This is a genomic window from Serratia proteamaculans (assembly GCF_949794035.1).
GTDB lineage: Bacteria > Pseudomonadota > Gammaproteobacteria > Enterobacterales > Enterobacteriaceae > Serratia > Serratia proteamaculans.
Map to the genome: position 1 here is coordinate 2,115,309 of NZ_OX461105.1, position 57,362 is coordinate 2,172,670.

Here is a 57,362-nt window from a genome sequence, read left to right on the forward strand (position 1 = left end):
ACAGCAACATCAATGAACTGACCGATTACCAGGGCTATAAGGCCGAGTTCCTGCGCCTGTTCGGTTTTGGTCTGCAAGGTGTTGATTACGAAGCCGACCTCAGCGGCGAAGTTAAGTTTGATGTGGTTGAGTTAGTCTAAACCCATCGAGTATTGAGAGAAGGTCGGGAGCTATCCCGGCCTTTTTTAGTTCTGCATCCTGTTTATCTTAAGTTAAATTATCCCCCCCTTACTGAAATATAATGCAGCCTGTCTCGACGTTATCCACGACTGAATACGAGTTAATAAACTAAAAAAAGTATTTTTTTATTTACTGCCACTCATGATTAAGTCTATTTTAAAAGCGAATATACAACGGCGAAACAATAGGCTAATCAAGGGTGTTAGATCGTTAACTGACTAAATATATTATCCCCACCCATTATTAGCCTCAGTATTTTCTATTTAATTTGCGTTTGGTTTTTATCAATTAATCTGTCCGCTATTTGAGCGCCATTGATTAATCATCAAGGAAACTCTCGTTAATATAATGAGAGTGAGCCGCCGTATGGGCTTTAATGGAGTTTATGCTTTTGAAATTGTCTTCTGTAATGACGACAGCGCTAACTTTGCTGGCATCTTCCTGTTGCTGTGCGTTTGTCGACAAGCATCCAACTCCTGCCCCCGTGGGGGAGGAGAACCCCGCCGTTGATTATCGGCAGCGGTTAAATGGCGTGTTGCAACATCTCTGGTATGTAGAGCAAATACGCTCGGAACAGGCGCAGCTCGCCGCTTTACGCGCTCAGCGCAAAGCACTGGAGTCCGCTATTCGCCAGCGGCAATGCGAGGTGGCCACAGCGTCATCGTCTGTCGATCAACGGGTAGCGGGTACGCCATTGGATCCTCGGGTTAACTGAATTTTGGGAGTATATCGATGAAAAGGATCTTTCTCGCCTGCGTGGCGCAGTGCTATTGCTTCAGCGCTCTGGCATCGGTGGATTTTCAGTACCACGCAGAACCTCCACTGGATAATAAAGTCGCTGACAGCTATCAGCAAAAACGCAGTGGGCTAAAACATAAGATATGGAGCGCAGAAGCTTTGGCGCAGGCCAATGATGAGGCAATAGCGCAGGAACAACAGCGTGCCGCCGCCGACCTGGCAAACCGAAAACGCCATAACACCCAGTATGGTGAATACCGCTGCGGGAAAAACAAGCAACAGCATGGCAAGCCTTGTTACCCTTCGGGTGGGGCGATGGATTTCCCCACTTTTAAGCACCGTCACTAAATACCTTGCAGTAAAACCGGCATCTGCGCCAACAGCGCGTCGATTGCCGCCCGGGTCTTGGCCGGCAGATAGCGGGTGTGCGGCCAAACCGCATGGATCTCACTGGGTATCAGTTTAATGTGACCGAGTATCGGTACCAGTGCACCGTTGCGCAGATAGTGCGTTAACAGTCAATTAGGCAGCCAAACCAGGCCTGCACCGGCAACGGCGGCATCTGCCAGCGAATGCAGATCATCGACCCGCAGGCGGATATCGATGTTCAGATCACCGAAGTCGGGATCCGCCAGCAACTGACGCCACCCGATATCTTCGCCGGAACGGTGGTAAGCCACGCCACTGTGGCCATCAAGCGCTGCGATGTCTTCCGGGGTGCCGCGTGCGGCCAGGTAAGCCGGTGCGGCGCAAAGTGCAAGATATTGCTCTCCTAACCGGCGAGCGATAAGGCTCGCACTGTCTGCCAGCGGGCCAATACGTACCGCCAAATCGAAACCATCCTCAACCAAATCCGCGACCCGATCGTTAAGCCTGATGTCGATCCTCAGTTCAGGGTAGCTGTCGAGCAATCTCATCAGGATCGGCGTGATGCAGTGGCGGCCCAGCAGTTTTGGTGCGCTGACGCGTAAACACCCCTGCGGCTCCCGTCGTCCACTGTCGAGTTCGGCATCGGCGGCATCCAGTTCGCTTAATGCGCGCAGACAGCGGTCGTAGTAAGTCTGGCCCTCAAGCGTCAGGTTCAGACCACGGGGATTACGATGAAATAACAATACCCCGAGACGTTGCTCCAGCCGGGCAATGCTTTTACCCACAGCCGAGCGGGTGAGATGCAGGCGTTCAGCGGCCAGGGCAAAATTGCCTGCCTCAACCACCCGCACAAAGGTGGTAATGCCGGTGAGGCGATCGTTGATAGTCAAAATGGGTTCCTGTCAGGCTACACAGCCGGTCATTTAAGGCGCTCGTCAGCTTTTTTTAATCCTATTAGCATAGTGGATATCGGGCGCAGGGAATTATCCCGCGTTCAAGAGCCGTGGGAGAGAACATGAGCAGCGTATCTTTTATTACCACTGGGGATGGTTGCAAGATCGCCTACCGGTTTGATGGCAACACCGATAAGCCGGTATTGGTTTTATCCAATTCGATCGGCACCGCGTTGGCGATGTGGGATGAGCAAATCACGGCGTTATCATCGCACTTTACCGTCTTGCGTTATGACAGTCGGGGGCACGGGGCCTCGGATGCCCCTTCGGGAGCCTATTCGATCGCGCGGTTAGGGCGCGATGTGCTTGAGTTGCTGGATGTGTTGCAACTCGGCAGGGTGTTCTTTTGCGGCTTGTCATTAGGGGGCATGGTCGGGCAGTGGCTTGGCGTACACGCCCCTGAGAGGATAGAAAAGTTGATCCTGGCCAATACCTCTTCTTATTTGGGGCCGACGGAACAATGGGACAAGAGGATTGCCGAACTGCAACCACCGGTTGATATTCAGGCCGTTGCCGAGGGGTTTCTTGCTAACTGGTTTTCAGCGGATTACCGGCAACAGCACCCGGCGACGGTGGCCAGGTTCCGCGCAATGCTCCTGGCCACGCCGGCGCAAGGGCTGGCCGGATGTTTTGCCGCCGTGCGTGATTTGGATATGCGTCGAACCGTGGCATTGATTACCTCGCCCACGCTAGTCATCGCCGGGCGTGACGATACGGTGACGGCGTTGTCACATGGTGAGCTGCTGGCCCGCACCCTGCCAGGAGCAGAGCTACAGGTGTTGCCGGTGGTGCATCTGTCTAATGTGGAACGCCCGGATGATTTCGTGACCGCGTTACGTACTTTTCTGTTGGGAAATTGAGTCTAAAAAACCCATTGCCGGGGGCGATAGGTTTGTTGCTATTTAACCGCCCCTTTCTGCAACAGCGGCGGTACGTTCAGCGCCAGGAAATCCACCAGTGCGCGTACCGAAGGCAGCATGCCGCGACGGGTCGGGAAGACCGCGTGCATAATCAGCGGAGCGCAAGCCCATTGTGGCAATACGCGCACCAACTCACCCTGCATCAGCGCCTGATGACAGGTGATATCCGGCAACAGCGCGATACCCAGGTGCTGAGAAAGCGCATTGCGGACGATCCCCCATTCGCTGCACATCAGCCGCGGGCGCACGCGCACCGCCCGTTTTTCCCCCTCGGGGCCTTCCAGATCCCAGGTTTGTTGTTCGCCAACGTCGACCAGGGTCAACAAATCATGGCTGCTCAATTGCTGCGGATCGGTTAAAGGGGGATGTTGCGCCAGATACTGCGGCGAAGCGACCAGGATACGCACGCTTTGGCCCAATTCACGGGCTATCATACCTTCACTCATGTCTTTACGCTGGCGCAGACGCAGTGCCACATCAATCTTGTCGGTCACCGGGTCAAACCGGTTATCGTTCGCCAGCAGTTGCACCTGAATACCGGGATTTGCCGCCATAAAGGCCGGCAGGCAGGGTGAAAGCAGCACATCGGCGGCCACCTTGGGGCAGCTGACGCGCACCAGCCCGGAGGGTTCAGCCCGGCTTTGGTCGATCAGTTCCTGGGCAATCTCGGCCTCGTTGATCGCTATCTGTGCATGACGCAACAGCAGTGAGCCGGTCTCCGTCAGCTTGACCCGACGGGTGGTGCGCTGGAACAGCAACACCCCAAGACGATTTTCCAACGCCAGCACGCGGGCGCTCAGTTTGGATTTTGGGATATCCAGCGCCCGGCTGGCGGCGGAAAAGCCACCGTACTGGGCGACCTGGGCAAAATAGTAGAGGTCGTTCAGGTCTTTCAATATGCCTTTCTGCATCCTTATTGTCCTTAATTTGAGAACAGTGAATCAGAGTATGGCATCTTTTTGCGCCCAATAACGCATCTTATACTGCCCCACATCGAAGCAATAGCATCAGTCTCAGTGGGAGAGTATATGGAAATTACAGCAGCAGTCAGTGAGGGTGCAGTAGGGGGATTTTCCCTTAAGCAGTTACAGCTTGGCGAGCCCCGCGCCGATGAGGTCCTGGTAAAACTGGTGGCTACCGGTCTGTGCCATACCGATATCGCAGCCCACAAAGGTATTATCCCTATGCCGGCACCGGTGGTACTTGGCCACGAAGGTGCCGGGGTGGTGGTGCGGGTGGGGGCCGGGGTCAGTAAGGTAGCGCCTGGCGATCATGTGGTGTTGTCGTTGGCCTCTTGTGGCTCCTGTGACAAGTGCAGCATTGGCATGCCGACCTATTGCCGCCAGCATGTGCCACTGAACTGGCTGGCCCAGCGTGCTGACGGCTCGGTCAGCCTGAGTGATGAGCATGGCGATGTGCACAGCCATTTCTTCGGTCAGTCCTCTTTTGCGCAATACGCGGTGGTCAATGCCAGCAGTATCGTGCCGATCGATAAAACCATCCCACTGGAGTACCTGGGGCCGTTGGCCTGCGGGCTGATGACCGGTGCGGGTGCCGTGATTAACACTTTGCAAGCACAGGCGGGCTCCACGCTGGTGGTGTTTGGTCTGGGCGCTGTGGGCCTGGCGGCGGTGATGGCGGCCCGGGTGGTGGGTTGCGGTCAGATTGTGGCGGTGGATATCAAGGATAACCGTCTGGCGCTGGCCAAAGAGCTGGGTGCCACCACGGTGATCAACTCGAAAACGACGGACGTTGCTGAAGTGATTAACCAACTGACCGGTGGGCACGGTGCGGATTATAGCGTCGAAGCCGCCGGGCATGCGGGTGTGATGGCTGATGCGGTACGGGTGCTGGCGGAAAATGGCAAATGTGTGCTGACCGGCGTGGTGCCGCAGGGCGAGTCCTTGCCGCTCGACATCATGCATCTGATCCGCGGGCGGGCAGTGCAGGGTTCCATTATGGGCGATGCGGCGCCGGCGGTGTTTATTCCCATGATGGCACAGTTGTTCCAACAGGGGCGCTTCCCGATCGATCGCCTGATCCGTTTTTATGCCATGAATGACATTAACCAGGCGATGGCGGATTCACAATCCGGTGAAACCATTAAAGCCGTAATACGTATGTAATCCCTCACAAGGTAAATAACATGAAAAAACTCTTTTCAGCGGCCCTGCTGGGGCTGATGGGTGCGGCTGCGTCCGTGCAGGCCAACGACCATATTATCGAAAAACAGGGGCTGTATTATCTGCAGCCGGGCTACGACGTTAACGACGTTGCCGAGTTTTACTGGCGCAGCCTGAACGGCTGGTCGGAGAAACCGGCCAACGTCGCCAAATATTTTACCCCGCAGGGGGTGTTTGAACTGCCTTATGCGCCAGTGGAGGACTTTAGCTTTTTCGCCACGGCTTCCAAGGGGCGTGAAAACATGACCCGTTACTTTACCGGTATGAGCGAATACCTTGGCGATCTGAAATATGCCGACTGGAAAGGCTGGAGAAAAGTGGTGACGGCGGAGCCCGGCGTGTTTGTGTTTGAATACACCAGCAGCGGTAAAATCAAACAAAGCGGTGGCGATTATAATCAGCAGTTTATTGCCATCGTGACTATCAACGATGGGCAGATTGCCAGCGCCCGCGAATATTGGAACCCGTATGTGGCGCTGCGTGATTTTGGTCTGATCCGTAAAACACAATAACGGCCCGTTGATCCCCCGGCTTGTTCCGGGGGGCATCGGTTAGCGGCAATACTCTTTCAACAGGGCAATGGCATCGGGTTTTAACTGATAAAGATAGACCGGCCTGCCGGTGGTACCGTACAGAATGCGGGTGCCGAGAATGCCGCTCTCCGCCAAGTAAATCAGGTATTTGCGGCAGGAAACGCGTGAAATTCCGATGGCATTGGCCAGATTATCGGTCGAAAATTCCCCGTCGTGCTGTTGCTCAATCCATTCACACACCGTACTCAGCGTGATGCTGGTGAGCCCCTTCGGCAGTTTTTTCCCTTCGCTGCTGCTGGGTTGACGACGTAACAGGCTATCGACATCGCTCTGCGAGAATTCGCGCTGCGCCAGGATCTGCGACTGTTGCTGGTAGTTGCTCAACGCCTCTTTGAAACGTCCGAACTGGAAAGGTTTGATCAGGTAATCCACCACGCCGTAGTGCAAAGCCCGTTGCACTGTATCCACGTCGCTGGCGGAAGAAATGATGATGACGTCGGTTTTTTCACCCAGCTCTCGCAGGCCGGGCAGCAAGTCCAGCCCGTTTTCCTGCTGCATATAAATATCCAACAACACCAGATCAATACTGACTTCGGCGTCGGCCAGCAGCGCGCGCGCCTGCGCCAGGGTGGCAACCGTCGCCTGACAGTGAAAACCGCTCACCTGACTCAGGTAGTATTTGTTTAACTCCGCCACCATCGGGTCGTCGTCGATAATCAATACGTTAATCATGGTTCAGCCCTTGGCCTGATAGGGAATATGGACAAAGAACTGGGTCAGCTCACCCGGTTCGGATTCAAAATCAATGCTGCCGCCCAGCTTCTCCAGGCTGCTGCGGATCAGCGCCAGGCCGATACCGCGCCCCGGTCCCTTGGTGGAAACGCCCTGTTCAAAAATACGAGCGCCGAGAGCCGGATCAATACCGGGGCCGTCGTCGCTGACTATACAGTGTAAGTGATTCTCATTGTGATGAAAGCTCAGGTTGATCTCGTGTCCCTCAACGCCATCGATAGCGTCAATGGCATTGTCAATCAAATTGCCCAGCACGCTGATCAGCACGTGGGTGGTTTCCGCATCGTCGGTTTCCGGCAGCAGGCTGGCTTCATCAATGGTCAACTCGATACCGGCTTCATGGGCGCGGCTGATTTTGCCGATAAAGAAGCCCGCGACCTCCGGTGACTGGATTTTTCGCAGCAGTGCGCCGATCTCTTCCTGATAGGTGCTGGCGGTGTTGATGATGTAGTTTTCCAGTTGCTGATAAGCCTTCATGTGCAGCATGCCGAGGATCACATGCAGCTTGTTCATAAACTCATGCGACTGGACGCGCAACGCATCAGCATAGTGCGCCATGCCGCTCAGGCGCTGCACCAACTGGCTGATCTCGGTTTTATCGCGGAAGGTGGCGATAGCACCAATCACCTGGCCTTTGACGATCACCGGCACGGTATTGGTCAGCAGTTCACTGCCGTTAAAGCTGATCTGCTGGTCACGCAGCGGTTTACCGCTGGCCAGCACCTCCGCCAGATGCAGTTGGGCCGGCCAATATTTGCTGGCAGACTCCAGCAGCAGATTTTCGAACGGCCCGCTCTGGCGCAGCAGACGTTTGGCTTCGTCGTTAACAATGGTAATACGTGACTGGTTATCGACCGCGATGACGCCTTCTTTAATCGATTGCAGCATGGCGTTGCGCTGTTCAAACAGGTTGGAGATTTCGTAGGGTTCAAAGCCGAGCATGATGCGCTTCAGCGCCTTCACCAGGAAGAAGATGCCGAGTGTGCCGACCAGTGCGGCAAAGGCGAGGGTCCAATAGATGATCCAGCGGCTTTCGTCCACCACCCGGTGGACGGTATCGAGCGCAATACCGAGTGCTACCACGCCAATCTGCCGCCGTTCGCTGTCGTAGACCGGGGCAAATACCCGTAGTGACGGCGCCAGCGCACCGCGATTGATGGCGCTGTTGGTTTCACCGCGCAGTGCCGGTTCCAAATCTTCACCGATAAAATGCTGGCCGATCAGCCAGGGTTTGGGATGTGAGTAGCGGATGCCTTTCATGTCCACCACTACCACAAACAGTAATTCGTTTTGGTGGCGCACCTGCTCGGCGAAACGCTGGACCGCACCGCTGTGATCCTCCCGCAGCAGGCCGTCAACCACGTTGCTGGAGAGTGCCAGCGTTTCGGCAATCGCCATCGCCTTCTGGCGTTGCTGGTCTTGCCCTTGGTGACTCATCTGCACAAAAAACAGCGCATATACCACCAGCAGCACCGAAGCGACGATGGCAGACACCATCAACGTGAGGGTAGTGCTGAGCTTCAGCGGTATCCGTTGTTTTGGCATGGCGGTTCTCCGAATGGGCCTGTCAGGATAATAGCGGGGAATGGAACGCAGGGCAGCGACCGGCAGCAGGTTATAACATGCTGCCGCCGGGGGAAGGATTATTTTAGTTACAAAAGCGAGCGTTCAGGGCTGATGGTAGATTTCCAGCGCCTGCTGGCCGCTGGCACCCTGATGGATGATCGCCATCAGCGCGCTAACCACTTTCGAGGGGTTGCTGTGTTGATACACGTTGCGGCCATACACCATGCCGGATGCTCCCTGAGCCATCAGGGCGGCGGATTTTTCCAACACCGCGCCCAGTTCGCCTTTACCGCCGCCGCGTACCAGCGTTGGGCAACGCGCCGCTTCAACGATGCGGTGGAAGTCTTCCACCCGTTCAGTCGGATCGGCCTTGATGATGTCGGCGCCAAGTTCACGTGCCAGGCGCACCAATGGCACCATTTTTTCTACGTCGCCCAGCGAACCGTAGGCCGCGCCCTGACCGGCCGGCGCCATCACCAGCGGTTCAATCATTAGCGGCATGGCATAGCGATCGCAGGCATGGCGCAGGCGGCCGATATTCTCGACACACTGGCGGAAAATACCCGGTTCATCGGGGATCAGATACAGGTTAACCACCACTGCGGCCGCATCCATCTGCAGCGCCGCGAGGATCGGGGCCTCCGGGTTATGCAACACCGCCCACATTTCACGGTGGCGTGCGGCGTTATAGGCATTGGCGACGTCGGTACGCATCACCAGTGCCGGCTTATCGCGTTGCGTTGCGCGTTGCAGCAAATCCGCCTGACCGTAGTTGACCTGAATGGCGTCGGGCCGGGCGACGATCAGGCTGTCTATCACCCGTTCGATGTCCTCCAGGCCGATTAAAAAGTCCGGTTCATTGGCAATGCCATGATCAATCGCCACGTCGAGGCATTTGCCGTTATTAAACAGCCGGTTCATCCGTACCTTACTGCTGAGCTGCATGTCAGATCCTCCTGAAAATACATGTTCATTCAGTATTGTCGAGTAACGCAGGGGATGAAACCGCGGATCCGCAAACTGCGTGCTTGCTCGCACATTTACTGAGAATTCGCAGTGCCATTTTTCATCACCGCAGGGCGTTGCCGGCAGTTGAACGCACTTAAGTCACGAACGCGCTGGTGACTTTTGCGCCATTTGTTAGATCCGTGTCATGTTTTTGTTACTTGCCCATTCCAAAACGCATGTTTCGCTTGTTTGAGTTAAAAAGTTTCAATAATCTCAATTATGAAATAAACATTTGATAATGACTGGATGGCTTAAATGCCCTGAGAGTGTGTTTATTTTAAAGTGTTGTTTTTAATCTATTTTGAGACATTGATCAAAGTTTTACCCACCATCTGAATACGGTAAAAAAGCGATAAATCTGCCGTATCAAAGGGATAACACCGACCGGATTGTTGTTTGAATGTAAAAAATATTTTTCATTAGCTGTCAAATCAACAGGCCTCTTCACTCTAACAATTAAAGGGTACAGAACATGAAGCTGAAGAAACTGATCGTCACCTCGGTATTGATGTGCATGTTGCCGGCCAGCGTGTTGGCAAAAGACATCAAAATCGGCGTTTCAATGGCTGCTTTCGATGACAATTTCCTCACCATCCTGCGCCAGTCAATGCAGAGCAAAATGAAACAGGACGGCAACGTCAGTGGTCAATTTGAAGATGCAAAAGGGGATATCGCCCAGCAGATCCAACAGGTTGAGAACTTTGTCAGCCAGGGCGTAGACGCCATCATCCTCAACCCGGTCGATACCCAGGGCGTGAAGCCGATGATCAAACTGGCGGAAAACGCCAAGATCCCGCTGGTGTTCGTCAACCGCCGCCCGGAAATCAAGCTGCCTGCGGGCATGGCCTATGTCGGTTCGGACTCCAAACTGGCCGGCAAGCTGCAGATGGAAGAGTTGGCCAAGCTGATGAACGGCAAAGGCAACGTGATGATCCTGATGGGTGAATTGTCCAATGAAGCGACCCGCGACCGCACACGCGGCGTGGAAGAGGTGGCGGCCAAGTATCCGGGCATCAAAATCCTCGACAAACAAACCGCCAAGTGGGGCCGTAAAGAAGCCGTCGACATTACCACCGACTGGGCGCTGACCGGTCAGCAGATTGATGCCATCGCCTCCAACAACGACGAGATGGCGATTGGTGCCATTCTGGCGCTGAAGCAGGCGAAGAAAAGTGGCGTACTGGTGGCCGGCGTTGATGGCACCCCGGATGCACTGGAATACATCAAGAAGGGCGATCTGGCATTGAGCGTGTTCCAGGATGCCAAAGGGCAGGGCGAAGGTGCGGTGCAAACCGCCATTCAACTGGTAAAAGGCGAGAAGGTGGAAAGCAACGTCCTGATCCCGTATCAGCTGATCACCAAGGCCAACTATCAAGAATTTGCCGACAAGAACAGAAAATAAGCGTTCAGGCAGCGCAGTTATATCCCTGCCGCCTTGACCCGGCAGGGATGCATTGACGAACGGTGGAGGTTATCAGTATGTATCCCTATGTTCTTGAGGCTGAAGGCATCAGTAAGCAGTTTCCCGGCGTGAAAGCGCTGGATAAAGTCTCAATTAAAATCAAACCAGGTAGCGTACACGCGTTAATGGGAGAAAACGGCGCGGGCAAATCCACGCTGATGAAATGTTTAATCGGTATTTATCACCCCGATGAAGGCACCATTAAAATAAAAGGCCAACCGGTGACCTTCAGTGACACGCTGCAGGCGCTGCATTCGGGTATTTCCATGATTCACCAGGAACTCAACCTGGTGCCTTATATGACGGTGGCGGAAAACATCTGGCTGGGTCGTGAACCGGCAAAGCTGGGCTTTGTTAATCATGACCAACTGAACAAGCAAACCCGCGAACTGCTGGTGCGACTGAACATTAAACTCAAACCTGAGACGTTGGTCGGTGAACTGAGCATTGCCAACCAGCAAATGGTGGAGATTGCCAAGGCGGTTTCCTACAACGCGGACGTGCTGATCATGGACGAACCGACCTCGGCACTGACCGAGGGCGAAGTGGTGCATTTGTTCGCCATCATTCGCGAACTGCGTGATCAGGGAAAAGGCATTATTTATATCAGCCACAAGATGGACGAAATTTTCGCCATCACCGATGAGGTGAGCATCTTCCGCGACGGCACCTTTATCGCCTGTGATAAAACCGAGAACCTGACCAAACAGTCGCTGATCACCATGATGGTGGGGCGCGAACTGACCCAGATGTTCCCCAAATTCAACAACAATATTGGCGAGGAAGTGCTGCGCGTCGAAGGGCTACGGCGTGCCGATTGGTTTCACGATATCTCGTTCAGCGTCAAGCGCGGCGAGATCCTCGGCGTCGCTGGGCTGGTGGGAGCCGGTCGCAGCGAAGTGATGGAAAGTTTGTTCGGCATGCACCCGGCGGACGGCGGCCATATCTTTATCGAGGGCAAGGCGGCCAAGGTGGATTCCCCCTCCAGGGCGATTGAACTCGGGCTGGCGTTCCTTACCGAAGACCGCAAAAAATCCGGACTGTTCCTGGTGTTGTCGGTGGTCGAGAACATGAGCATCGTCAACCTGTCGGAGTACATCGGCAAGAATGGCTTTGTCAGCCACGTGCAAATGGCCAAGGACTGCATGGAGCAGATCAAAAAGCTCAACATCAAAACCCCGACCATGGATCAAATCATCAATAACCTGAGCGGTGGTAACCAGCAGAAGGTCCTTATTGCCCGCTGGCTGCTGGCCCAGCCGAAAATACTGATCCTCGATGAACCAACACGCGGTATTGACGTGGGAGCGAAGGCGGAAATATATCGCCTGATCAGCGAACTGGCGAACCGTGGTGTCGCCATTATTTTGGTGTCATCGGAATTACCGGAAATCCTCGGCATGAGTGACCGGGTGATGGTGATGCACGGCGGCCGTATTACCGGCATTTTGGATAAAGAAGAAGCGGATCAGGAAACCATCCTGGCGCTGGCCTCTGAATAACGCAAAGGTGAATTCCCATGAGTAATGTAAAAGTTGAGAAGCCGCTTGCGGGTAAAGCGCCGCTGTTCGCCGGTCTGAGTGGCAAAATGCCGAAAGATACCGGCATCTTTATCGTGATGCTCGGCATCGCGCTGGTATTTGAAATTCTTGGCTGGTACATCCGCGACCAGTCCTTCCTGATGAACCCTAACCGTCTGCTGCTGATTGTGCTGCAGGTGGCGATTATCGGCATTATCGCGGTGGGGGTTACCCAGGTCATTATCACCACCGGTATCGACCTTTCCTCCGGTTCGCTGATTGCCTTGACCGCGGTGGTGGCGGCTAGCCTGGCACAAACGTCGGACAGCATTTCACCGATGTACCCGGCGTTGCTCGACCTGCCGGCGGCGATCCCGATCGGCGCGGGGATCGGGGTGGGTATTATCTGCGGCTTTATCAATGGTTTCCTGATTACCCGCACCGGTATCCCACCTTTTATCGCGACTTTGGGCATGATGGTATCGGCACGCGGCCTGGCGCAGTATTACACCCAGGGTAACCCGATCAGCTTCCTGTCCGACGGCTTTACCTCAATCGGCCAGGGCGCGATGCCGGTGATCATCTTCCTGGTAGTTGCGGTGATCTTCCACATCGCACTGAAGCACACCCGCTACGGCAAATACATCTACGCCATCGGCGGCAACATGACGTCGGCCAGGGTGTCCGGCATTAACGTCAATAAATACCTGGTGACGGTCTATACCATTGCCGGCGGCCTGGCAGGCTTGGCGGGTGTGGTATTGGCGGCGCGCGTCAGCAGCGGCCAGTCGAGCATGGGGATGTCCTACGAACTGGACGCCATCGCGGCGGCGGTGATCGGCGGCAGCAGCCTGATGGGCGGCGTCGGGCGCATTACCGGCACCTTGATTGGCGCGGTGATCCTCGGGCTGATTAAAAGTGGTTTCACCTTTATCGGTGTGGACTCTTATATTCAGGACATTATCAAAGGCGTGATTATCGTCGCCGCGGTGTCTATCGATATGCACCGTAACCGTAAAAAACACTGATTGCCGTAAAACTCCGCCGGTGCACCTTGCCCGGCGGTTTTTTTTATCTCAGGGGATCATCATGAAATACATAAAAAGAATCGTGCTGGTGGCGGCGTTCAGCTGTTCCACCTCGGTGCTGGCGGAAACCATCGGCGTGTCGATGGCCTATTTCGACCAGAATTTCCTGACCATCATTCGTCATTCGATCGACAAAGAGGCCAAGGTGCGCGGCATCAGCGTGCAGTTCGAAGATGCCCGCGGCGATGTTGGCCGCCAGACCGATCAGGTGCAGAACTTTATCAGCGCCGGGGTGGACGCGATTATTGTCGACCCGGTCAACTCGGCGGGTACGCCCGCTATCACTAAAATGGTGACTCAAGCGGGCATTCCGCTGGTGTACGTGAACCGCACGCCGGGCGACAGCAAGCTGCCCTCCGGCGTGGTGTTTGTTGGTTCCGACGAGAGGCAGTCCGGTACCTTGCAGATGGAAGAGCTGGCGCGGCTGGCCAACTACCAGGGCAACGTGGCGGTGATGATCGGTAACCTGACCGATGCCGGTGCACTGCAACGTACCAAGGATGTAGAGCAGGTGGTGGCCAAGTACCCGAAAATGAAGGTAGTGCAAAAGCAGAGCGCCAACTATTCGCGCAGCGAGGGGATGGATCTGATGCTGAATTGGGTCACCAACGGTGAGTCTATCGATATCGTCGCTGCCAATAATGACGAGATGGCGATTGGCGCGATCATGGCGTTGCAGCAGGCCGGCAAGCAGGACAGCAAGGTGTTGATTGGCGGCATCGACGCCACGCCGGACGGCCTGAAGGCGTTAGCTTCCGGCAAGATGCAGGTGACGGTATTTCAGGATGCCGTTGGTCAGGGCAAAGCCTCGGTTGAGGTGGCGCAGCGCATGATCAAAGGCGAAAAGCTGGATCCTTACTACTGGATCCCGTTTGAACTGGTGACCCCGGGCAATATGCAAAAGTACGTGGCGAAATAGCCAGAGTTTTACAGCTTGGTAATGGCGCTGCTTAGGCAGCGCTTTTTTTGGTTTTTTTGTTGTGCCATCGGCTGGCAGATTTTATGGGTTACTGTTTTTATATACAGTTATCTGGCGGCAATCATGCCGTTACGAGGAGATGTACCATGACCGATACCTGCATAGATATTGTTGCTCTGGCTCAGCAAACGGCACCTACCGGTACCTTGATGACGGTGACTGCCTTTGATGCCTCGCGGTTAAGTAAACAAATTCGCAGTACGCTGGGAGGCGGCACCTTTGTTTCGATCCCAGCCAGTGGGGTTACCCTTGATGGATGCATCTATATTACCCAGCCCGCCAGTTCACCCTATTGTTGGATGCGGGTGCTTGATTCCGATTCTGTATTAAACCCGGAGATGTTTGGTGCCGTGGGCGATGGTATTGCCAATGATTATCCGGCGCTTAAAAGCCTGTTCCGTTACGCGAGTGCAATCGCCACCGCACAGACGCCGCAAAAAATGGTATTCGAAGGCCGTTATCGTCTGGCGGATATTGATGCCAACACCCCCTTTGCTCCGCTTGATGCGCCTGGCTTTTGTGCCATTAGTGGAGGCGGGCAACTCTATCTGGACAGTGATAAGACGACGCTGACGATGCTAACCTTTGTCAATAAAACGGATTTTTCGTTCAGCGGCCTGACGTTGAGCCGCAAAGGCAGCGACCCCACGCGTCTGTGGTCTAAGCAGGCTACTGCGTTATTTATTGATGGCGGCCAGCGTTTCCGCTTGTACGATCTCGACCTGTTTATGCATACCGATGCTATCAGTATCCGACAGTCGGAGAGTTTTGAGGTTTACCGCAATAAGTGTCATGAATTGGGTGAAGAGGGGATTGCGGTGCGCGGCAGCCGCCGTTGGGTGCTGCGTGATAACGAAATTTATCATCATAACGGCGATGGGATATTGTTGAAGACCTCTTCAACCCCCAGTTTTGACGGTAAGATCCTCAATAATCGGTTGTACGACGCTATTGGTTCGCCCAATACCGCCCAAGGTCATCGTGGTGGAGGGATCACCCTCAACGATGAAAATGGCGGTTCAACGACTTTTTTCCAGAATTTGCTGGTGCAGGGCAACTCACTCACCAACCTCTCTTACGGCATTGCATTCACCAATATCGAAGACTGGGAGGTGGCAGATAACTTTGTCGATGGCGTCGATCGTTTTGGCATTATTGTCGACAATGAGCTGAGTAATAACCCGCAAAAGAATCCGATTAGACGCAGCAAATGTGTAGGCAACACTGTGCGTAATTCGGTTCAGAATGGCATCAGTTTCACGACCCTGACTGACATTAAGGCTGAGTATGCGCTTATCGCCAATAACCAGGTGGATACCTGTGGCACCAGCCCGTTGGCGGAGTATCCCGGTATTTCTGCGACCGGAGCGACGGTTACCGGCAACCGTGTACTGAACTGCAAGATTGCGCTTTCCGCGAGTGGTTGTACGACCAACGGTAACTTTTTTGAGGGGTCGACGTTCACTAATGCTGGATCCGGTAGCAATTACATTAAATTAGGTTCGGGTGGCAGCTTTGTCGGGAACCGGGTAACTGACACCAATCAGGGGCATATCCGTCTGTCAAACCCAGGCAACTTTGTGTTTGCCGATAACATTGTGCAGCTTAACTCCTCCTTCGCCGGATTGTATTTTATTGGTGCGGATTACGGCCCAAACACCGTTATTGGGAAGAACGTATTCGACACTGCCTTTGTGCCGGTAACCAAGTTTGAGATTGGTGTTGGCAGCATTCGTCGGATTCAGATGGATGCTTGCGCCTATGGCCGTCGGGAATTCCGTTATGACAGCCAAATGCCGACAGACATCGATGCTCGGGTAGGGGACGAGGTGTATAACGTTAGGGCTGTGCCGGGTTTTGCGCGTAAATATAGTTGCGTAACAGGGGGGGCTGACCCCGAGTGGGTGGGCGGCGACTTTGTTGATTTGATCGTCACGTCAACGGCCCAGGACGTAACCCTGGCGGCGGGAGCTAGCCTGGATATTGATGCGCAATTGGCGGCAGTGCAGTCCACTTTTGTCGCTAACGGAGTGAAGTTCAACCAGAATCCAAAGCGAGTGAAAAGTACGGTATGCGTCACTGAGGCAGGCACGGTGACCTTTACACTAACCAATCCGACGGCAAGCACGATAACCCTGCCAGCGCTACAGCTGACCACACGTTGTAATAGCGGAATTTAACCTATCAGGCGCTGCATGCAGCGCCATTTTTCCTCAGCATGGTAAAAGAGTTATTAACCCTCACAGTGAAGAAAGATGTTGCCGCACGATCTCACGGCCGATCTCCAGCGAGGCGGTTGCCGCCGGGGAGGGCGCATTGCAAACATGCAGCGAGCGGCGGCCTTTCACAAAATGGAAGTCGTCCACCAGTTTGCCGTAGGCGGTCAGGGCCTGAGCACGAACGCCGGCCGGACCGGGCTGAATGTCTTCCGGTTGCAGTTCGGGGATCAACCGACGTGCATTTTCGGTAAAGCGCTGCCGTGACAGGGAACGCCGGACTTCTGCCAATCCTTCCCCCAGATAGTTACCGGCAATCTTCCAGAACCCCCGATAGCCGAGCACTTCGCTCAAATCCCGCAGGCTGAAGTCACATTTGCGATAACCTTCGCGTTTGAATGCCAGCACCGCATTGGGGCCAACGTCACGCTTGCCGTTATACATACGGGTGAAATGCACGCCGAGGAACGGAAAGTCCGGGTTGGGCACCGGATAGATCAGGTGATTCACCAGATAGTTTTTCTCGTCGTTCAGCACGTAATACTCTCCACGGAACGGCACGATCTTCATGCCCGTCTGGTAACCGGCCAGGGCGGCGATGCGGTCGCTGAACAGACCGGCGCAGTTAACCAACCATTTGGCCTGATACTGCGCGTGTTGCGTGCGAACGCTGACGTCGTCACTGCTTTCGCTGATGCCCTCGGCCTGCTGGCCGTAGTGGATCTCGCCACCGCGTTGCTGAATAATTTCCGCCAGTTTTGCCGCTACCTGGCTGTAATTGACGATACCGGCGTCCGGCACCAGCAGCGCCTCAAGCCCGTTGACGTGCGGTTCGCGCTCCCTTAACTGCGCCTGCGACAGCCGGCTGACCGCCAACCCGTTTTGCAACCCGCGCTGATAGATGTTTTCCAGTAAATCCAGCTCCTTCAACTGGGTCGCTACAATCACCTTGCCGCATTGGTCGTGATAGAGGTCGTGCTCGCGGCAGAAGGCGAACATGCTTTGGTTACCCAGCTTGGCCAGCCGTGCCTTGAGGCTGCCGGGGGCATAGTAGATGCCGGAATGCACCACGTTGCTGTTATGGCCGCTTTGGTGTGCCGCCGGGCCGCTCTCTTTTTCCAGTATCAGGATGCGCAACGACGGGTTGGCCTCCTGCAGCGCATTGGCGACGCCCAGCCCGACCAGGCCGGCACCGATAATGATCACATCATGCATGGTTACCCTAACTCCTCATTATCCAGGCGGCGCAATTTGCCGCGTACGTTGCTGAGATGATTCTGCATGGCGGCAGTGGCTGCCGCCGGGTCACGAGCCTTGATCGCCAGAAGCACCTGCTGGTGTTCGTCGATCACCCGCTGGCGTTCGGCTTGCCGCCCCAGATTTTTGCTCAGTGAATACACCAGCACGCCCAGATACAGCTCGTGCATGTTATCCAGGATCTGGACGAAAAACGGGTTGTGCGAGGCCTGCATGATGGCGCGGTGGAACAGGTAATCCTGCTGGTGACCAATCAAGCCGTCGTCGAGGGTGCAGCGTTTGAAATCATTAAACGCTTGCTCAATCGCTTGTAAATCTGCGGCAGTATGGCGTTCGGCGGCCATGCGGGCCGCCTGTTGCTCAATGACTTCACGCATTTCCAGCAGCGCTTCCACCTCGTTGGGGTCGGCAATTTCCATCACCAGCGGCGGGTACTTGCTCAGCAATGAGTGTTGCTCAACCCGATGGCCGCCCCCCTGGCGCGAGGAGATAATTCCGCTGACTTCCAGTATGCCGAGCGCTTCTCGCACCGGCACCCGGCTGACGCCAAATGCCTCCGCCAGCGTGTTTTCCGACGGCAACTTTTCCCCGACCGGGAAGCTGCCGTCGCTGATGCCTGCTTTCAACTGCGCCAGTACCTGATGTGAGGCCTTCTGTCGCGTAACTTTATTGACCATTCAGCGCCCCCTGCGCAGTGCTCCGCCTGAAACGCAGCAGATGTACCGACGCCGCGGTGATAATCAGCGCCGCGCCGCCCAGATCGGTCAGCAGACCCGGTTTAATCAGCAGGATAGCCGCGACGGTGAACAGCACCCGCTCGAGCCAGTGGGTTTTCATCATCCAGAAATTGGCACTGGCGATCGACAGCGCATAAATCCCTACCAGTGCACTGATCACCATATGGATCACCGACAACGCGTTGAGATCGTCACCCTGCATCAGCAGCATCGGGTTGTAGACCAGAATAAACGGGATGATAAAGCCCGGCAGCGCCAGCCGCACCGCGTCCCAGGAGGTTTGCATCGGATCGGCGCGGGCGATGCTGGCGGCGGTGTAACTGGCCAGTGCCACCGGCGGGGTAATGTTGGACAGGGCACCAAACCAGAACACAAAGAAGTGCGCCGCCAGTGGCATCACACCGGCCTTGATCAGGATCGGGGAAACGGTGACGGCCACCACGATGTACAAGGCGGTCGAGGGCAGGCCCATGCTCAGCACGATACACACCAACATCACCACCAGCAGGATCATCCACAGAGTATTGTTGGTCATGGCGACAATGTTGAACGCCAGCGTCGAGCCGATACCGGTCATGGTCACCACGCAGATAATCACCCCGATGGCGGCGCAGGCTACCGTCACCTGAATGGAGCCGCGCGCCGCTTCGTTCAGCGCGGTGGCGATTTTTTTCGGTGTCATGCGCACCGAAGTATCAGGGGTGATCCAACTGGCGACGATGATCGAAATAATGCCGAGGAACCCGGCGTAGATCGGCGTTTTGCCCAGCAGAAGGGTGCCGATAACAATGATCAGCGGCAGTAACAGCAGGCCGCGTGCTTTCAGCACCGCCTTCACTTTAGGAATATTTTCTTTGCTGATGCCTTTCAGACCCTGCTTTTTAGCCTCCAGATCGATGGCGATAATCAACGCCGCGTAATACAGCAGCGCGGGGATGATGGCGGCCATCACAATGGTGGTGTAAGAAATGCCGAGGAAACCGGCCATGATAAAGGCTGCCGCGCCCATAATCGGCGGCATGATCATCCCGCCAGTGGACGCGGTGGCTTCGACCGCACCGGCAAAGCGCGCCGACAGGCCGATACTTTTCATCAGCGGAATGGTAAAGGTGCCGGTGGTGGCGACGTTGGCCACCGCGCTGCCGCTCAGGGAGCCGGTCAACGCCGAAGAGATCACCGCAACCTGCGCCGGGCCACCGCGACGGCGGCCGGCGATCGCCAGCGCCAAATCGTTAAACAACGCGGTAGCACCGCTGACGCTGAGAAAAGCGCCAAACAGAATAAACACCACGATGGCGGTGGAGGCGGTGGACAGGGTGATGCCGAAGATCCCTTCGCTGGTCATAAACAGCCGGTACAGCAAGCGCTCGAACGAGAAGCCGCCGTGGCCAAAGATGCCCATAAAGTACTGGCCGAACAGCGCGTAAATGATAGCGAAGGTCGCCAGTCCGGGGATGAAATAACCGGTGGTGCGGCGCGCAGCTTCAAACAGGACGCCGATGCCGATCACGGCCATCACGTAGTCGGTGGTATTGGGAATGCTTTTGCGCACCACGTGCAAGTCCAGATAGCTGGCGTAGAAATAGCCGTAGCTGACCAGCGTCAGGATGATAAACAGGTAGTCCCAACGGTTGAATTTGCTGGTGGCGTAGCGGGGTGAAACCGGGAATAAAATAAAGCCCAGGATCAGGATGCCGCTAAGGAAGGTGGTATTGCGGTAAAATTCCTGGGTATTCGACAACGCGTTGGCGTAAATGGCATAGACGGATATCGCGATCGCCAACAGGGTGGCCAATTGCAAATAGATGCCGCTCAGCGGCCGGCTACCGGCTCCGGCTTCCTTATCCAGATCGACGGCATCTTGCGGTGACAGGTTGTTAGTGCTCATACGGCCTCCTTATCGATTGGCGGTCAGCGTCGCCGCTTCCGGTGGGATCAGATAGTCGGGCACGCTGACCCCGGCCTCCAGATAATACTTGTAGGCGCCGAGGTGCAGCGGTACCGAGACCCCTTTCAGCGCGTTTTCCAGCGAAATGTATTTGGCGGCGCTGTGCACCTGATGCACCTCCGGCAGGTTTTCAAACAGGGTTTTGGTCAGGTCATACACCAGCTTTTCATCCAGGCCATTCAGGGCTACCAGAATATTGGGCTGGGCGATGGTGGACACCGCTTTACTCTGACGCGGGTAGGTATCGGCTTTGATATCAAAGCGGAACCAGGAGTTGGCGATGGCGTTGATACTGGCCAGTTGTTCGTCGGTGACGTTGAGAATGCGCGAAGGCACGCCGCTGGCATACATGTCGGTTACCGCCGCCGCCGGGACTCCGGCTGGCAATGCGCCACCGTCGAGCCTGCCGTCGCGCATGGCTGAAACGGTGTCGCCGTAGCCCAGGTACTCTGCGGTCAGCGATTTCTTGCTCAGGTTCACCCCCTGCAAAATGATCAGCGTCGACTGTTCGGTGCCGCTGGCCTGCGGGCCTACCGAGAAACGGGTCCCGGCGATATCGTTCAGGGTACCGTCCTTCACCTTGTTTTCCAGCATCACAAAGTGTTCCACGTTCGGCCACAGCATGGAGATTGAACGCAGGTGGCTGTAGGCACGGCCTTCAAAATTACGCACCCCTTCATAAGCCTCGACGGCGATCAGGCTTTGCAGAATTGCCAGCTGTGCCTCGTTCTTTTGCAGTAGGTCGATATTTTCGATCGATCCGGCGGAGGACTGCCCACTGACCTGGATACCGTTTTGCTTCAGACGGTTGCTCCAGACATTGGCCAGCCCGACGCCCATCGGATAGTAGGTTCCGCCGGTGGAGGCGGTGGCAACAGAAAGAAAGGTCTTGTCGGCATTTTCCACCTTACCGGCTACCGCCAGTGCAGCGGCGCCGACCATTGCACCTGCAATCAGTAACAGTTTGATTTTTCTATTTTTCATTATTTTCACCAAAGGTTTTTGAAACAAATAGAAAACATTTACGCAAACTTGTATACAACATTGCAGCTTTTTTCACCTAGCGGGCAGTGTTCGATTTGTGATCTGGGTGGGTGAAATGTGAGCGAAAAACTCGAGAGATAAAGCCGGGAGATGGAAGAACCCCGTAACGGTCGCCACGGGGTGAAGGGCAAATTACCAGCCTTTAACCGCGTCGCCCTTGTAGATTTCGGCGGCGCTGGCGGCCACTTCGTCGGTCTGGTAAGCCTTGACCAGATTTTTAACGTTTTCGTTGTTCTGGTTATCTACCCGGCTGGCGAAGATATTGACGTAGGGTGAGTTTTTGTCTTCGACAAACAGCCCGTCCCTGGCCGGCGTCAGACCGATCTGGCTGGAGTAATTGGTGTTGATAATCGCCAGTGCAACCTGTTTGTCGTCCAGCGCGCGTGGCAACTGTGGCGCTTCGATCTCAACGATTTTCAATTTCTTCGGGTTACTGACGATATCCAGCGCCGTCGGCAGCAGCCCGACGCCGTCCTTCAGCCCGATCAGCCCCTGTTTTTGCAACAGCAGCAGTGAGCGGCCGAGATTGGTGGGATCATTCGGTACTGCGACCTGCGCGCCGTCCGGCAGTTGACTGAGGGCAGAGATTTTTTTCGAGTAACCGGCAATCGGATAAACGAAGGTGTTGCCTACTGCCACCAGTTTGTAGCCACGCTCCTGGATCTGTTTTTCCAGATAAGGTTTATGCTGGAAGGCGTTGATATCCAAATCGCCGTTATTCAACGCCTCATTGGGCAGCACGTAATCATTGAAGGTGACCACTTCCACATCCAAATCGTATTTTTGCTTGGCAACCTTCTGTACCACGGCCCACAGCGACTGATCGATGCCGGAACTGATACCGACCTTGATGTGGTGGTTGTCTTGTGCAGCCGGCCCACAGGCGGTCAGGAGCAGGGTGCTGGTTACTGCCAGCGTGGCGGCGAGTTTTTTTAGCGTCAATGTCATTTCCCAGAGTCCTTGTCAAAATAGCCTGCTGGTTATTGCAGGCTGAAGAGTGGCAGTGACTCTAGATAATCGTCTGGCTAAAATAAAATACTGATTCACTATGATTAATAGCGATTTGCTATGAGCAGCATCCGCCCTGTTTGTGCCCTGATACTCAGTTTGTTTTGACGCAGGTTCCACCGGCTCATTATGATGGCGGAAAGCCCGACAGGGGCGCGAATAGCCAAAGGAAAAGAAAATGCGATTTAACATGTGGCGCAAGGCGCTGCTGCCATTGGTGGTTTTGACTTGTGTATCAGCGACTCAGGTGCAGGCGGCGGATGCGGTGGTGCAACCTATCCCTAAAACGCTGCTGGGCAACTGGCATGTCAGCAAGATCTTGCCGACGCAAACCGTCGGTTGCTGGGACGAGCAACAGGCGAAAGGCCTGATTGGCGGTAAACTCAGTTACCAGGCCGATGGCTTTAACTGGAACGGTACCGCGCTGAAAAACGAAGGGGCCACCGTTAGCACGGTAGAGGCGCAGGAGTTTGTCGAAGACAATTCCGGCAGCAGCTCCTATATCGATTTTCCGATGCTGGGCATCAGTACGCCGGCGGTAGAGCGGGTGATGATCCAGCATGCCGATACCCAGATCAAAGGCATCACCGATCAGGGCACCGATGGCGTACCGGGAGACAATGTGCTGCTGAAAGATGCCAACACGCTGATCCTGTCGGTGTGCAACGTTTGGTTTGAAGCACAACGCGTGCGTTGATCTCAGGCAGCGCTTGCCAGATATTCTGTGCGAGCGCTGCCTGCGGTTATCTTTCCCCCCGTCAAGAAATTATTTTATTCTTATCGCTTTAGCATTGCTTAATTATTCCAATCGGCATTCATTTAATGAATGAGTACTGATTTTATCTTTGCTAAATTAATGTTTTGAGTATTTATGTGGAATTTAAAATTCATTGTTGATAGGTCAGTGCTATTTCAGCTATAGGTTACACCTGTGAGAATTATTGATGTTTATCAATAATACCATTGCCCCGCTGTTTATTATGGTTTACGGCGGTTATTGGGTCGGCAATGTCTCATAAGGATAGAGAAATGAAAAAGGTCATCCGTATTTCGGCAATTTCCATTGCAGGGATTGCGCTAATTTATTTCGGCTTGTGCGGTTATGTCTGGTACCTCGATACCCAGCGTAATCAGAATAGTTCGGTACTCCGTTCCTCTGTGGAACAGAATAACCAGGTGCTTGGGTTGCTGAGGGAAAAGGGCTGTGACTATTGCCATACCCCGTCAGCCGAACTTCCGTTTTACGCTTCTTTCCCGGTAGCCAAGCAGTTGATGGAGTACGATATTCGTCTGGGTTACTCGTCTTTCAGTCTGGAGCCGGTACGCAGCGCCCTGATTAAAGATAAACCGCCGATGCAAAGCGATCTGAATAAAATTGAGTGGGTCATGCAGCACAAAACCATGCCGCCGACTCGCTATGTAGCTTTGCATTGGGCGGGACAGATAAATTCTGAGGAGCGGGAGATCATCCTCGGCTGGATAGCGCAACAGCGGGCGCGTTATTACTCAAGCAACGAGGCCGCGGAACAGCACCGTAATGAACCGATTCAACCGATCCCCAAGGGGTTGCCTGTTGATGGACAAAAAGTGGCATTGGGTTTTCGACTGTATCACGATCCTCGTCTTTCGGGAGATAGCACGCTTTCTTGTGCTCATTGCCATTCACTCAATACCGGGGGCGTAGACGGAAGAAAAACCTCAATTGGCGTGGGTGGCGCGGTGGGGCCGATTAACGCGCCAACGGTGTTTAACTCGGTTTTCAATAGCGAACAATTTTGGGATGGCCGGGCGCCGACGTTACAGGCACAGGCCGGTGGACCCCCATTAAACCCGATAGAAATGGCCTCCAAATCCTGGGATGAAATTATCAATAAGCTCGACAAGGATCCGGTGCTGACCCGCGATTTTGTCGCCGTTTATCCGCAGGGATTCAGCGGCGAGAATATTACGGATGCCATTGCCGAATTTGAAAAAACCTTGATCACCCCAGATTCACCTTTCGATAGTTGGCTGCGTGGCGATGGGAATGCCATGACGATGCAGCAAAAGCGCGGTTACCAATTATTTAAAGACAACAAATGCGCCACTTGCCATGGAGGAACCATCTTGGGGGGGCGATCCTTTGAACCCTTGGGGCTGAAGCGTGATTTCAATTTTGGTGAGATTACCGCGGCAGATATTGGGCGAATGAATGTCACCAGCGAAGCGCGTGACAGGTTGCGTCAGAAGGTCCCGGGTCTGCGCAATGTCGCGCTGACCGCGCCTTATTTTCATCGTGGCGATGTCGCTACGCTGGATCAGGCCGTCAAACTGATGCTGCGTTATCAGGTGGGTAGCGAACTGCCGCAGCAGGACGTGGATGATATTGTCGCTTTCCTTAATAGTCTGTCCGGGGTCTATACCCCTTATCAGCAAAATCAGGAACAGCGTCGTTAACTTCGCATTTCACTCAATGTCTTCTCATCTGGCCCCGGCAACGGGGCTATTCCAGTGTAATATCTTCGCCGGTCACTCGTTCTGAACTAAAATTAACCGTAACGATATAACGCTAATGTTATAGCGGAAGCAGGGGTCTCTACTGAATCAATGACAGGAGGCGCTATGTGCTACCAACATATTGTGATCGCTACCGACCTGAGTGAAGACGGCAAACGGCTGGTGGAAAAAGGCGCGCGGTTGGCCGCTGCGCTGCAGGCTAAACTTTCCCTGATCTACGTGGATATTTATTACGATACCTACCATGCGGCAATTGGTTTCTCGGAGAAAAGCTACGATGGTGGGTCTTTTGACGACAAGATCAAGAAAGAGCTGGAGCCGTTGACCCAAAACGTGAATTACCCGATCAACGAGGTGATTATTGGGCGTGGTGATTTCACTGAACAATTGCAGAATGCGGTGGTGGATAAAAGCATTGATCTGGTGATCTTCGGCCATCACCACGATCTGTGGAACAAACTGTTTTCCTCAACCCGCCATGCGATTAACCAGTTGAATGTCGACGTGCTGGTGATCCCGATTAAATCCTAGTCCGACCGAAACCCCTGCCAGTTGAACGGCCTGGCAGGGTAACGGCGAGATTACTGGGTAAAAAAGTCGTTATACAACATATACAGATGTGCGGCGCTCCAGGAGAAGTTGGGGGCCCCTTGCTGCATACCGGTCAGCGGATTGTAGTTTTCGCGGATCGGCCCGTCAGTCACCAGCCCGTCAGCATGGTTGAAGAAAGCCTGTGCCATGGCTATTGCATCGGCACGGTAGCCATAGCTTTCCATTCCTTTCAGCCCGAAATACAACTGATCTACCCATACCCGCCCACGCCAGTAAATATCCGCGCCGAACGCCGGGTTGGTTAGCGCCGCCGTACCGAGTGGCACGTAGGTGTTGAATTCACGGGGATCCTTCATCACTTTAACCACCGCATCGGCATGTTGCTGGCTGGCAGCGCCATTAAACAGCGGTGACCAGCCCTCCGGCCCTTTGCCGCGCTCGACAATAGGTTTACCGGCACAGCCATTGGACAGCGGTTTATCTTCGATGCGAATGTCGTAGAAGAAGCCACTGGATTGGTCGAACATGCAGGTATTGATGTAATCCGCCAGTTTATCGGCCTTGCTGCGGAAGGCGGTGGCATCGGTACTGTGGCCCAGAATATCGGCCATCTCGGCCAGATACTTGTTGTCGCTGTACATGTAGCTGGCCTGATCCACCGACTCCTGCAGCAATGAATAGCCCAGCAGGGTGCCGTCCGGCGCGCGGTTTTCGGCAAATTTCACCTGCCAGTCCTGCCTTTTTCCCCCTTTTGCCAGATAGCGGGCCAATTGATCCGGGTCGATAAAACCAAAGGCGGCAGCGTCGTCGCGGCCCGACTCCCAGGAGGCGGCAACCTGGGCTGGAATTTCGATGCTGTCGTAGTGGCCGGAACGCACCACCCGATCGTAGTTGTTCAACCCGGCGAGCGTTTTCTCATGCTGCCCGAGTTTCACGGTGAACAGCATCTGGCCATCCGGCGTATTGTGCGCCTTATCCCGCGTTGCGCCATATTCCGGTACGCCGTTGCCGTTATGGTCGCGGTTATGCAGCCACCAGTTGTGGTAGGCGACCAGTTTCGGATACATCTCGGTCAGCCACTGTTTATCGCCGGTGGTGTTATACACCTCCATCACCGCCCAGGCCGCCAGGCTGGGTTTGGTATTACGTTCGTTCCAGTTGCTGCCGTCACCGCCGCGTTCCGGGCTGGGGTTGTAGGCGATCAGATCGGGGATAAAACCGGCATCCCATGGGCGAAGTGGGTCATCCGGCTGAGTCTGGAAGGCAAACACCGCGCGGATATTATCTTTGGCGACATCAGGATTAAAATGCGCCATGGCGTAAGCCTGCTTCCAGGTATCCCAGGGCCAGGTCTGGTTGCCGGAGAACCAGCGCCCGGTCACCGAAGGGGTCACCGAATCAAACTTCATCGCTCCGGCCGCGCCGCGCCAGTTACCATTTAATGTCTCTATCGCTTTCACCGCCACACGTTCCTGTGCCTGGGTGGCGTGTGGGTTGGTGAGCCCTTTGCTGAGATAGCTTTCCCAACGCCGTGCCGAAGCGGTCATATACTGTTGCGGGTTGGCGAGGATAGCGGCAATTTTTCCCTGTTCCTGCTGCACTTCAGCAGCGGTGAGCAGGTGAGAGTAGGTGGTGTAAAGAGTGGTAGAGCCAGAAATTTGGGCTGTGGCGGTGAACTGATGGCCGTTCACCCTGGTGTGCTGCGGCAGTGATTTATGAATTTGGTATTCGGACTGGCCGGAAGTCATCAGCTGCGAGGCCGCACGCACCTTGCCAAAGGTGACCCGCAGGCCATCCGTGGTCGGCAGGATATGTCGCGTGTAGCCTGGGAAGGCCTGCTCGATAGTCTGAGGTGACTGCGGTTTCTGCTGTTTGGCATAGTATTTTTCCAGCAGTGCGCCATCCCACACCAGCTCCAGCGGCGTATCGGTGATGATTTGGGTTTCCAACAGCGAGGTGCGTGCGCTAGCGAAACGTAACGTCAGATTGACGGTGATCCCTGGTGCGGTGAGTTGCTGGATCAACGCACCGGGAATGCTGTAGGCCGTCATGCTGAAATTTACTTTCTTACCGTTTTTATACAGGCTCAGCCGATCGAAATTATTGGCCATAAAGTTGATGTACTCTTCGGTGAGCAGTGCCGGACCGGGGAAGCCGCCGGCACCCTCTGGGCCGTCAGGCAATAAATGACCGTGCCAGGCGCCCTGATCGAAGAACGGGTTAAAACGCTGATGTTCATCAAAATCATAATCGAGTATGTAGTGCGGCGCGCCGCTGCGATTAATCACATTTTTGTAGGCGTCTGCCCGCAAGGTGTTCTCGTTACCCGGGTGCGAGGAGCAGCCCGATATTGCCAGAGTGATAGCCACGGCCAAAGGCGGCAGTTTATTCATCATATTCATTATATTTGCCTTGTCGGTTACCAATAAAAATACTGCATCAGAAACAACGAGTTACTGGCGTCGGTGCTGTCGTTGGTCATATAGAATTTACTGTCCAGCGCGGTGGCGAATTTGCCGCCGCCATACTCGTACCAGATACCGGCCTGCGCGTAAGAGGTGACGGTGTCCGGCGCATTGTCCAGCCGGTGGCGGGCGTAGCTGTAGGCGGTCGAGAAATACAGCCCTTGGGTGGCTTCAACCATAGCGCTCAGCATCAGACCTGATTCCGAGCCCGGGTGGCTGCTGCCGTCCCCCTTACCGGTGTGGTGCCAGACGCGTCCGGCCAGGTTTTTGCCTTTCAGCCCCAGCAGATACAGTTGCCCCATGCCGTCGGTGATTTCCAGGCCGTTCAATAACGTCAGTTCTTCCTGCAGATCGTATTGGGTGTAGCCGTTGACCATGGCGCGGTAGGTGTACTTGTCCGAGTAGCGGTCATATTTGCCAAAGTGCAGTAATGCCTTGCTCTCATCAATGCGGCTTTCCGGTGCGGCGGTGATGCTGTAGCGGAACTTCCCGGTCAGATTTTGCAGCTTGGCGGCATAGGAGAGATCCCGGGTGTTGGGGATCACATAACCGTATTCCGGGGTAAAGTCGGCCCACCATTGCAAATCATCCAGTGAGGAGTCATTGCGCACGCTGAGCATCATTTCGGTGCCGTCGTCGGTGCGATAGCCGCCGTAAAAACGGTTGATGCCGCCTTCAAAGCCACCCCAACTGTGGTCCGGTACCCAGGCATTGCCCTGGTGGTCCGCCTGTACCGTCCAGCCCTCGCCGTAGATCAGGCCGAACCAGTGGCCGTGTTTGATTTCCAGCCCGCCCTCAATGTAGGTGCCGTCGCTGTATTTATGCTGATGCTCACCGTTGAGATAGACGCTGCCGCCAATGCCCAGCTCACCGTAAAAGCGCAGGGCGGTAGCCTCGGTGGTTGTTAACTCTGGCGGCGGGAGGACGTTATGTTCTGCGGGGACCACGGACTCCTGCGCCGGTAATTCCAGCGGTAAAATCAGCAGTAAAGCGGGTAAAAATTTATTATTAGCTCTTATTTTCATTTGGACACGCATCAGTTTGGGGGTATTGGACGGTCAACATGGCGAGATGCCTGCCAACGTGATCCATTAACGCCCTGTGGGTCGGCCCCTTTTCCCTGGGAGGAGATAAAAAACCGTCTTAAGCAAGACGGTAAAACGGCAGTTATATTAGTAAAGTATTTAGTAAAAAATATCGCTAAATCAGTAAATCGTTAACTTGATCACAAAGGATGAAATCGGTATCTTCGCTAGTGGTATTGCGAACAGGCTGAACCGTCGTACAGGTGCGATGGGGAAGTTTCTGGGGGGAGGGGTCAGCAGGGCGTATACCTTGCGGCGCTGTCCCGGTAAGCTAGCGTTTTTGTCTATCCATTGAGACTTTATGGCCACACTGAAGGAAATCGCAGAAGCTGCGAACGTGTCTGTTGCTACCGTTTCGCGAGTGCTGAATGACGACCCCACTCTGAGCGTGAAAGCGCAAACCCGGCAAAAAATTCTGGAAGCCGCGGAGCGTCTCGAATACAAAGTCCAGCCTTCAAAACGTCACAGCGGGCACCGGCTAACATTCGCCGCGCTGTTCACCTATAAGCAGGGCATCGAGATTAACGATCCTTACTATCTGGCGATGCGTTATGGCATTGAAACACAATGCGAAAAGCTGGGTATTTCGTTGGTGGCCTGCTACGACTTCAACGGTGAAAAACCGCTGCCTGCGGCGGACGGTCTGCTGGTTATCGGTCGGCCGCAACCTGTGCTGCACGAGCAACTGAGCCAACAAAAAGTGCCGGTGGTGTTCCTGGATGGCGTGGTTGAAGATCCGCAGTTCGACTGCGTTAATGTTGATTTGTACCAAATCAGTCAGAAGGTGATCGACTATTTCATCGGGCGCGGCTATTCACGTATTGGATTTATCGGCGGACGCGACGATCCGGCCTTTGCCGACCAACGCGAGCAGGCGTTTGTCGAGTATGGCCGGCTGAAAAACGTAGTACAGCCCCAGGATATTTACACCGGTGATTTCAGCAGCCAGGCGGGTTACCAGTGTGCGCGGCAAATGCTGGAGCGAGCTACCGATTATCCTCCGGCCCTGTTGGTGGCGACCGACTCTATCGCTATCGGCGTATTGCGCGCCCTGCATGAAAATGGGATCCAGGTTCCCGGACAGATTGCGCTGATCAGTGTGAACGATATTCCCACTGCACGCTTTATTTTCCCTGCCTTATCAACGGTGCGTATTCCTTCAGAAACCATGGGCGCCCAGGCCGTCAACCTGTTGACGGAGCGCATTCGCGATGAGCGAACCGTCCCTTTATCGATCTTCGTCCCCAGCTCACTTCAGTTGCGCGACACTACCGTCGCCTGAAAAACACCCTGTGCCGCATATCGATAGCTGCTGCGCAGGGGTGCCCGCCAGAGTAAAAATTAACGTCATGATTAAAAAAGACATTTAATATTTATTGTGATCCCGTCGTCATTAGGTAAATATGATCTGTAGTTTTTACTAAATATTTACTATCGTTCTCCCATTGAAAGCTGTCGGGAGACGTGACGTGAATAATTGGGAAAATATAGAAAAGCAGTCGGAGAATCGCTTACCGCCGCGGGCGAGTTTCTTCAGCTATCGGGATGCCAGGCAGGCATTGAGTTTTGATCGCAACGCCAGTTTGGGCTTCCAGTTGCTGAGCGGGCGTTGGCAGTTCTGCTATTTCGATCATCCTGGGCGGGTACCGGAGGCGTTCTACCGCCAGCCGATGGCGGAATGGGGCGAAATCACCGTACCGGGCATGTGGCAGATGGAAGGGCACGGTCAACTGCAATATACCGACGAAGGCTATCCGTTCCCGATCGACGTGCCTTATGTTCCAACCAACAACCCGACCGGTGCCTACCAACGTCATTTCACCCTCGGTGACGAATGGGTCGATCAGCAGGTCATCATCAAATTTGACGGCGTAGAAACCTATTTTGAGGTTTACCTCAACGGGCACTACGTCGGCTTCAGCAAAGGCAGTCGGTTGACCGCCGAGTTCGATCTCAGCGACTACCTGCAAACCGGGGACAACCTGCTGTCCGTGCGCGTGATGCAGTGGGCCGATTCGACCTATATCGAAGATCAGGACATGTGGTGGATGGCAGGCATCTTCCGTGATGTTTATCTGATCGGGCAGCAACGCACGCACATTCATGACCTCACTCTGGTCACCACCTTCGATGAGCAGTATTGCGATGCGCTTCTGGCGGCAGAGGTTGAACTGCGGAACCTGGGCCAGGGTGTGGCCAGTGGCTATCGGCTGCAGGCGCAGTTATTTGACGGTGAGGCCTGCGTCGCAGAACAGTGGGCGAATGAGCTCAGTGTTGGCCCGGATGCCACCTGCCGGTTTGAGATCCCGGTTAGCCAGCCGCAGCAGTGGAATGCGGAACACCCCTACCTGTATCAGCTGCTGCTCAGCCTGTACGACAATGCCGGCAATCTGTTGTCTGTGGTGCCGCAACGGGTCGGGTTCCGTGAAATCAGCGTGCGTGACGGCTTATTCCACATCAATGGGCGCTACCTGAAACTGCATGGTGTTAACCGCCACGACCACGATCACCGCAAAGGCCGGGCCGTTGATATGGCGCGGGTTGAGCGTGACATCGTGCTGATGAAACAGCACAACATTAACTCGGTGCGTACCGCCCATTACCCGAACGATCCGCGTTTTTACGAGCTGTGCGATATCTACGGCCTGTTTGTGATGGCGGAAACCGATCTGGAAAGCCACGGATTTGCCAACGTCGACGATATTAGCCGTATCACCGACGATCCTCGTTGGGAAAAGGCCTACGTCGAGCGCATTGAACGCCATGTGATGGCGCAGAAAAACCATCCCTCCATCATTATCTGGTCACTGGGCAATGAGTCCGGGTATGGCTGTAACATTCGTGCGATGGCCAAACGCTGCAAGGCGCTCGATGCCACCCGGCTGGTGCACTACGAAGAAGACCGGGATGCGGAAGTGGTCGACGTGATCAGCACCATGTATTCCCGTGTGGCCATGATGAATGCGTTTGGTGAATACCCTCACCCGAAGCCACGGATCCTGTGTGAATACGCTCACGCCATGGGCAACGGGCCAGGGGGACTGTTCGAATACCAGTCGGTGTTTAACCGCCATGCCAGTCTGCAAGGGCATTACATCTGGGAGTGGTGCGATCACGGCTTGCTGAGTCATGACGAGCAGGGGCGTGAGCGCTATCAGTACGGCGGCGATTACGGTGATTACCCGAATAATTATAACTTCTGCATGGATGGGCTGATCTATCCGGATCAGCGTCCTGGCCCTGGCCTGCGTGAATACAAGCAGGTGCTGTGTCCGGTAGAGGTGAGCGGCGCCGGCGAGAAGCAGCCGGTGCTGCGGGTCAAAAACCGTTATTGGTTCAGTTCGCTGGCCGACATTACGCTCAAGGTCAGCATCAAGGCCGGTGGTCGGCAACTGGCCAGCTATGACGTCAAGCTGCCGCACCTGCAACCGGGCGAGTTTGAAGAGATCCATCTGCCGGAATTGGCACTGGGCGCGGAAGAAACCTTCATTGACGTCGATGTGTATAAAGACAGCGCCACCCGATACAGCGCCAGCGGAGAGCTGCTGGGGCAGTATCAGCATCTGCTGCAATCCGCCACGCCGTTACTCAGCCCGCCACCGATCGGCGAGCAGACTGTTGCGCTGCAATGCCACGACGAAAACCATCAAATGATCGTCAGCGGCGACAATTTTAGCCTGACCTTCTCGCGCCTGAGCGGCGAACTGCTGTCGTGGCAGGTATCGGGGGATGAAGTAGTGGGGCGTGCGCCGCATCTTTCCTTCTTCAAGCCGGTAATCGACAACCATAAGCAGGAGTATGAGGGGATCTGGCAGCCGAACCATCTGCAGATCATGCAGCACCATTTCCGCAGCCTGCAGTGGGAGCGACAGGGGGACGATGTGGTGATTGAAGTCCGCACACTGATTGCGCCACCGGTGTTTGATTTTGGTATGCGTTGCCGTTACCGCTGGCAGATATCTCCGCAGGGCCACGTCAGTCTGGATCTGTCTGGCGAGCCTTACGGCAATTTCCAGCAGGTGATCCCGAAAATTGGCCTGGATTTCGGCCTCAGCCGCCGTTTTGAACAGGTGGAATACTACGGTCGCGGGCCGGGGGAAAACTACCAGGACAGCTGTCAGGCCAACCTGATCGGCCATTATCAGCAGCGGGTGGGCGAGTTGTTTGAGCATTATCCGTTCCCGCAGGATAACGGCAATCGGCAAGAGGTGCGCTGGTTGAGTCTGCAGGACGGTAACGGCAAAGGGATCTTTATCCAGCCGCGGCGGCCGATCAATTTCAGCCTGTGGCCTTATAGCGCCGAGATGCTGCATCAGGCTCAACATATTAATGAACTGCGAGAAAGCGACTATCTGACGCTAAACCTCGACGATCAAATCCTGGGTCTGGGCTCCAACTCCTGGGGCTCGGAAGTGTTGGACTCCTATCGGGTTTATCTGTCGCCGTTCAGTTACGGCTTTACGCTGGTGCCTTTTAACCGGCAGGAAACCGAGGCTTCCACGCTGGCCGGATATCATTTCGCACCGGCCAATAATAACGCTCAGTCAGAAGAGGCGAACTTATGATTATTATCGAATCATTAGCGGAGTTTCAGCTTATTTACCGCGCCGGGAAAAAATGGCAGCGCTGTATGGAGGCCATCAATAATATTAATCACATCGAGCCGAATGTCTTTTATTCGGTAGGCGATTCGCTGGTTTACCGGTTGGCTTCCGGCACGAGCCAACAGCATGACTGGCTGGAGGGGAATCGTCGCTATTTTGATGTTCACTATTATCTGGCCGGCCAGGAAACGATTGAGGTGGCCGACAAGTGCGAGCTGACCTCGGTGGTGGCCTATCAGGACGAAACCGATCGCGAGTTTTTCAACGGGCAGGGTGAGTTACATCCTGTGGGCCAGGGCAAGGTGGTTATTTTTGAGAACCACCAGGCTTATCGATTTAAACAGAGTCACCAGGTAAAAAAAGTCATTTTAAAAGTGACGGTAGAAGACAGCTATTTCCTCAATAAATAGCGGAAATCTCTTATTAAAAAATAAGTCCTTTCGCTTTCAGGTTGCAGTTGGCAAGGCTGCAGCTTGAAAGACCCAGGGAAATAAACCGATTAAGTACCCTACAAAATTTCGGAGAGTGTCTATGGCTGTGTCGAATAGAAATACTATCGGCAAGTTCGGTTTGCTGGCGATGACGTTCGCGGCAGTGTTCAGCTTCAATAATGTGATCAATAATAATATTCAGCTTGGCATTGCCTCCGCCCCGGTTTTCCTGGTGGCGACCATTATCTATTTTATTCCTTTCTGTCTGATCATTGCCGAGTTCGTGTCACTGAACAAGAACTCTGAGGCTGGGGTATACGCCTGGGTAAAAAGCGCCCTGGGCGGGCGTTGGGCGTTTATGACCGCCTATACCTATTGGTTTGTGAATCTGTTCTTCTTTACCGCGCTGCTGCCGAGGGTCATCGCTTACGCTTCTTACGCGTTCTTGGGCTATGACTATGTCTTTACGCCATTGACCACCGCGATCATCAGTATTTTCCTGTTTGCGTTCTCAACCTATATTTCCAACAGCGGTGCCAAGCTGTTGGGCCCGATGACCTCGGTCACCTCCTCGTTGATGCTGTTGCTGACGTTTTCCTACATCATCCTGGCCGGTGCGGCGGTGATTGGCGGGATCGAGCCGGCCAACCCGATCACGGTGGAAGCCATTACGCCGAGCTTTAACTGGGCCTTCCTCGGCATCACCGCGTGGATTTTCCAGGCGGCAGGCGGGGCGGAATCGGTAGCGGTGTATGTCAATGACGTGAAGGGCGGCAGTCGCTCGTTTGTGAAAGTGATCATTCTTTCCGGGCTGGTGATCGGCGTGCTGTATTCGGTTTCATCCTTACTGCTTAACGTGTTCGTTAGCCGTACCGATCTGCACTTTACCGGCGGAACGGTGCAGGTATTTGAAGGGCTGTCGGCGCACTTTGGCCTGCCGGCGGTGCTGATGAACCGTTTCGTCGGTCTGATTTCCTTTACCGCGATGTTTGGCTCATTGCTGATGTGGACCGCAGCGCCGGTAAAAATCTTCTTTACCGAGATCCCGAAAGGTATCTTTGGCGAGAAAACCATCCGCTTGAATAAGCATGGTGTGCCGACCCGCGCCGCCTGGTTGCAGTTCTTTATCGTGATCCCACTGATGCTGATCCCGACGTTGGGCTCTGACAGTGTACAGGACCTGATGAACACGCTGATCAATATGACCGCCGCCGCATCCATGCTGCCGCCGCTGTTCATTATGCTGGCCTACCTGAATCTGCGTTTAAAGTACGACCGGGTGCAGCGTGATTTCAAGATGGGCTCCCGGTTGCAGGGGATCGCGATTGTCAGCACGCTGATCGTCATCTTTGCCGTGGGCTTTGTCGCTTCAACCTTCCCCACCGGGGCGAGCATTGTGACCATTGTGTTTTATAACGTCGGTGGCCTGGTGATCTTCCTCGGCTACGCCTGGTGGAAATACAACCGCTACTCCAAGAGCCTGGATGCTCAGGCCCGCTATGACGAGGACACGCCGTTGGCGAAAATTGTGCTTGAGTCGCAGGATGGCAAAAAGGCGCCGGCGGGTGATCTGAGCTGTACCGCCTTGTAATTTATCATGGCTTAAACTTGCCTCTCGGCGTTGGCTGAGGGCATTAAAGGGCGGCCGGGTTCACAGGCCGCCATTTTTTTTCAAGACATATGTGAAAGCCGTCGCTTTAGGCAGCAACTTCGGTTCCCCCTTTTGTCGTCTAAATCGATAGAATTCTAACAACCCAACAAAAGTTAGGTTCTACATCAGAAAGTGCTATCCGTTTGTTTTATGAAGATTATTAAAAGAATAAAATGCTGCATTAGATCTAATGACTATTTTTGGCTGAGTTAACGCGTCATAACCACTTTTATAAGTTGATGGCTATCACATAATTACTCCTGAAACTCCGTTCATCCGTCTTACGATCGCCTTCCCAATTCCCCGCTAAAACTATAAATCGCACTTTACTGTTTTTCAGGCTCGTTATAAAACGAACTCATGTTTAAAAACAAACAAGTGTCCAATATGACCAGCAGAGAAAAACAGATATTGCAGCTTCTGAGACGTGATCCTTTGATCCCACAGCAGGAAATTGCCGATGTTTTAGGTATTAGCCGCTCTGGTGTCGCCGGACACATAATGAATTTAATGAATAAGGGATATATAAAAGGCAAGGGTTATATATTGTCGGAGCACAGCTATGTGGTGACCGTGGGTTCGACCAATATGGACGTCTGTGGTTATGCCTCATCTAAATTAGTGTATGAGGACTCTAATCCGGGAAAAATAAAATGTACGCCCGGTGGCGTAGGCAGAAATATTGCGCAGAATGTCGCTTTATTAGGGCGGGAATGTCACCTTATTTCCGTTGTCGGCGACGACTTCTACGGTGAAACACTGTTGGAGCAGGCGAAGCTGGCGGGAGTGCATATCGGCAACTTCCATAAACTGCACGGCGAAAATACCTCAACCTATGTCTCTTTGCTTGATAACAGCGGTGAAATGCTGGTGGCTATTAACGACATGCGGATCCTCGAGAAACTCACGCCAGCCTTATTAGCCACCTCCAAAGATCTGATCCAGCATGCCGGCGTGTTGGTGGTTGATTGCAATCTCACCGAGGACGCGCTGGCCTGGCTATTTGGCCATTCCGGCAACGTGCCGGTGTTTGTTGACACCGTATCGGCGTTTAAAGCGCCCAAAATCCGTCGTTGGCTCTCACACATTCATACGCTTAAGCCGAATCGGCTGGAGGCCGAAGTCCTCAGCGGCATGGCGATCCACGGGCCTCAGGACGCGCAGCCCGTTGCCCAATGGTTCCATCAGCAGGGGGTGCAACGATTAGCCCTCAGCATGGGGCCCGCCGGCGTTTATTACAGCGAGATTGACGGGCAAAACGGCTGGTCGCGGCCACTGAGCGTCGACATCGTTAATGTCACCGGTGCCGGTGACGCCATGATGGCAGGCCTGGCCCACTGCTGGCTGGAGGACATGACGCTGGCAGACAGTATTCGTTTTGCTCAGGGCTGCTCGGCATTAACCCTCTCATCCGAATTGACTAATAACCCTAACCTGTCGAACGGCAGCGTTCAAAAACTGTTGGAGCTACAATCATGAAAAACAATGTTATTTCCCATGACTATCTGGATATTTCACCGGAAGTTGCCGAAGCCTTGGCCAACAAACGCCCGGTTGTGGCTCTGGAATCCACCATTATTTCCCACGGCATGCCGTACCCGCAAAACGTGCAGACCGCGCTGGAGGTTGAACAAAAAATCCGTGATAACGGCGCAGTACCGGCCACTATCGCCATTATCAATGGCCGCATGAAGGCGGGGCTGAGCCGTGAGGAAATCGAACTGTTGGGCAAAGAAGGCCACAAAGTGGCGAAAGTGAGCCGCCGGGATTTGCCCTTTATCGTCGCCGCCGGTCAACACGGCGCCACCACCGTAGCCTCAACCATGATCATTGCCGAGATGGCGGGTATCCACGTGTTTGCCACCGGTGGCATTGGCGGAGTGCATCGTGGTGCCGAGCACACCTTTGATATCTCTGCGGACCTGCAAGAATTGGCCAGAACCAACGTGGCGGTGATCTGCGCCGGGGCCAAGTCTATTTTAGATTTGGGGCTGACCACCGAATATCTTGAAACCCACGGGGTACCGGTGATTGGCTACCAGACTCCAACGCTGCCGGCATTCTTTTGCCGCACCAGCCCATTCACCGTCAGCATTCAGTTGGATGCCCCGGCGGAAATCGCCCGGGCAATGGCCACCAAATGGCAGGCGGGGCTGGAGGGCGGCATGGTGATCGCTAACCCGATCCCGGCGCAGTATGCGGTGCCGGAGGACAAAATTAATGCGGCCATTGAACGGGCGGTGCGCGAGTCGGTAGAACAGGGAGTTCAGGGTAAAGACAGCACGCCGTTCTTACTGGCCCGGGTGGCTGAACTGACCGGTGGCGATAGCCTGACGGCCAATATTCAGTTGGTGTTCAACAATGCCAAACTGGCGGCGCAGATCGCCTGTTGCTATCAGCAAGAGGCCGCCTGAGACGACAGTAGTTTCCTTAATTTTTACCCTGATAACCAACACTAAATAAAAATTCCAGCCTGGAAGGTGGAGGGGGCAGCCTTGTCTCTTTCTCCTTTCAACGCTGGGTATAAAGGGATGGATTTATGGACTTACTCCGCAGCTTAATAGGTATCTGTATTCTTCTCCTTATTGCTTTTATTTTTTCAAATAACAGAACGCGCATTAGCCTGAGAACCGTAGGTTGCGCTTTAATTCTACAGGTTTTGCTCGGCGCGATTATGCTTTATGTACCGGCGGGGAAGTGGGTGATTAATGCCATTGCCGGCGGGGTCAATAAAGTGATTTCTTACAGCGATGCCGGTAGTTCATTTATTTTCGGTGGGCTGGTGGGGCCGAAAATGAATGTGCTGTTTGACGGTGCCGGGTTTGTTTTCGCTTTCCATGTTCTGCCTGCAATTATTTTTATTACCGCACTGATCTCAATTCTCTATTACCTCGGCGTGATGGGATGGGTGATCAATGTACTGGGTTATGTTTTCCAAAAGATGTTGCGGATCAGCAAGGTCGAGGCTTTTGCCGCAGTAACCACTATCTTCCTGGGGCAAAACGAACTGCCTGCGGTGCTTAAGCCTTTCATTAACAAGATGAGCCGCAATGAGCTGTTTACCGTGATTTGCAGCGGGATGGCATCAATCGCCGGATCGATGCTGGTCGGCTATGCCGGGCTGGGCGTGCCGATTGAGTATTTACTGGCGGCTTCGCTAATGGCGATCCCCGGCGGGATTTTGTTCGCACGCATGCTCAGCCCGGCCACCGAGGTTTCGCAGGTTGAATTCAGCCAGATGTCGTTTAGTGACAAACGTCCGGCAAGCATTATCGAAGCGGCGGCCAGCGGTGCCATGCTGGGCCTGAAAATTGCGGTGGGTGTCGCCACCGTGGTGATGGCATTTGTGGCGTTGATTGCGCTGATCAATGGCCTGATCGGCGGAGTGGGTAGCCTGCTGGGGTGGGAACAGCTGAGCCTGGAAAGGCTGTTCGGCTATTTGTTCGCGCCGTTGGCTTACATCATGGGGGTTAACTGGGACAACGCGGGCCTGGTAGGCGGGCTGATAGGCCAGAAGTTGGCGATCAACGAATTTGTCGCTTACGTGAATTTTTCAACTTACCTCAAAGATACCGTAGCAGTGCTGGATACAAAAACTATCGCGGTTATCTCCTTTGCACTGTGTGGGTTCGCCAATTTTGGATCGATCGCTGTAGTGGTGGGAGCATTCAGCGCTGTTGCGCCAGAGCGCGCTTCGGATATCGCCAGCCTGGGTCTGCGTGCCTTGTTGGCAGCGACGTTATCCAACCTGATGAGCGCCACTATCGCCGGGTTGTTTATTGGTCTTGGGGCGTTGACCGCATCATTATGATAATGGCCTGTTTGTTGGCTATTGGGGGATTATCTCACGCTATAAACTTGCGCATTAGATAAGTGGATACTAATGTGTATTTATGAATGAAAATGACATCTTTAAGGCGCTGGCGGATCCTACCCGCCGCACCATCTTCGAAAAACTGGCCGCGGGTAGCATGAATGCCAGTGCCCTGCGTGAAGGCATGCCCATCAGCCAATCGGCGATGTCCCAGCACCTGACAGTGTTGCGTCAGGCTGGTCTGGTAAGCGAGGCGCGGCAGGGCCGTTTCGTCAATTATCAGGTTGACCCGCAGGGGCTGGCATTGATTGCCCGGTGGCTGGATAAGTACCGTACCTTCTGGCCGGAGCGTATCGAGAAGCTGAATATTTTGCTAAAGGACATGGATCAATGAACCAGACCGATGCCAACCTGCCGCCGCTGGTGCTGGAATATTCACTTGATGCGCCACCCGAGAAAGTCTGGCGGGCGGTGGGTATCCCGGCATTGCGCGAACAATGGTTACCGAATGCCGTGCTGGCCGACGCTGAACCGGTTGTGGTGACGCCGGGAACGGAAATCAGCTACCGGATGCGTGATGACCAACCGCCGTTCCTCGAAAGCACCGTAACCCTGCAAATTCTGCCCAGCGCCGCTGGCGGTAGCCTGTTACGCATAATCCATCGGCTGGACGATGTGCGACTGACGGCGGCGAACGACAGTGGACGGCACCTGATGCGCGCCGCCTGACGCCTGACATTCTCTATTCCACACTTGAAAACAGGAGTTCACCCATGCGTGAATCGATGCTGCTCGTCCCTATGGTGGTTGAACAGACCAGTCAGGGAGAACGTTCTTTCGATATCTATTCGAGATTGCTGCGTGACCGTATCGTTTTCCTGAACGGGGAGGTTAACGATCAGGTGGCCGAAATACTCTGTGCGCAGTTGCTGTTTCTGGAGGCCGAAAACCCGGAGAAACCGATCCACCTCTACATCAACTCGCCGGGTGGGGTGATCACCAGCGGCTTTGCCATCTATGACACCATGAATTACATCAATGCGCCGGTGCACACCCTGTGTATGGGGACTGCGCGTTCGATGGGCTCCTTTCTGCTGATGGCCGGGGAAGCCGGCCACCGCATGGCGCTGCCCAATGCCAGCCTGCATGTGCATCAGCCATTGGGCGGTTTTCAGGGCCAGGCATCGGATATCCTGATCCACGCCGAAGAAATGAAACGCACCAAGCACAGCGTAATCACGCTTTATGCCAAACATTGTGGCCGCAGCTATGAAGAGGTTGAGCGTGCTCTCGACCGTGACCGTTTTATGAGTGCCGATGAGGCGGTGGAATGGGGGCTGGTGGACTCGGTGTTGCGGGGACGGTGAGGGTTAAATTAAAGCCGCGCGGTTGCGCGACTTTGGGGGATGGCGTCGAGTAATGATCACCACTCGGTAATTACGCCGTCCTGAACTGGGCGAGTGTAGGTAAAGTTCAATTGGCCGGCAGGTTTCTTACCGACGAGAGCATGATCTATGTGACCGTCATCCAGCTTGTCTTTTTTTAACTTCTCATACTCTTTTTGCGAAACTCGGATACCGAATTGACTAGTTCGCGTTTTCCTACCGGTTTCACTGTCTTTTACTGATATTGGGAAAGGTGTATGGCTTGGTGTTTGTGTTTCCACGATCAAATACCAGCTTTTACCACCTGAATTATCGTATGTGCGTTCTACTCCCGACTTCTCGCCCACCCGATCGATAATGGTCAGCGTCAGCGGTTGCATGATCAGATCATAGGTGTAGTCCAGTCCTGCCAAGGCCTCTAGCCAAAGAGGGGGAATAACCCGGTCATTGAGGTCTGCACGAGCGATGAGATTGCGCGCATAGCTAATATCGTTATCGACCTTTACTCGGTCCTGGCGGGAAAGCTTGAGATTACGCAGTTTCTGCGTTCTTTGCTCCATCGTGAAATATAAGCCATCACGCATACGTTCACGGTCATAAGCCTTGAAGGCTGTCTCGATTTTGATCTGCGTATCTGCGGCGTTTTTCGACAGCGCTAAGGTGGCTTCGGCTAATTTCCCTGTCAGGTCGGGCGCCCATTTGAGATAGGTTTGCAGCTGTGGATCTTTATCCATATTGCTGAGGATACTGTCCCATTTTTGCAGTAGTGGCCAACGGAGCATTAGCGTCCTCACTTGCGTGAGTAATGCCTGGTTTTGCTGATTCGCCACAGTAAGAATGTCCAACCTTTGTGGTGTATTTTCTGCGGAGACAAGCGGCGCGGCTTGGCGGGACTGGAAATTGGACAGAAGGTTTTCCGCCTGCGTGATTATCTGGTCGGCGGGTACTTTTGCATAGATGAACGGCTCATGTTTCATTTTGCTGAGTTGGTCAGATAACGTCTGCGCTTGCGCCGCCATTTGGTTGCTTTGGCTGGTTTGGGTCGCTATGTTCTTTTCCAGCGCGGCAAGTTGGTGTTGGCCTATGTAAAGACTCAGCTTCCAGGCAAGGGCCAGTGCAACAAAGATGATAGCAAGTCCCGTCAGCCACTGCTTACTGGTCATGTACAGGAATGCAGCAGCGCGTTGGCCCAGGCTCATTTTGTTTGTCTGATAGCGCAGGCGCTGTGAAAACCAATTTTTAACTCCCTGCTCAATCAGTTTATCGTCGATGTCGGTTCCACTGGACTGATAGTAATCACGGATGCGTTGTGTAATTTTCTGGCGTAATTTGGGCAGATCCAAATGTTCGTCCAGTGCAATTCGCTGTGCATAGAGTGAGTCAATAATGGCCATGGCACCCAGTTGGTCGCTTAATTTAATCTCACTCATGGGCCACACTCCCGATGGTTGTGTTTAGGGCATAGATATCTTTCATCAGAAACTATCCGTAGTGCGGAACCCGCCACCGCCGGTTGAAGAGGAAGAACTGAAGCCACCACCGCTGCCGGAAGAGGAGGACGACGATGAAGATGAAGAACTATATCCGACGCCTGACGAATAGCTCCGCGCGGATGAATTTCCCCACGAACCGGACGAGGCTCTGGCAGTTGCCGATGGTGGCGGGAGTCGGTGGGTAATCATATCCAACTTATGCAATACCGCTTTCAGACTGATGGCACCGGAAAGGTAGTTTTCAAACAGTTCCTCCGGTTTATCTGACCATCCCCATTGGTACTCATAAATCGGATTGTCATATCCCTGCGCCGAAAATTGATTGTTCAATTCGATGGCGGCAGTGGCACGGCGCTGGGCTAATTGAGCCTCGATCTCTTGCTGTAGCAGGTTTTCTGCGATTGATTTCTCTTCAAGCTGCAGTTCTCTCAGCTCTTCCAACAGGCGATCGTCAGTCGGCGTCTCGGTTTTCGCCACCAGAATATCCAGCTTATCCAAAGGCAATAAGGCCATTTGCGCCGAGAGCTGTGTGGTTATCTGGCTGTAAGTCTCACCTTCGCCCTGAGCGTATTCCTGCAGCTTATTTTGCTGGTTGCGGATTTCTTGTTGTGTGGAACTCAGTATTTTTTCTAGCGCGTTGAGATTCAGATACAGCGTGGGCAGCTGTAGATTCTTTTCGACGTCTTGTACATATTGTTGATATTCATTGGTCTGTTGCTTGGTTTGATTTTGCAGCTCCAGCAGACGCCGGGTAGATTCCTTTTGCAGTGACAGGAGCATCCGGTAATTGGCTGCGTTGTTGGGATAGTGGCTAATTCGTGCCAGCCAGCTATCGAGATTGCGCGACAGCGGCCAGGCTGAATATCCCGGTTGCCCATAGCTTTTTCTCTCCAGGAACATGAAAATGCGTTGCTGATGGTACTCCCCCAGCTTGGTGGTCGTTTCAGCCATTAATTCCTTATGGCTGTTTTCATGTTGGCTGACATCCTGACTGCTTTTAACCATCAACTGCCTGGCTGCTACAGCATCAATATTTTGTTCTAGTTGCCGATCCCGTACATCTTCTTGCCGATTTATTTCTTCATGCAGCTGTTGCAACTGAGCATGTCGGTTCTCGATTTCTTTCTCGCTGAGCTGTAAGGCGTGTTGAGACTGGGCAATCTCTTGCTGAAGTTTATTCAATAATTTCTGCACGTTTGCCATTTCGCCAACGCGAGGAGATTCTTTCAGCAATACTGTGGCCATCTGGTGATAGAGGCTGGCGATTTGCTGTTTCAGCACCAGTTGCAGGTGGCGAGCATCTGCCTGATTGATTTCAATTCCAGATAGGGCCGCTCTGGCCCGGTCCGATAGGGCTGCCAGTTTTCGGCCAAGTTCGTAGGCGTGCATCAATAACTCCGTGTCAGACCCCCTAATCATCCTGGTTGGAACCAATAAGGGGATCCCTTGTAAATTTAGCGGGATGTTTCTGCCTTGGTAATGACTTCGGTAAAACGACGTTTCCCATCTTCAACGACGGAGGCTAGCTCATTGGCATTGTTTGTCGCTTCGGTACGCAATTCCTCAATCATCCGGTAGCTGGACTCTTGGAATGAGACGATGGCATTAACCAAAGAGCGTACAGAATCGGCCTTGATGGTAGTGCCATAGCCGGCCCTCAGACCAACTTCAAGCTGCTTGCTACCCTGTGTCGCGATATTGCTTAGGCCATCATTGATACCCGCTTTCATCGCCTCCAGCGTTTCGGTGCTTTCGGCCAACCCCTGTAGCGACGTCATGGAGGCTGACAGGGCGGTAAAGACAATTTCGTTAGTGCTGAAGAAGGTGACACTTTGGCGGTAGACCCGCTCTTTAATGGCGTTAGTCTGTTGCAAACGAGCAAAAACGGCTTCGGCAGCGTTGTAGGCGATCATTAGATTATCCGCCAGGTCTTTGACAATCTGATAACGTTCGTCTTCTTTCTGCATGGCCCTCAATGCTTCATCACGTGTCAGCTCCAACTGGGCTCGGGTGATGTTGTCATCACTCTGCGATTGCTCAGTGGCAGTTTGTGCCGTCTGCAATAACTGGCGGCTTTGTTGTAAATTATCCTGCGCTGCGGTCAGTAAAGTTTGAGCATCGACATAGGCCTGTTTCAGACCAAATCGAAAATCCTGATAGGCTTCCAAAATGGCTTTTTCACGGCTGATTTGTTCTTCTGACGCTCTGGCCACTTCTAAATAGGTCTGTTTGATATCGTTGAATCGGTCGGGGATAGATCCGCGGCGCAGAGTCATCCAACCCGATTTCATACGTTCAATAACGTCAAGCTTGCCGTCCTCCAGCCAACCGACCATCTGAGTGGCATCTTTACGGATTGAATCAAATGCAGAGACGACTTTTGCCTGCCGATTGGCTACGTCCATGTTGCTGATGTTATCGCGCACCACGGCGTTAAAAGCGCTTTGCTGCTGTAGAGTACGGCCAATGGCGATCACGCGGTTATTGTCCAGATCGGCGACTGCATCCAGTAAGGACAGGATCGGGGAATCAGTTTCAGGTGAAAGGATAATCCCCAGTTTTTGCAACTTCTGAATGGCTTTGGTGGTGTACGAAGCCAGCGCGTTATTCATGATTAATTCCTTATCGGGACATATCCTGCCATTGAAAGTAAACGCATTATAGCGCCAGCCGGGGCATCTGTAATTACCGGTCCCGTCGTCAGATGCTTTGCCGATACTCGCTGTAGATTTCAAACAATCAGAAAACAAAAAATCCACGCCGTGGCGTGGATTTTAGAGTTTGCTGCAGAAGGCGAGGTTTAGACGTTGAACAAGAAGTTCATCACGTCGCCGTCTTTGACGATGTAGTCTTTACCTTCTGAACGCATTTTGCCGGCTTCTTTAGCGCCTTGCTCACCCTTGTAGGTGATAAAGTCGTCAAAAGCGATGGTTTGTGCGCGGATAAAGCCTTTCTCGAAGTCGGTGTGGATCTTGCCGGCGGCCTGTGGGGCGGTCGCGCCAACCGGGATGGTCCAGGCGCGCACTTCTTTAACGCCAGCAGTGAAGTAGGTCTGCAGGTTCAGCAACTCGTAACCGGCGCGGATCACGCGGTTCAGGCCCGGCTCTTCCAGACCCAGTTCAGCCATAAACTCGGCGCGGTCTTCGTCTTCCAGTTCGGCGATGTCGGATTCAACCGCAGCACACACGGCAACCACTACCGAGCCTTCGGTCGCAGCGATTTCACGCACTTTGTCCAGGTATGGGTTGTTCTCATAGCCGTCTTCGTTGACGTTGGCGATGTACATGGTTGGCTTCAGCGTCAGGAAGCTCAGGTAGCGGATCGCTGCACGGTCTTCATCAGTCAGATCCAGCGCACGCAGCATCCCGGCGTTTTCCAACTGTGGCAGGCATTTTTCCAGTGCGGCCAGTTCGGCTTTTGCGTCTTTGTCGCCGCCTTTGGCTTTCTTCTGTACGCGGTGGATTGCGCGTTCGCAGGTGTCCAGATCCGACAGGGCCAGCTCGGTATTGATGACGTCGATGTCGTCAGCCGGGTCAACCTTGTTGTTCACGTGGATGATGTTGTCGTTCTCGAAGCAGCGCACCACGTGGCCGATAGCTTCGGTTTCACGGATGTTGGTCAGGAACTGGTTGCCCAGGCCTTCGCCTTTGGACGCGCCTTTCACCAGGCCGGCGATGTCGACGAATTCCATGGTGGTTGGCAGGATGCGCTGAGGTTTAACGATCTCGGCCAACTGGTCCAGACGCGAATCGGGCATCGGCACCACACCGGTATTAGGTTCAATGGTGCAGAACGGGAAGTTGGCTGCTTCGATACCCGCTTTGGTCAACGCGTTGAACAGGGTGGATTTGCCTACGTTAGGCAAGCCGACGATACCGCATTTGAATCCCATGTTGTTATCACCTTAAATATCTTAACTATCAGCCGGTTAGGTTTAACCCACTGCATAAAGGACGAAATAATGGCGCCATTATACACGTAATGGCCGTTTTTCTCGATCTGGCTGTGTGCTGGGGGGCAAATGCGCTGGAAATGCCGGTTTTTGATTGAGATTTGGATCACATTTACACATACTGACACTTCTGATTAACCTACAGGAAACGCGCCGGATGCACTTCTTGCCCAGTCCACCCTGAGTTGCCCCCCTCCTGAGGTTCGCCGCGCCATGCGGTTCCGGTTCCCGTGCTGCGGGAATGTGTTTTATCTGTCAGAAGTGAATAATCCATGTTTAACCTGAACAATTTCAGGCTGTCGGCCGTCAAGAACGAGGTGCTGGCGGGCTTTGTGGTGGCGGTATCCATGATCCCCGAAGCGGTCGGCTTTTCGCTGGTCGCCGGACTTTCCCCCATCGTCGGGCTGCATACCGCCTTTATTATCGGCCTGGTAACCGCACTGTTTGGCGGCAAGCCGGGTATGGTGTCGGGCGCGGCCGGTTCGATCGTGGTGGTGCTGATGAGCCTGGCGGCGCAGCACGGTATGGGATACGTACTGTGGGCAACGATTTTCGCCGGGATGATCCAAATCCTGATCGGCGTTTTCCGTCTGGGCAAGTTTATTCGTCTGGTCCCGCTGCCGGCGATCCACGGCTTCGTCAACGGCCTGGCTATTGTCATTATGCTGGCGCAACTGCATATGATTGCCGGGCAGGGGCTGCTGATGTACGCACTGGTGGCGTTGGCGATCCTGGTGGTAGTGCTGTTCCCACGGCTGACCCGGGTGATCCCGGCTTCGTTAGCGGCATTGATTGTGGTTTCCGCTCTGGCGATTGGTTTTAACCTGCATACCTTGCGGGTTGGTGATTTGGCGGATATCTCCGGCGCTTTGCCGCATTTCAGCCTGCCGATGGCGCCGTTCAATCTGGAAATGCTGAAAGTGGTGTTGCCGTATGCCCTGGTGATCGCTCTGGTGGGGCTGATTGAATCGTTGCTGACCATGACGGTGCTTGATGAAATGGGCGGCAAGAAGGGTAACGGCAACCGCGAGAGTATCGCTCAGGGCGCGGGCAACACCATTTGCGGTCTGTTTGGCTGCTTTGCCGGTTGCGCGATGATTGGTCAGTCGATCATCAATTTCACTTCGGGCGGGCGCGGGCGCATTTCTGGCGTTGTCGGCGCGATACTGCTGATCCTGTTTGTGGTCAGCCTGTCGGGCTATATCGGCCTGCTGCCGGTAGCGGCACTGGCTGGGGTGATGCTGGTGGTGTGTTACAACACCTTCGAATGGAGTTCGCTGCGCCGCTTACGTCGGATGCCGAAGGCGGATGCGCTGGTGATGCTGCTGGTCACCCTGATCACTATCTTTACCGATCTGGCGATGGCGGTGATCAGCGGGGTGATTATCTCGGCGCTGGTATTTGCCTGGCAGCAGGCGCGTATTCGTGTGCGTCAGCATCGGGTGGAGGGCGAAGTTGCGGTGTACCAACTGGACGGTCCGCTGTTCTTTGGTTCCACCGCGGCCTTTGCCGAACTGTTTGAACCGAAAAACGATCCGCAAAACGTGGTGCTGGATTTTGCCGGTACCCGGGTGATGGATTCCAGTGGGGTAGAAGCGATTGATAAGCTGACGGCGCGCTATCTGGCGGCAGGGAAAACCATTCGCTTGCGTCATCTGAGCGGCGACTGCGTGCGTTTGTTAAAGCAGGCCGGCCCGTTTTGCAGCCATGAACTGGACGATCCGCAATATTACGTGGCGGAAGAAGGCTATCAGACCGATGACACTAACGTCGGTGAGGAAACCTTCAAACTGCGAACCTAAGCCTGTCAGCAGCGGGCGCGATGCCCGCTGCAAGCGCTGTCAGGACTGCGCCTTAAAGCTGTGCAGGCGGCGAACGGTTTTTTCCAAACCGTCAGTCAGCAAGACTTCTGTGCAACGCGCGGCTTCATCGATCGCTTCATCAATCATTTTTTGCTCGCTGGCCGGTGGCTTGCCGAGCACGAAACCCACCACCTTGTTTTTATCGCCCGGATGGCCAATGCCAATGCGCAAGCGATAGAAGTTCGGGTTATTGCCGAACTTGTTCTGAATATCTTTCAGCCCGTTATGCCCGCCGTTGCCGCCACCCAGTTTGATTTTTGCAACACCGGGTGGAATATCCAGCTCGTCATGCGCCACCAGAATTTCGTCCGGCTCAATACGGTAGAAGTTGGCCATGGCCAGCACGGCTTTGCCACTGAGGTTCATAAAGGTGGTGGGCACCAGCAGCCGCACGTCATGACCGGCCAAATTCAGTCGGGCGGTGTAGCCGTAGAATTTGCTCTCTTCCTTCAACTGCTGGTTATGGCGCTGGGCCAATAAATCGACGTACCAGGCGCCGGCGTTGTGTCGCGTCTGGGCATATTCAGCACCCGGATTCGCCAGGCCGACTATCAATTTAATACTGCTCACGGGGAGATTCGCTATGATCGAGATAATGGAAAGGGCATTAGTCTACCTGCCTGCGCCGCGAATGACAAAATCCTGATGTGGTGCGTGGTGTTAGTGGGGGGATATCTTCAGCCTGGCGAGTAATTCATTAGCGGAATCATTCAATTTGTTAACTAATTACTTGCTTAAAGTAAAGTTTTGTCATGCTTTCTTTACCATTTGTGATCGCCTACGCAATCACCTTGTCGAGCCAGGGGCTATACTTAACTTATCAAAGTGGGTTAACCATTTACTGAGTTATCCCGGTTGGCCAATGGCACTATGGAGGTGGCATATGAAACGTAGAAACGTGAACAAAATGGGTAACTTTTTTATGGGGCTGGGGCTGGTGGTGATGATCGTCGGCGTGGGATACAACATTCTTGCTGAAGTATCACAGTTTAATTTGCCACAGTTTTTCGCCCATGGCGCAATCATGAGTATCTTCGTGGGCGCGTTGTTATGGCTGGTCGGTGCGCGTATCGGCGGGCGTGAGCAGGTGGCGGATCGTTACTGGTGGATAAAACATTTTGATAAACGCTGCCGTAACGATAACCATCGTTCGTCACATTGATTAAAAAAACAAAAGGGAATCGGCGTTACGGCAAGGGAGAACTGCCGCGTATTTAGGTCTAAGGTTATGTTCGACTACCCGTAGAAAACCCGTTGCTGCTGATGCACCAACGGGTTTTTCTTTTTTCTGCTGGCGGGAAATCAATCGATCGATCCGGTACGGCAGGGCACCGCACCGAAAAGAAGTCTGATTAATGCTCGAACATCGCAGAAATTGACTCTTCATTGCTGATACGACGGATGGCTTCAGCCAACATGCCGGACAGCGTCAGAGTACGTACGTTTTTCAGTGCCTTGATTTCTGCAGACAACGGAATGGTGTCGCAGACAATCACTTCATCAATCACCGAGTTCCTGATGTTTTCCACAGCGTTACCGGAGAAGATCGGGTGTGTCGCGTAGGCAAATACGCGCTTGGCACCACGTTCTTTCAACGCTTCAGCGGCTTTACACAAGGTACCACCGGTGTCGATCATGTCGTCAACCAGCACGCAGTCACGGCCTGCCACATCACCAATGATGTGCATCACCTGAGAAACGTTCGCACGTGGGCGGCGTTTGTCGATGATAGCCATATCGGTATCGTTCAGCAGTTTGGCGATAGCGCGGGCGCGCACTACGCCGCCGATGTCCGGGGAAACCACGATTGGGTTCACCAGATTCTGTTGCAGCATGTCTTCGAGCAGGATCGGGCTACCGAACACGTTATCTACCGGAACATCGAAGAAGCCTTGGATCTGTTCAGCGTGCAGATCTACCGTTAAAACGCGGTCAACCCCTACACTGGAGAGGAAGTCGGCGACAACTTTGGCGGTGATTGGCACACGAGCAGAACGCACGCGGCGATCCTGGCGGGCATAGCCGAAGTAAGGGATAACAGCAGTAATACGACCTGCGGAGGCGCGACGCAGGGCATCTACCATAACAACCAGTTCCATCAGGTTGTCGTTGGTAGGGGCACAGGTGGACTGGATGATGAAAATATCACCGCCGCGTACATTTTCGTTGATTTGCACGCTCACTTCGCCGTCGCTAAAACGACCTACTGCGGCGTCACCAAGGCTGGTGTACAAACGGTTGGCAATACGTTGTGCTAGTTCCGGGGTGGCGTTACCAGCAAAAAGCTTCATATCAGGCACGAGAAGAACCTCAGGCATGCGTCCAGAGAAGATATTGTCATTCGGCCTCCGCCAAGGGGCAGTTAGCGATGCCGACGCAATATCATACGGGTGTGTAAAAAAAATTTGAAACCGCAGCGGCGCAGGGATTACAGGGCCAGGTGTGAACGACTCTGCGCAGCGAAACGAGAACTACGGTTCAATCTGCCCGGAACGAATGCGATGTAGGGGAGAGACGTTAACGCCACGCGCTACAAAACCACATATCCACTCCGGGGCTTGATTTAACACCTGACGGGCGGCGGTTTCTGTGTCGAATTCAGCAAACACACAAGCACCTGTGCCAGTCAGGCGTGACGGCGCGTATTCTAACAGCCAAGAAACAAGCTGTTCAACCTCGCGAAAACGTTTTCTTGCTATTGGTTCGCAATCATTTGCGTAAGTTGCCTGTAACAGCACATTTAACGGGCGAACCGGGGTGTCTCTTTTTAATTCTGCATCGCCAAAAATGACCGGGGTAGGGATGCTGACCCCTGGATGGGCCACCAAATACCACTTTTCCTGTGGATTTGCCGGTTGCAAACGCTCACCGATCCCTTCAGCAAAGGCCGCATGCCCAAGGACGAACACCGGCACGTCAGCACCGAGGACCAGCCCCAGTTCCGCCAGTTGTTGGTCGCTCAAGCCACAGCGCCACAGTTCATTTAGCGCCACTAACACCGTGGCGGCGTTGGAAGACCCGCCACCCAGTCCGCCCCCCATCGGCAGACGTTTATCGATGCTGATGTCGGCACCGCGTGGGGCGGTGTTTAGCCCGTGACGATCGCAATGCTGTTGCAGCAGACGGGCGGCACGGACGATCAGGTTTTGCTCATCCGGCACCCCGGCCACCGGGGTCAGCAGATGGATACTGTCATCCTGCCGCGCGTCGATGGTCAGGGTGTCGCCGTAATCCAGAAACTGGAACAGCGTTTGCAGCAGGTGGTAGCCATCTTCGCGTTGGCCGGTTATGTACAAAAACAGATTGAGTTTAGCTGGCGATGGCCACTGACGGATCATTTAAGCGTCCAATTGTCCATTTTCAGTTTGATGCGCTGGTCACCCTGTTTCAGCTCCAGGCGGCTTGGCAGCTGTGGCTTGAGGCTGTTGTTGTAGTCCTGGTAGTCGACGGTCCAGGTCTGGCTACCTTGTTGGTAGGTCAGCGAGTTAAGGCGATATTGGTCATCGAGCTTGAAGTCGTTGGCCTCACCCGGCAGGCCGAGCATCCACTGGCGCAGGTTATCCAGCGGGATTGCCATGCCGGTCAGCTTGCGGATCATTTCTTCGGCGTTATCACTGACATAGCGTTTGCCCTGATTGTCCGTCAACTGCACCACGTTTTTCTGTACGTTGAGGTCAAGCTCGGTGCTGCCAAGCGGGTTGGTCAGCAGCAGGCGGTAACGATCCGGCGAATATTGTTGCCAGAAGAAGCGTGCGTAGACTTTTTTCTGGTCTGACAGGTAGGCGAAAGAGCCCCGGGTTTGATATTGGTCAAGCTGTTGCACCGCTTGCTCGTGGGCACGCCACTGTGGCGACGTCGGGCTGGTGGCCGGGCCGCTGGGTTTGGTGGTGGTACAGGCGGCCAGTACCAGACTGGCCAATGGGATCAGGCGTAGCAAACTAACTTTGCGGATTGGCATAACTTTCTCTTGTCCTTTTGTCCTTGCGGGCACGCACAGCGAGACCTGGGTATCTGCATTTACGCTAGCGGGGCAGCGCCGGTACGTCAATTTTTTGCTGCATCGCGTTGAATATTCCCGGCTTTGTTACCGTTATTGGGCGCGGGGTTATGCGTTATCTTTGCTGATAAGATTAACACAATCGCTCCGCCGTGCTGCTCTGGGCGCAAGAATATCTCTGGGGTGGGGCGTTACTGCCGTTAGTGTTTGGTTGATGTAGGGGGCGGTATACTGCAAGGGTCTATCCCGGGGGAGAACAGAAGGTTATGAAACTTGCCGTCCGAATCATTATTTCGCTGTTGTGCCTTGCGGGCTCGGCATTTTTCTATCTGCAGGCCAAACATGTTTTTTGCCAACAGGTCTCTTTCCTGCTGGATCCTACCTATCGCTGCGGCACTTTGGGCTGGTAAGCGCCGTATATTTGATCGCCATCGCTCTGCTCAGGTCACTCCGTTTTACTGAATACTGTGCGGAATATCGCATACTGCACTAAAATTCAGTATGTTATGTCGTCAAATTATTACTTATCTTGTTGTATTTATAACTAATCACTCATTGATGCTGTCTATTTCAGCGATTGGACGGAAGATGCGGTTGTGCCTTTTATTGATCCCGCGCATCAAGTAGAATGCCGTTCAACGAGAACCCGTACCAAAAGAAGTATTACTCGAAGCAATGACCCTGCTGGCGTTAGGTATTAATCACAAAACCGCTCCGGTTTCTCTGCGTGAAAGGGTGACCTTCTCCCCAGAGTCTATCGAACAGGCGCTTACCAGCTTGCTCCAACAACCGTTGGTGCAGGGCGGTGTCGTGTTGTCTACCTGCAACCGCACCGAACTGTATCTTAGCGTGGAGCAACAGGAACATATTCACGAACAGCTGGTCACCTGGCTGTGTGAGTACCACCGCCTGCGCCCGGAAGAAGTGAGTAAAAGCCTGTACTGGCATCACGGTGATGAAGCCGTCAGCCACCTGATGCGCGTGGCCAGCGGGTTGGACTCGCTGGTGTTGGGCGAACCGCAAATCCTCGGGCAGGTGAAGAAAGCCTTTACCGAATCCCAACGCGGGCAGTCACTGTCGGGTGAGCTCGAACGTCTGTTCCAAAAATCCTTCTCCGTCGCCAAACGCGTACGTACCGAAACCGAAATCGGTGCCAGTGCGGTATCCGTGGCCTTTGCCGCCTGTACCCTGGCGCGCCAAATCTTTGAATCCCTTGCCGAACTGAACGTATTGTTGGTGGGCGCCGGTGAAACCATTGAGCTGGTGGCGCGTCATCTGCGCGAACACAAAGTGCGGCATATGATTATTGCCAACCGCACCCGCGAACGCGCTCAGCTGCTGGCGGACGAAGTCGGCGCAGAAGTGATTACCTTGCCGGAAATCGACGAACGCCTGGCGGACGCCGACATTATCATCAGTTCTACCGCCAGCCCGCTGCCGATCATCGGTAAAGGGATGGTGGAGCGAGCGCTGAAAGCGCGCCGCAACCAGCCAATGCTGTTGGTGGATATTGCCGTACCGCGCGATATCGAACCGGAAGTGGGCAAGCTGGCCAACGCCTATTTGTACAGCGTGGACGATCTGCACGCCATCATTCAAAGCAACCTGGCGCAGCGCAAGGCCGCGGCGGTGCAGGCTGAGTCGATTGTTCAGCAGGAAAGCATCAACTTTATGGCCTGGCTGCGCTCACAGGGCGCAGTAGAAACCATCCGCGACTACCGCTCGCAGGCCGATCAGATCCGTGCGGAAATGGAAGCCAAAGCCTTGGCCGCCATTGCGCAGGGCGCGGACGTGGAGCAGGTTATCCACGAGCTGGCCCACCGGCTGACCAACCGTCTTATTCATGCCCCTACCAAATCCCTCCAACAGGCCGCCGGCGATGGCGACGTGGAGCGGTTGCAAATATTACGCGACAGCCTCGGGCTGGATCAGCATTAGTTTTCTCTTTATTAACAGGGTTTAATACCACGCATGAAGCCTTCTATTGTTGCTAAACTGGAAGCGTTACAAGAGCGCCATGAAGAAGTGCAGGCGTTGCTCGGCGATGCCGGCGTTATTGCCGAGCAGGATCGGTTCCGCGCATTGTCGCGCGAATATGCACAGTTGACCGATGTCAGCCGCTGTTTCCTTGAATGGCGTAAGGTGCAAGACGATCTGGCCACGGCAGAAATGATGCTGGATGACCCGGAAATGCGCGAAATGGCGCAGGAAGAGCTGAAAGACGCCAAGGCGGCGACGGAAGAACTGGAGCAGCAATTACAAGTGCTGCTGTTGCCGAAAGATCCGGATGATGAGCGCGATTGCTTCCTGGAAGTGCGTGCCGGTACCGGCGGCGACGAAGCGGCGATCTTCGCCGGCGATTTGTTCCGTATGTACAGCCGTTATTCAGAAACGCGTCGCTGGCGCGTCGAGATCATGAGCGCCAACGAAGGCGAGCACGGCGGCTATAAAGAAGTGATTGCCAAGGTTTCTGGCGATGGCGTTTTCGGCCAATTGAAATTTGAATCTGGTGGCCACCGCGTACAACGCGTGCCGGAAACCGAGTCGCAGGGGCGTATTCATACCTCCGCCTGTACCGTGGCAGTGATGCCGGCGGTGCCGGAAGCCGAACTGCCGGAGATCAATGCCGGCGATCTGAAAATCGACACCTTCCGTTCCTCCGGTGCCGGTGGCCAGCACGTTAACACCACCGACTCGGCAATCCGTATTACCCACTTGCCGACCGGCATCGTGGTGGAGTGTCAGGACGAACGTTCACAGCACAAAAACAAAGCCAAGGCGATGTCGGTGTTGGGCGCGCGTATCCGTGCTGCCGAAATGGCCAAGCGCCAGCAGGCAGAAGCCTCAACCCGTCGCAACCTGTTGGGTACTGGCGACCGTTCCGATCGCAACCGTACCTATAACTTCCCGCAGGGGCGAGTGACTGATCACCGCATCAACCTGACGCTGTACCGTCTGGACGAGGTGATGGAAGGCAAGCTGGACATGCTGATCCAACCGATTGTGCAGGAATACCAGGCCGACCAGCTCGCCGCGCTGTCCGCTGAGCCAGAGTAATGGACTATCAATGCTGGCTGAAGGCGGCGGTTGCCCGGTTGAGGCAGAGCGAAAGCGCCCGACGTGATGCAGAAATCCTGCTGGGTTTTGTGACCGGCCGGGCCAGAACCTTCCTGATGGCGTTCGGCGAAACGTTGCTGACGCCGCAACAACAGGAACAGTTGGAAAAGCTGCTGGTGCGACGTGAACGTGGCGAACCTGTGGCTTACCTAATTGGCGAACGTGAGTTTTGGTCGCTACCGTTGTCGGTATCACCGGCGACCCTGATCCCGCGTCCGGACACCGAATGCCTGGTGGAACTGGCGCTGGAACGCTTGCCGTCATCCTCTTGCCACATCCTCGATCTCGGCACCGGCACCGGTGCCATTGCGCTGGCACTGGCCAGTGAACGCCCGGACTGCAAGGTCACCGGTGTTGATTTACAGCCTGAAGCGGTAGCACTGGCGCAGCATAATGCGCAGAAGCTGAAGATCGGCAACGCACAATTCCTTCAGGGCAGTTGGTTTGCGCCGCTGGCCGGCCAGACTTTCGCCCTGATCGCCAGTAATCCTCCCTATATCGACGCCGCCGATCCGCATCTGGCGCAGGGCGACGTACGTTTTGAGCCCAGCAGCGCACTGGTCGCGCAGCAGCATGGCTTGGCGGATTTGTCCGCTATCGTGCAGCAGGCACCGCACTATCTGGAGTCTCAGGGCTGGCTGCTGCTGGAACATGGCTGGCAGCAGGGTGAGAGCGTGCGCGCACTGCTGCAGGCCGCCGGTTTTATTTCGATCGCTACCCGCCGTGATTACGGAGATAACGATCGCGTGACGTTTGGCCAATGGCCGCAGCAGTAACTGAAAACCAACAATAACAAAGCACACAGCGAATAAATAAAAGGAAGCAATATGGCAGTCTACTCGGCGTTAAAACATCTGCATTTATTGACGGTCGCCATCAGTATTGTCTTGTTTGTGCTGCGCTTTTTCTGGAAATGGCGTAATTCCGCCATGATGAACAAGCGCTGGGTGAAGATAACGCCGCACATAAATGATACGGTGTTGTTCGCCAGTGGTATTGCGTTGGTGGTGATGTTCAAGTTTTATCCGCTGCTGGGTATGGACTCGTGGCTGACCGAGAAGCTGTTTGGCGTTATTATCTATATCCTGCTTGGCTACGTCGCATTGGGCAAGAAGACCAAAAACCAGAACCTGCGCACCCTGGCGTTTGTGCTGGCGTTGGGCTGTCTGTACCTGATAATTAAACTTGCCACGACGAAAATACCGTTTCTGATGGGATACTTATGAGTAGCATTGCTGATTTTGAATTTAACACCGCGCTGCTGAGCGCGGGCGTGATCCTGGTTTCGCAGTCCGTGCGGCGTGATTTCCCCACCGCCGAGGTCGAACGTAAGCTGCAACAGCTGGTTGACGACGCGCGTGCGGCGATGCCGAAGGATCTCAGCCAGGAACAGCAACTGGACGCACTCATTGAGTTGTTCTTCAAAACCTGGGGTTTTGGCGGCGCCGGTGGCGTGTATCGCCTGTCCGACGCGATTTGGCTCGACAAGGTGCTGGAAGGGCGCCAGGGCACGCCGGTCTCGCTCGGTACCATTTTCCTGCACATCGCCGCGCATCTGGATTTACCGCTGCTGCCGGTGATTTTCCCCACCCAACTGATCCTGCGGGCAGACTGGCTGGATGAAGAGATGTGGCTGATCAACCCGTTGAACGGTGAAACGCTGAACGAGCATCAGTTGGAAGTGTGGATCAAGGGCAACCTGGGTCTGGGCGCCGAGTTGGAAGACGACGATCTCGATGAGTCAGAAAACGTCATGGTGGTGCGTAAGATGCTGGATACGCTGAAAGCTGCCCTGATGGAAGAAAAACAGATGGAAATGGCATTGCGCGCCAGCGAAACGGTGCTGTGCTTCGATCCGGATGACCCGTACGAAATCCGCGACCGTGGGCTGATTTACGCCCAGTTGGAATGCAACCATATTGCCATTTCCGATCTCAATTATTTTGTCGAACAGTGT

General features: G+C 54.2%; 51 protein-coding genes and 1 pseudogene (2 of these 52 cut by a window edge). 32 read left to right on the forward strand and 20 right to left on the reverse strand.

Translation table 11 applies throughout. From position 1 onward, the window contains the following. The 3 genes from fabV to QOT07_RS09990 all read left to right on the forward strand — a co-directional run. Positions 1-140 carry the final stretch of an enoyl-ACP reductase FabV gene (gene fabV / locus QOT07_RS09980; RefSeq protein ID WP_085116277.1) on the forward strand. The gene continues 1,060 nt to the left of window position 1, outside the view, so the window shows 140 of its 1,200 coding nt (coding positions 1,061-1,200); its start codon lies off the left edge, out of view; the stop codon is at positions 138-140. 425 nt (positions 141-565) lie between these two features. After that, positions 566-895: a hypothetical protein gene (locus QOT07_RS09985; RefSeq protein ID WP_198404401.1), complete on the forward strand. Its 330-nt coding sequence runs from the start codon at positions 566-568 to the stop codon at positions 893-895. A 17-nt stretch (positions 896-912) separates the two neighbouring features. Next, positions 913-1,266 (forward strand): hypothetical protein, encoded by a 354-nt coding sequence (locus QOT07_RS09990; protein ID WP_176979083.1) that lies wholly within the window; start codon positions 913-915, stop codon positions 1,264-1,266. Here QOT07_RS09990 and QOT07_RS09995 read toward each other — a convergent pair. Beyond that, positions 1,266-2,171, reverse strand: a pseudogene (locus QOT07_RS09995) (LysR family transcriptional regulator); the annotation flags it as partial. The gene QOT07_RS09990 and the pseudogene QOT07_RS09995 sit on opposite strands and share 1 nt — an antisense overlap. Positions 2,172-2,302: 131 nt before the next feature. Here QOT07_RS09995 and pcaD point away from each other — a divergent pair. Further along, the gene (gene pcaD / locus QOT07_RS10000; protein WP_283603022.1) at positions 2,303-3,100 is read left to right on the forward strand and encodes a 3-oxoadipate enol-lactonase; all 798 of its coding nucleotides are present in this window, start codon (positions 2,303-2,305) and stop codon (positions 3,098-3,100) included. A 38-nt stretch (positions 3,101-3,138) separates the two neighbouring features. Here the strand turns inward: pcaD and QOT07_RS10005 are convergent, their stop codons facing one another. After that, a complete protein-coding gene (locus QOT07_RS10005) occupies positions 3,139-4,071 on the reverse strand; it encodes a LysR family transcriptional regulator (RefSeq protein ID WP_261415844.1) in 933 nt (310 codons plus the stop codon). A 117-nt stretch (positions 4,072-4,188) separates the two neighbouring features. On the opposite strand from QOT07_RS10005, the gene QOT07_RS10010 reads away from it, so the two are divergent. Together QOT07_RS10010 and QOT07_RS10015 are read left to right on the forward strand one after the other, a co-directional pair. Further along, positions 4,189-5,286 (forward strand): NAD(P)-dependent alcohol dehydrogenase, encoded by a 1,098-nt coding sequence (locus tag QOT07_RS10010; protein WP_207977767.1) that lies wholly within the window; start codon positions 4,189-4,191, stop codon positions 5,284-5,286. A 20-nt stretch (positions 5,287-5,306) separates the two neighbouring features. Beyond that, on the forward strand, positions 5,307-5,855 hold the full coding sequence (locus tag QOT07_RS10015) for a nuclear transport factor 2 family protein (RefSeq protein ID WP_099062389.1): 549 nt from the start codon (positions 5,307-5,309) through the stop codon (positions 5,853-5,855). A gap of 39 nt (positions 5,856-5,894) precedes the next feature. Here the strand turns inward: QOT07_RS10015 and dcuR are convergent, their stop codons facing one another. From dcuR to QOT07_RS10030, 3 genes are all read right to left on the reverse strand, one after another. Further along, positions 5,895-6,608 (reverse strand): two-component system response regulator DcuR, encoded by a 714-nt coding sequence (dcuR, locus tag QOT07_RS10020; RefSeq protein WP_099062388.1) that lies wholly within the window; start codon positions 6,606-6,608, stop codon positions 5,895-5,897. A gap of 3 nt (positions 6,609-6,611) precedes the next feature. Beyond that, on the reverse strand, positions 6,612-8,213 hold the full coding sequence (locus tag QOT07_RS10025) for a sensor histidine kinase (RefSeq protein WP_283603024.1): 1,602 nt from the start codon (positions 8,211-8,213) through the stop codon (positions 6,612-6,614). Between the two features lie 123 nt (positions 8,214-8,336). Continuing rightward, the gene (locus tag QOT07_RS10030; protein WP_283603025.1) at positions 8,337-9,179 is read right to left on the reverse strand and encodes a class I fructose-bisphosphate aldolase; all 843 of its coding nucleotides are present in this window, start codon (positions 9,177-9,179) and stop codon (positions 8,337-8,339) included. A gap of 535 nt (positions 9,180-9,714) precedes the next feature. On the opposite strand from QOT07_RS10030, the gene QOT07_RS10035 reads away from it, so the two are divergent. The 5 genes from QOT07_RS10035 to QOT07_RS10055 all read left to right on the forward strand — a co-directional run bounded on the left by QOT07_RS10035 (position 9,715) and on the right by QOT07_RS10055 (position 16,471). Then, the gene (locus QOT07_RS10035) at positions 9,715-10,644 is read left to right on the forward strand and encodes a sugar ABC transporter substrate-binding protein (RefSeq protein ID WP_085116285.1); all 930 of its coding nucleotides are present in this window, start codon (positions 9,715-9,717) and stop codon (positions 10,642-10,644) included. A 77-nt stretch (positions 10,645-10,721) separates the two neighbouring features. Then, positions 10,722-12,206 carry a sugar ABC transporter ATP-binding protein gene (locus QOT07_RS10040; protein ID WP_099062385.1) on the forward strand — a complete coding sequence of 495 codons (1,485 nt, stop codon included), beginning with the start codon at positions 10,722-10,724 and terminating at the stop codon, positions 12,204-12,206. Positions 12,207-12,223: 17 nt separating this feature from the next. After that, positions 12,224-13,252, forward strand: a complete 1,029-nt coding sequence (locus QOT07_RS10045) for an ABC transporter permease (protein WP_112348103.1) — start codon at positions 12,224-12,226, stop codon at positions 13,250-13,252. Between the two features lie 61 nt (positions 13,253-13,313). Then, a complete protein-coding gene (locus QOT07_RS10050) occupies positions 13,314-14,231 on the forward strand; it encodes a sugar ABC transporter substrate-binding protein (protein WP_283603026.1) in 918 nt (305 codons plus the stop codon). Positions 14,232-14,377: 146 nt separating this feature from the next. Further along, the gene (locus tag QOT07_RS10055; RefSeq protein WP_283603027.1) at positions 14,378-16,471 is read left to right on the forward strand and encodes a right-handed parallel beta-helix repeat-containing protein; all 2,094 of its coding nucleotides are present in this window, start codon (positions 14,378-14,380) and stop codon (positions 16,469-16,471) included. Positions 16,472-16,531: 60 nt separating this feature from the next. On the opposite strand, the gene lhgO is transcribed toward QOT07_RS10055, so the two are convergent. The 5 genes from lhgO to metQ all read right to left on the reverse strand — a co-directional run bounded on the left by lhgO (position 16,532) and on the right by metQ (position 22,441). Beyond that, positions 16,532-17,722, reverse strand: a complete 1,191-nt coding sequence (lhgO, locus tag QOT07_RS10060; protein WP_283603028.1) for an L-2-hydroxyglutarate oxidase — start codon at positions 17,720-17,722, stop codon at positions 16,532-16,534. A 2-nt stretch (positions 17,723-17,724) separates the two neighbouring features. Next, complete coding sequence (locus tag QOT07_RS10065) at positions 17,725-18,441, reverse strand: FadR/GntR family transcriptional regulator (protein WP_283603029.1); 717 nt, start codon at positions 18,439-18,441, stop codon at positions 17,725-17,727. Continuing rightward, entirely contained in the window at positions 18,431-20,389 is a 1,959-nt protein-coding gene (locus tag QOT07_RS10070; protein ID WP_207977782.1) for a TRAP transporter permease, read from the reverse strand. Before QOT07_RS10070 ends, QOT07_RS10065 begins: the two co-directional genes overlap by 11 nt. A gap of 9 nt (positions 20,390-20,398) precedes the next feature. Continuing rightward, entirely contained in the window at positions 20,399-21,433 is a 1,035-nt protein-coding gene (locus QOT07_RS10075; protein ID WP_099062378.1) for a TAXI family TRAP transporter solute-binding subunit, read from the reverse strand. Positions 21,434-21,625: 192 nt separating this feature from the next. After that, entirely contained in the window at positions 21,626-22,441 is an 816-nt protein-coding gene (metQ, locus tag QOT07_RS10080; protein WP_099062377.1) for a methionine ABC transporter substrate-binding lipoprotein MetQ, read from the reverse strand. Positions 22,442-22,679: 238 nt separating this feature from the next. Here metQ and QOT07_RS10085 point away from each other — a divergent pair, with 238 nt between their 5' ends. The 3 genes from QOT07_RS10085 (at position 22,680) to QOT07_RS10095 (ending at position 25,528) form a co-directional block, all read left to right on the forward strand. Further along, a complete protein-coding gene (locus tag QOT07_RS10085) occupies positions 22,680-23,198 on the forward strand; it encodes a hypothetical protein (RefSeq protein WP_099062376.1) in 519 nt (172 codons plus the stop codon). 332 nt (positions 23,199-23,530) lie between these two features. Then, complete coding sequence (locus QOT07_RS10090) at positions 23,531-24,937, forward strand: cytochrome-c peroxidase (protein WP_219015954.1); 1,407 nt, start codon at positions 23,531-23,533, stop codon at positions 24,935-24,937. 165 nt (positions 24,938-25,102) lie between these two features. After that, on the forward strand, positions 25,103-25,528 hold the full coding sequence (locus tag QOT07_RS10095; protein ID WP_099062374.1) for a universal stress protein: 426 nt from the start codon (positions 25,103-25,105) through the stop codon (positions 25,526-25,528). Positions 25,529-25,578: 50 nt separating this feature from the next. Here the strand turns inward: QOT07_RS10095 and ygjK are convergent, their stop codons facing one another. Further along, positions 25,579-27,951, reverse strand: coding sequence for an alpha-glucosidase (ygjK, locus tag QOT07_RS10100; RefSeq protein ID WP_283603030.1), 2,373 nt, complete (start codon positions 27,949-27,951; stop codon positions 25,579-25,581). A gap of 17 nt (positions 27,952-27,968) precedes the next feature. Beyond that, on the reverse strand, positions 27,969-29,039 hold the full coding sequence (gene ygjJ / locus QOT07_RS10105; RefSeq protein WP_283603031.1) for a protein YgjJ: 1,071 nt from the start codon (positions 29,037-29,039) through the stop codon (positions 27,969-27,971). A gap of 361 nt (positions 29,040-29,400) precedes the next feature. Here ygjJ and ebgR point away from each other — a divergent pair, with 361 nt between their 5' ends. The 10 genes from ebgR to QOT07_RS10155 all read left to right on the forward strand — a co-directional run bounded on the left by ebgR (position 29,401) and on the right by QOT07_RS10155 (position 40,966). Continuing rightward, a complete protein-coding gene (gene ebgR / locus QOT07_RS10110; RefSeq protein WP_261415853.1) occupies positions 29,401-30,381 on the forward strand; it encodes a transcriptional regulator EbgR in 981 nt (326 codons plus the stop codon). Positions 30,382-30,568: 187 nt separating this feature from the next. After that, positions 30,569-33,664, forward strand: a complete 3,096-nt coding sequence (gene ebgA / locus QOT07_RS10115; protein WP_283603032.1) for a beta-galactosidase subunit alpha — start codon at positions 30,569-30,571, stop codon at positions 33,662-33,664. After that, positions 33,661-34,113, forward strand: coding sequence for a beta-galactosidase subunit beta (locus QOT07_RS10120; protein ID WP_207977786.1), 453 nt, complete (start codon positions 33,661-33,663; stop codon positions 34,111-34,113). Before ebgA ends, QOT07_RS10120 begins: the two co-directional genes overlap by 4 nt. Positions 34,114-34,234: 121 nt before the next feature. Then, the gene (locus QOT07_RS10125; RefSeq protein ID WP_261415855.1) at positions 34,235-35,725 is read left to right on the forward strand and encodes an amino acid permease; all 1,491 of its coding nucleotides are present in this window, start codon (positions 34,235-34,237) and stop codon (positions 35,723-35,725) included. 420 nt (positions 35,726-36,145) lie between these two features. After that, a complete protein-coding gene (locus tag QOT07_RS10130; RefSeq protein ID WP_099062367.1) occupies positions 36,146-37,264 on the forward strand; it encodes a PfkB family carbohydrate kinase in 1,119 nt (372 codons plus the stop codon). After that, positions 37,261-38,199, forward strand: a complete 939-nt coding sequence (locus tag QOT07_RS10135; RefSeq protein WP_283603033.1) for a pseudouridine-5'-phosphate glycosidase — start codon at positions 37,261-37,263, stop codon at positions 38,197-38,199. The genes QOT07_RS10130 and QOT07_RS10135 overlap by 4 nt, the downstream gene beginning before the upstream one ends. Before the next feature lie 125 nt (positions 38,200-38,324). Then, a complete protein-coding gene (locus tag QOT07_RS10140) occupies positions 38,325-39,596 on the forward strand; it encodes a NupC/NupG family nucleoside CNT transporter (protein ID WP_283603035.1) in 1,272 nt (423 codons plus the stop codon). Positions 39,597-39,678: 82 nt separating this feature from the next. Continuing rightward, entirely contained in the window at positions 39,679-39,993 is a 315-nt protein-coding gene (locus tag QOT07_RS10145) for an ArsR/SmtB family transcription factor (RefSeq protein ID WP_219015963.1), read from the forward strand. After that, positions 39,990-40,328, forward strand: a complete 339-nt coding sequence (locus QOT07_RS10150) for an SRPBCC family protein (protein WP_207977794.1) — start codon at positions 39,990-39,992, stop codon at positions 40,326-40,328. Before QOT07_RS10145 ends, QOT07_RS10150 begins: the two co-directional genes overlap by 4 nt. A 44-nt stretch (positions 40,329-40,372) precedes the next feature. Then, positions 40,373-40,966, forward strand: a complete 594-nt coding sequence (locus QOT07_RS10155) for an ATP-dependent Clp protease proteolytic subunit (protein ID WP_085116303.1) — start codon at positions 40,373-40,375, stop codon at positions 40,964-40,966. A gap of 56 nt (positions 40,967-41,022) precedes the next feature. Here QOT07_RS10155 and QOT07_RS10160 read toward each other — a convergent pair whose 3' ends face one another. From QOT07_RS10160 to ychF, 4 genes are all read right to left on the reverse strand, one after another. Further along, entirely contained in the window at positions 41,023-42,414 is a 1,392-nt protein-coding gene (locus QOT07_RS10160; protein WP_283603037.1) for a DUF6384 family protein, read from the reverse strand. 45 nt (positions 42,415-42,459) lie between these two features. Continuing rightward, entirely contained in the window at positions 42,460-43,866 is a 1,407-nt protein-coding gene (locus QOT07_RS10165) for a hypothetical protein (RefSeq protein ID WP_283603038.1), read from the reverse strand. 65 nt (positions 43,867-43,931) lie between these two features. After that, positions 43,932-45,089 (reverse strand): merozoite surface protein 3b, encoded by a 1,158-nt coding sequence (locus tag QOT07_RS10170; protein WP_283603039.1) that lies wholly within the window; start codon positions 45,087-45,089, stop codon positions 43,932-43,934. A 188-nt stretch (positions 45,090-45,277) separates the two neighbouring features. Next, complete coding sequence (gene ychF, locus QOT07_RS10175) at positions 45,278-46,369, reverse strand: redox-regulated ATPase YchF (protein WP_085116305.1); 1,092 nt, start codon at positions 46,367-46,369, stop codon at positions 45,278-45,280. 332 nt (positions 46,370-46,701) lie between these two features. On the opposite strand from ychF, the gene QOT07_RS10180 reads away from it, so the two are divergent. Beyond that, positions 46,702-48,231, forward strand: coding sequence for a SulP family inorganic anion transporter (locus QOT07_RS10180; RefSeq protein ID WP_283603041.1), 1,530 nt, complete (start codon positions 46,702-46,704; stop codon positions 48,229-48,231). Positions 48,232-48,270: 39 nt separating this feature from the next. Here the strand turns inward: QOT07_RS10180 and pth are convergent, their stop codons facing one another. Then, a complete protein-coding gene (gene pth / locus QOT07_RS10185; protein WP_261415872.1) occupies positions 48,271-48,861 on the reverse strand; it encodes an aminoacyl-tRNA hydrolase in 591 nt (196 codons plus the stop codon). Positions 48,862-49,174: 313 nt separating this feature from the next. Here pth and ychH point away from each other — a divergent pair, with 313 nt between their 5' ends. Beyond that, positions 49,175-49,453, forward strand: coding sequence for a stress-induced protein YchH (gene ychH / locus QOT07_RS10190; RefSeq protein ID WP_085116308.1), 279 nt, complete (start codon positions 49,175-49,177; stop codon positions 49,451-49,453). Between the two features lie 190 nt (positions 49,454-49,643). On the opposite strand, the gene prs is transcribed toward ychH, so the two are convergent. From prs to lolB, 3 genes are all read right to left on the reverse strand, one after another. Beyond that, positions 49,644-50,591 carry a ribose-phosphate diphosphokinase gene (prs, locus tag QOT07_RS10195; RefSeq protein WP_004943207.1) on the reverse strand — a complete coding sequence of 316 codons (948 nt, stop codon included), beginning with the start codon at positions 50,589-50,591 and terminating at the stop codon, positions 49,644-49,646. A gap of 171 nt (positions 50,592-50,762) precedes the next feature. Then, positions 50,763-51,629, reverse strand: a complete 867-nt coding sequence (gene ispE, locus QOT07_RS10200; RefSeq protein ID WP_207977805.1) for a 4-(cytidine 5'-diphospho)-2-C-methyl-D-erythritol kinase — start codon at positions 51,627-51,629, stop codon at positions 50,763-50,765. Continuing rightward, positions 51,626-52,249 carry a lipoprotein insertase outer membrane protein LolB gene (lolB, locus tag QOT07_RS10205; RefSeq protein WP_085116310.1) on the reverse strand — a complete coding sequence of 208 codons (624 nt, stop codon included), beginning with the start codon at positions 52,247-52,249 and terminating at the stop codon, positions 51,626-51,628. The genes ispE and lolB overlap by 4 nt, the downstream gene beginning before the upstream one ends. 305 nt (positions 52,250-52,554) lie before the next feature. On the opposite strand from lolB, the gene QOT07_RS10210 reads away from it, so the two are divergent. From QOT07_RS10210 to sirB1, 6 genes are all read left to right on the forward strand, one after another. Next, on the forward strand, positions 52,555-52,698 hold the full coding sequence (locus QOT07_RS10210; RefSeq protein WP_157765420.1) for a hypothetical protein: 144 nt from the start codon (positions 52,555-52,557) through the stop codon (positions 52,696-52,698). 265 nt (positions 52,699-52,963) lie between these two features. Beyond that, complete coding sequence (gene hemA / locus QOT07_RS10215; protein WP_283603042.1) at positions 52,964-54,226, forward strand: glutamyl-tRNA reductase; 1,263 nt, start codon at positions 52,964-52,966, stop codon at positions 54,224-54,226. A gap of 33 nt (positions 54,227-54,259) precedes the next feature. Next, entirely contained in the window at positions 54,260-55,345 is a 1,086-nt protein-coding gene (gene prfA / locus QOT07_RS10220; protein ID WP_283603043.1) for a peptide chain release factor 1, read from the forward strand. Continuing rightward, complete coding sequence (gene prmC / locus QOT07_RS10225; RefSeq protein WP_283603044.1) at positions 55,345-56,181, forward strand: peptide chain release factor N(5)-glutamine methyltransferase; 837 nt, start codon at positions 55,345-55,347, stop codon at positions 56,179-56,181. Before prfA ends, prmC begins: the two co-directional genes overlap by 1 nt. A gap of 51 nt (positions 56,182-56,232) precedes the next feature. Next, positions 56,233-56,631 (forward strand): SirB2 family protein, encoded by a 399-nt coding sequence (locus QOT07_RS10230; RefSeq protein ID WP_283603045.1) that lies wholly within the window; start codon positions 56,233-56,235, stop codon positions 56,629-56,631. Continuing rightward, positions 56,628-57,362 carry the 5' portion of an invasion regulator SirB1 gene (gene sirB1 / locus QOT07_RS10235; RefSeq protein ID WP_085116314.1) on the forward strand. Its footprint extends 75 nt past the window's final position, so only the first 735 of its 810 coding nucleotides appear in the window; it begins with the start codon at positions 56,628-56,630; its stop codon lies off the right edge, out of view. Before QOT07_RS10230 ends, sirB1 begins: the two co-directional genes overlap by 4 nt.

What these genes read in the sequence shown, in the direction of transcription:
- QOT07_RS09985 (WP_198404401.1), top strand. Translation starts at nt 566, where the DNA reads ATGCTTTTGAAATTGTCTTCTGTAATGACGACAGCGCTAACTTTGCTG.
- QOT07_RS09990 (WP_176979083.1), top strand. Translation starts at nt 913, where the DNA reads ATGAAAAGGATCTTTCTCGCCTGCGTGGCGCAGTGCTATTGCTTCAGC.
- pcaD (WP_283603022.1), top strand. Translation starts at nt 2,303, where the DNA reads ATGAGCAGCGTATCTTTTATTACCACTGGGGATGGTTGCAAGATCGCC.
- QOT07_RS10005 (WP_261415844.1), bottom strand. Translation starts at nt 4,071, where the DNA reads ATGCAGAAAGGCATATTGAAAGACCTGAACGACCTCTACTATTTTGCC.
- QOT07_RS10010 (WP_207977767.1), top strand. Translation starts at nt 4,189, where the DNA reads ATGGAAATTACAGCAGCAGTCAGTGAGGGTGCAGTAGGGGGATTTTCC.
- QOT07_RS10015 (WP_099062389.1), top strand. Translation starts at nt 5,307, where the DNA reads ATGAAAAAACTCTTTTCAGCGGCCCTGCTGGGGCTGATGGGTGCGGCT.
- dcuR (WP_099062388.1), bottom strand. Translation starts at nt 6,608, where the DNA reads ATGATTAACGTATTGATTATCGACGACGACCCGATGGTGGCGGAGTTA.
- QOT07_RS10025 (WP_283603024.1), bottom strand. Translation starts at nt 8,213, where the DNA reads ATGCCAAAACAACGGATACCGCTGAAGCTCAGCACTACCCTCACGTTG.
- QOT07_RS10030 (WP_283603025.1), bottom strand. Translation starts at nt 9,179, where the DNA reads ATGCAGCTCAGCAGTAAGGTACGGATGAACCGGCTGTTTAATAACGGC.
- QOT07_RS10035 (WP_085116285.1), top strand. Translation starts at nt 9,715, where the DNA reads ATGAAGCTGAAGAAACTGATCGTCACCTCGGTATTGATGTGCATGTTG.
- QOT07_RS10040 (WP_099062385.1), top strand. Translation starts at nt 10,722, where the DNA reads ATGTATCCCTATGTTCTTGAGGCTGAAGGCATCAGTAAGCAGTTTCCC.
- QOT07_RS10045 (WP_112348103.1), top strand. Translation starts at nt 12,224, where the DNA reads ATGAGTAATGTAAAAGTTGAGAAGCCGCTTGCGGGTAAAGCGCCGCTG.
- QOT07_RS10050 (WP_283603026.1), top strand. Translation starts at nt 13,314, where the DNA reads ATGAAATACATAAAAAGAATCGTGCTGGTGGCGGCGTTCAGCTGTTCC.
- QOT07_RS10055 (WP_283603027.1), top strand. Translation starts at nt 14,378, where the DNA reads ATGACCGATACCTGCATAGATATTGTTGCTCTGGCTCAGCAAACGGCA.
- lhgO (WP_283603028.1), bottom strand. Translation starts at nt 17,722, where the DNA reads ATGCATGATGTGATCATTATCGGTGCCGGCCTGGTCGGGCTGGGCGTC.
- QOT07_RS10065 (WP_283603029.1), bottom strand. Translation starts at nt 18,441, where the DNA reads ATGGTCAATAAAGTTACGCGACAGAAGGCCTCACATCAGGTACTGGCG.
- QOT07_RS10070 (WP_207977782.1), bottom strand. Translation starts at nt 20,389, where the DNA reads ATGAGCACTAACAACCTGTCACCGCAAGATGCCGTCGATCTGGATAAG.
- QOT07_RS10075 (WP_099062378.1), bottom strand. Translation starts at nt 21,433, where the DNA reads ATGAAAAATAGAAAAATCAAACTGTTACTGATTGCAGGTGCAATGGTC.
- metQ (WP_099062377.1), bottom strand. Translation starts at nt 22,441, where the DNA reads ATGACATTGACGCTAAAAAAACTCGCCGCCACGCTGGCAGTAACCAGC.
- QOT07_RS10085 (WP_099062376.1), top strand. Translation starts at nt 22,680, where the DNA reads ATGCGATTTAACATGTGGCGCAAGGCGCTGCTGCCATTGGTGGTTTTG.
- QOT07_RS10090 (WP_219015954.1), top strand. Translation starts at nt 23,531, where the DNA reads ATGAAAAAGGTCATCCGTATTTCGGCAATTTCCATTGCAGGGATTGCG.
- QOT07_RS10095 (WP_099062374.1), top strand. Translation starts at nt 25,103, where the DNA reads ATGTGCTACCAACATATTGTGATCGCTACCGACCTGAGTGAAGACGGC.
- ygjK (WP_283603030.1), bottom strand. Translation starts at nt 27,951, where the DNA reads ATGAATATGATGAATAAACTGCCGCCTTTGGCCGTGGCTATCACTCTG.
- ygjJ (WP_283603031.1), bottom strand. Translation starts at nt 29,039, where the DNA reads ATGAAAATAAGAGCTAATAATAAATTTTTACCCGCTTTACTGCTGATT.
- ebgR (WP_261415853.1), top strand. Translation starts at nt 29,401, where the DNA reads ATGGCCACACTGAAGGAAATCGCAGAAGCTGCGAACGTGTCTGTTGCT.
- QOT07_RS10120 (WP_207977786.1), top strand. Translation starts at nt 33,661, where the DNA reads ATGATTATTATCGAATCATTAGCGGAGTTTCAGCTTATTTACCGCGCC.
- QOT07_RS10125 (WP_261415855.1), top strand. Translation starts at nt 34,235, where the DNA reads ATGGCTGTGTCGAATAGAAATACTATCGGCAAGTTCGGTTTGCTGGCG.
- QOT07_RS10130 (WP_099062367.1), top strand. Translation starts at nt 36,146, where the DNA reads ATGTTTAAAAACAAACAAGTGTCCAATATGACCAGCAGAGAAAAACAG.
- QOT07_RS10135 (WP_283603033.1), top strand. Translation starts at nt 37,261, where the DNA reads ATGAAAAACAATGTTATTTCCCATGACTATCTGGATATTTCACCGGAA.
- QOT07_RS10140 (WP_283603035.1), top strand. Translation starts at nt 38,325, where the DNA reads ATGGACTTACTCCGCAGCTTAATAGGTATCTGTATTCTTCTCCTTATT.
- QOT07_RS10145 (WP_219015963.1), top strand. Translation starts at nt 39,679, where the DNA reads ATGAATGAAAATGACATCTTTAAGGCGCTGGCGGATCCTACCCGCCGC.
- QOT07_RS10150 (WP_207977794.1), top strand. Translation starts at nt 39,990, where the DNA reads ATGAACCAGACCGATGCCAACCTGCCGCCGCTGGTGCTGGAATATTCA.
- QOT07_RS10155 (WP_085116303.1), top strand. Translation starts at nt 40,373, where the DNA reads ATGCGTGAATCGATGCTGCTCGTCCCTATGGTGGTTGAACAGACCAGT.
- QOT07_RS10160 (WP_283603037.1), bottom strand. Translation starts at nt 42,414, where the DNA reads ATGAGTGAGATTAAATTAAGCGACCAACTGGGTGCCATGGCCATTATT.
- QOT07_RS10165 (WP_283603038.1), bottom strand. Translation starts at nt 43,866, where the DNA reads ATGCACGCCTACGAACTTGGCCGAAAACTGGCAGCCCTATCGGACCGG.
- QOT07_RS10170 (WP_283603039.1), bottom strand. Translation starts at nt 45,089, where the DNA reads ATGAATAACGCGCTGGCTTCGTACACCACCAAAGCCATTCAGAAGTTG.
- ychF (WP_085116305.1), bottom strand. Translation starts at nt 46,369, where the DNA reads ATGGGATTCAAATGCGGTATCGTCGGCTTGCCTAACGTAGGCAAATCC.
- QOT07_RS10180 (WP_283603041.1), top strand. Translation starts at nt 46,702, where the DNA reads ATGTTTAACCTGAACAATTTCAGGCTGTCGGCCGTCAAGAACGAGGTG.
- ychH (WP_085116308.1), top strand. Translation starts at nt 49,175, where the DNA reads ATGAAACGTAGAAACGTGAACAAAATGGGTAACTTTTTTATGGGGCTG.
- ispE (WP_207977805.1), bottom strand. Translation starts at nt 51,629, where the DNA reads ATGATCCGTCAGTGGCCATCGCCAGCTAAACTCAATCTGTTTTTGTAC.
- lolB (WP_085116310.1), bottom strand. Translation starts at nt 52,249, where the DNA reads ATGCCAATCCGCAAAGTTAGTTTGCTACGCCTGATCCCATTGGCCAGT.
- QOT07_RS10210 (WP_157765420.1), top strand. Translation starts at nt 52,555, where the DNA reads ATGAAACTTGCCGTCCGAATCATTATTTCGCTGTTGTGCCTTGCGGGC.
- hemA (WP_283603042.1), top strand. Translation starts at nt 52,964, where the DNA reads ATGACCCTGCTGGCGTTAGGTATTAATCACAAAACCGCTCCGGTTTCT.
- prfA (WP_283603043.1), top strand. Translation starts at nt 54,260, where the DNA reads ATGAAGCCTTCTATTGTTGCTAAACTGGAAGCGTTACAAGAGCGCCAT.
- prmC (WP_283603044.1), top strand. Translation starts at nt 55,345, where the DNA reads ATGGACTATCAATGCTGGCTGAAGGCGGCGGTTGCCCGGTTGAGGCAG.
- QOT07_RS10230 (WP_283603045.1), top strand. Translation starts at nt 56,233, where the DNA reads ATGGCAGTCTACTCGGCGTTAAAACATCTGCATTTATTGACGGTCGCC.